This window comes from Shewanella sp. 1180_01, from assembly GCF_052850535.1.
This window is the reverse complement of sequence record NZ_VXCT01000012.1, coordinates 57,672-107,515: the sequence shown is the minus strand read 5'-3', so window position 1 is coordinate 107,515 and position 49,844 is coordinate 57,672. Positions and strand designations below refer to the sequence as shown.

The 49,844-nt window shown below is 45.6% G+C and carries 42 protein-coding genes and 2 tRNA genes (1 of these 44 only partly in view); 24 read left to right on the top strand and 20 right to left on the bottom strand.

What is annotated here, in order from left to right:
- Window positions 1-59 precede the first annotated feature (59 nt).
- The 3 genes from FW758_RS09325 to trpR all read left to right on the top strand — a co-directional run bounded on the left by FW758_RS09325 (window position 60) and on the right by trpR (window position 1,461).
- Window positions 60-151: transfer RNA gene (locus tag FW758_RS09325), tRNA-Ser, on the top strand.
- Window positions 152-254: 103 nt separating this feature from the next.
- Window positions 255-331, top strand: a tRNA-Arg gene (locus FW758_RS09320).
- An 854-nt stretch (window positions 332-1,185) separates the two neighbouring features.
- Window positions 1,186-1,461 carry a trp operon repressor gene (gene trpR / locus FW758_RS09315; protein ID WP_006080802.1) on the top strand — a complete coding sequence of 92 codons (276 nt, stop codon included), beginning with the start codon at window positions 1,186-1,188 and terminating at the stop codon, window positions 1,459-1,461.
- Between the two features lie 64 nt (window positions 1,462-1,525).
- Here trpR and FW758_RS09310 read toward each other — a convergent pair whose 3' ends face one another.
- Both FW758_RS09310 and slyD read right to left on the bottom strand, forming a co-directional pair.
- Window positions 1,526-1,897: a hypothetical protein gene (locus tag FW758_RS09310; RefSeq protein ID WP_446445239.1), complete on the bottom strand. Its 372-nt coding sequence runs from the start codon at window positions 1,895-1,897 to the stop codon at window positions 1,526-1,528.
- Between the two features lie 237 nt (window positions 1,898-2,134).
- Window positions 2,135-2,791 carry a peptidylprolyl isomerase gene (gene slyD, locus FW758_RS09305; protein WP_115335231.1) on the bottom strand — a complete coding sequence of 219 codons (657 nt, stop codon included), beginning with the start codon at window positions 2,789-2,791 and terminating at the stop codon, window positions 2,135-2,137.
- Between the two features lie 641 nt (window positions 2,792-3,432).
- Here slyD and thrA point away from each other — a divergent pair.
- The 6 genes from thrA (at window position 3,433) to FW758_RS09275 (ending at window position 13,764) form a co-directional block, all read left to right on the top strand.
- Window positions 3,433-5,901: a bifunctional aspartate kinase/homoserine dehydrogenase I gene (gene thrA / locus FW758_RS09300; RefSeq protein ID WP_347097621.1), complete on the top strand. Its 2,469-nt coding sequence runs from the start codon at window positions 3,433-3,435 to the stop codon at window positions 5,899-5,901.
- Entirely contained in the window at window positions 5,898-6,860 is a 963-nt protein-coding gene (gene thrB / locus FW758_RS09295) for a homoserine kinase (RefSeq protein WP_446445238.1), read from the top strand. Before thrA ends, thrB begins: the two co-directional genes overlap by 4 nt.
- A gap of 112 nt (window positions 6,861-6,972) precedes the next feature.
- Window positions 6,973-8,256: a threonine synthase gene (thrC, locus tag FW758_RS09290; protein ID WP_071939186.1), complete on the top strand. Its 1,284-nt coding sequence runs from the start codon at window positions 6,973-6,975 to the stop codon at window positions 8,254-8,256.
- Between the two features lie 346 nt (window positions 8,257-8,602).
- Window positions 8,603-8,896: a hypothetical protein gene (locus FW758_RS09285; RefSeq protein WP_375164148.1), complete on the top strand. Its 294-nt coding sequence runs from the start codon at window positions 8,603-8,605 to the stop codon at window positions 8,894-8,896.
- A gap of 289 nt (window positions 8,897-9,185) precedes the next feature.
- On the top strand, window positions 9,186-10,043 hold the full coding sequence (locus tag FW758_RS09280) for a substrate-binding periplasmic protein (RefSeq protein ID WP_446445237.1): 858 nt from the start codon (window positions 9,186-9,188) through the stop codon (window positions 10,041-10,043).
- Between the two features lie 436 nt (window positions 10,044-10,479).
- On the top strand, window positions 10,480-13,764 hold the full coding sequence (locus FW758_RS09275) for a S41 family peptidase (protein ID WP_446445236.1): 3,285 nt from the start codon (window positions 10,480-10,482) through the stop codon (window positions 13,762-13,764).
- A 106-nt stretch (window positions 13,765-13,870) separates the two neighbouring features.
- On the opposite strand, the gene FW758_RS09270 is transcribed toward FW758_RS09275, so the two are convergent.
- The 5 genes from FW758_RS09270 to FW758_RS09250 form a co-directional block, all read right to left on the bottom strand.
- Window positions 13,871-14,299, bottom strand: coding sequence for a hypothetical protein (locus FW758_RS09270; RefSeq protein WP_071939182.1), 429 nt, complete (start codon window positions 14,297-14,299; stop codon window positions 13,871-13,873).
- A 225-nt stretch (window positions 14,300-14,524) separates the two neighbouring features.
- The gene (locus FW758_RS09265) at window positions 14,525-14,962 is read right to left on the bottom strand and encodes an OsmC family protein (RefSeq protein ID WP_071939181.1); all 438 of its coding nucleotides are present in this window, start codon (window positions 14,960-14,962) and stop codon (window positions 14,525-14,527) included.
- A gap of 86 nt (window positions 14,963-15,048) precedes the next feature.
- Window positions 15,049-15,399: a DUF3325 domain-containing protein gene (locus tag FW758_RS09260; protein WP_446445235.1), complete on the bottom strand. Its 351-nt coding sequence runs from the start codon at window positions 15,397-15,399 to the stop codon at window positions 15,049-15,051.
- Window positions 15,396-17,093, bottom strand: a complete 1,698-nt coding sequence (locus FW758_RS09255) for a PepSY-associated TM helix domain-containing protein (RefSeq protein ID WP_446445234.1) — start codon at window positions 17,091-17,093, stop codon at window positions 15,396-15,398. Before FW758_RS09255 ends, FW758_RS09260 begins: the two co-directional genes overlap by 4 nt.
- Window position 17,094: 1 nt before the next feature.
- Complete coding sequence (locus FW758_RS09250) at window positions 17,095-17,478, bottom strand: DUF3649 domain-containing protein (protein WP_259566292.1); 384 nt, start codon at window positions 17,476-17,478, stop codon at window positions 17,095-17,097.
- A 429-nt stretch (window positions 17,479-17,907) separates the two neighbouring features.
- On the opposite strand from FW758_RS09250, the gene FW758_RS09245 reads away from it, so the two are divergent.
- Window positions 17,908-19,476 (top strand): methyl-accepting chemotaxis protein, encoded by a 1,569-nt coding sequence (locus tag FW758_RS09245; protein ID WP_446445233.1) that lies wholly within the window; start codon window positions 17,908-17,910, stop codon window positions 19,474-19,476.
- Between the two features lie 248 nt (window positions 19,477-19,724).
- Window positions 19,725-20,081 carry a ribosome hibernation-promoting factor, HPF/YfiA family gene (hpf, locus tag FW758_RS09240; RefSeq protein ID WP_006085098.1) on the top strand — a complete coding sequence of 119 codons (357 nt, stop codon included), beginning with the start codon at window positions 19,725-19,727 and terminating at the stop codon, window positions 20,079-20,081.
- Window positions 20,082-20,300: 219 nt separating this feature from the next.
- On the opposite strand, the gene FW758_RS09235 is transcribed toward hpf, so the two are convergent.
- From FW758_RS09235 to FW758_RS09225, 3 genes are all read right to left on the bottom strand, one after another.
- Window positions 20,301-20,696, bottom strand: coding sequence for a DUF6622 family protein (locus FW758_RS09235; RefSeq protein WP_446445232.1), 396 nt, complete (start codon window positions 20,694-20,696; stop codon window positions 20,301-20,303).
- 109 nt (window positions 20,697-20,805) lie between these two features.
- On the bottom strand, window positions 20,806-21,456 hold the full coding sequence (locus tag FW758_RS09230; protein ID WP_338727318.1) for a response regulator transcription factor: 651 nt from the start codon (window positions 21,454-21,456) through the stop codon (window positions 20,806-20,808).
- 29 nt (window positions 21,457-21,485) lie between these two features.
- Entirely contained in the window at window positions 21,486-22,664 is a 1,179-nt protein-coding gene (locus FW758_RS09225; protein ID WP_446445231.1) for a sensor histidine kinase, read from the bottom strand.
- A gap of 183 nt (window positions 22,665-22,847) precedes the next feature.
- On the opposite strand from FW758_RS09225, the gene FW758_RS09220 reads away from it, so the two are divergent.
- Window positions 22,848-23,342 carry a DUF2141 domain-containing protein gene (locus FW758_RS09220; RefSeq protein WP_446445230.1) on the top strand — a complete coding sequence of 165 codons (495 nt, stop codon included), beginning with the start codon at window positions 22,848-22,850 and terminating at the stop codon, window positions 23,340-23,342.
- Between the two features lie 14 nt (window positions 23,343-23,356).
- Entirely contained in the window at window positions 23,357-25,021 is a 1,665-nt protein-coding gene (locus tag FW758_RS09215) for a carotenoid oxygenase family protein (RefSeq protein WP_446445229.1), read from the top strand.
- Between the two features lie 64 nt (window positions 25,022-25,085).
- On the opposite strand, the gene FW758_RS09210 is transcribed toward FW758_RS09215, so the two are convergent.
- Window positions 25,086-25,808: a YebC/PmpR family DNA-binding transcriptional regulator gene (locus FW758_RS09210; RefSeq protein WP_006085103.1), complete on the bottom strand. Its 723-nt coding sequence runs from the start codon at window positions 25,806-25,808 to the stop codon at window positions 25,086-25,088.
- A gap of 435 nt (window positions 25,809-26,243) precedes the next feature.
- On the opposite strand from FW758_RS09210, the gene FW758_RS09205 reads away from it, so the two are divergent.
- Window positions 26,244-27,812, top strand: coding sequence for a methyl-accepting chemotaxis protein (locus FW758_RS09205; RefSeq protein ID WP_446445228.1), 1,569 nt, complete (start codon window positions 26,244-26,246; stop codon window positions 27,810-27,812).
- A gap of 333 nt (window positions 27,813-28,145) precedes the next feature.
- A complete protein-coding gene (locus FW758_RS09200; protein ID WP_006080825.1) occupies window positions 28,146-28,370 on the top strand; it encodes a TIGR02922 family protein in 225 nt (74 codons plus the stop codon).
- A gap of 377 nt (window positions 28,371-28,747) precedes the next feature.
- On the opposite strand, the gene FW758_RS09195 is transcribed toward FW758_RS09200, so the two are convergent.
- A complete protein-coding gene (locus FW758_RS09195; RefSeq protein WP_115335217.1) occupies window positions 28,748-29,329 on the bottom strand; it encodes a TetR/AcrR family transcriptional regulator in 582 nt (193 codons plus the stop codon).
- Between the two features lie 133 nt (window positions 29,330-29,462).
- Between FW758_RS09195 and FW758_RS09190 the strand changes: the two genes are divergently transcribed.
- Window positions 29,463-30,530 (top strand): alkene reductase, encoded by a 1,068-nt coding sequence (locus tag FW758_RS09190; RefSeq protein WP_012588232.1) that lies wholly within the window; start codon window positions 29,463-29,465, stop codon window positions 30,528-30,530.
- 73 nt (window positions 30,531-30,603) lie between these two features.
- On the opposite strand, the gene FW758_RS09185 is transcribed toward FW758_RS09190, so the two are convergent.
- Window positions 30,604-33,024 carry a Lon protease family protein gene (locus FW758_RS09185; protein ID WP_446445227.1) on the bottom strand — a complete coding sequence of 807 codons (2,421 nt, stop codon included), beginning with the start codon at window positions 33,022-33,024 and terminating at the stop codon, window positions 30,604-30,606.
- 535 nt (window positions 33,025-33,559) lie between these two features.
- Here FW758_RS09185 and FW758_RS09180 point away from each other — a divergent pair.
- The 3 genes from FW758_RS09180 (at window position 33,560) to FW758_RS09170 (ending at window position 38,422) form a co-directional block, all read left to right on the top strand.
- Entirely contained in the window at window positions 33,560-36,325 is a 2,766-nt protein-coding gene (locus FW758_RS09180; RefSeq protein WP_446445226.1) for an EAL domain-containing protein, read from the top strand.
- Window positions 36,326-36,480: 155 nt separating this feature from the next.
- Window positions 36,481-37,716: a DEAD/DEAH box helicase gene (locus FW758_RS09175; protein ID WP_446445225.1), complete on the top strand. Its 1,236-nt coding sequence runs from the start codon at window positions 36,481-36,483 to the stop codon at window positions 37,714-37,716.
- Window positions 37,717-37,909: 193 nt separating this feature from the next.
- Window positions 37,910-38,422, top strand: a complete 513-nt coding sequence (locus tag FW758_RS09170; protein ID WP_413489732.1) for a hypothetical protein — start codon at window positions 37,910-37,912, stop codon at window positions 38,420-38,422.
- Between the two features lie 421 nt (window positions 38,423-38,843).
- On the opposite strand, the gene FW758_RS09165 is transcribed toward FW758_RS09170, so the two are convergent.
- Window positions 38,844-39,458 carry a hypothetical protein gene (locus FW758_RS09165; protein WP_105249822.1) on the bottom strand — a complete coding sequence of 205 codons (615 nt, stop codon included), beginning with the start codon at window positions 39,456-39,458 and terminating at the stop codon, window positions 38,844-38,846.
- A gap of 128 nt (window positions 39,459-39,586) precedes the next feature.
- Between FW758_RS09165 and FW758_RS09160 the strand changes: the two genes are divergently transcribed.
- Both FW758_RS09160 and FW758_RS09155 read left to right on the top strand, forming a co-directional pair.
- Window positions 39,587-40,978, top strand: coding sequence for a hypothetical protein (locus tag FW758_RS09160; RefSeq protein WP_446445224.1), 1,392 nt, complete (start codon window positions 39,587-39,589; stop codon window positions 40,976-40,978).
- A gap of 376 nt (window positions 40,979-41,354) precedes the next feature.
- Window positions 41,355-42,014 (top strand): inovirus Gp2 family protein, encoded by a 660-nt coding sequence (locus tag FW758_RS09155; protein ID WP_446445223.1) that lies wholly within the window; start codon window positions 41,355-41,357, stop codon window positions 42,012-42,014.
- Window positions 42,015-42,160: 146 nt separating this feature from the next.
- Here FW758_RS09155 and FW758_RS09150 read toward each other — a convergent pair whose 3' ends face one another.
- The 6 genes from FW758_RS09150 to radC all read right to left on the bottom strand — a co-directional run bounded on the left by FW758_RS09150 (window position 42,161) and on the right by radC (window position 45,674).
- Complete coding sequence (locus FW758_RS09150; protein ID WP_446445222.1) at window positions 42,161-42,883, bottom strand: lecithin retinol acyltransferase family protein; 723 nt, start codon at window positions 42,881-42,883, stop codon at window positions 42,161-42,163.
- Between the two features lie 144 nt (window positions 42,884-43,027).
- Complete coding sequence (locus FW758_RS09145; protein WP_253989340.1) at window positions 43,028-43,588, bottom strand: tyrosine-type recombinase/integrase; 561 nt, start codon at window positions 43,586-43,588, stop codon at window positions 43,028-43,030.
- Between the two features lie 122 nt (window positions 43,589-43,710).
- On the bottom strand, window positions 43,711-44,124 hold the full coding sequence (locus tag FW758_RS09140) for a DUF2787 domain-containing protein (RefSeq protein WP_446445221.1): 414 nt from the start codon (window positions 44,122-44,124) through the stop codon (window positions 43,711-43,713).
- Between the two features lie 145 nt (window positions 44,125-44,269).
- The gene (locus FW758_RS09135) at window positions 44,270-44,650 is read right to left on the bottom strand and encodes a type IV toxin-antitoxin system YeeU family antitoxin (RefSeq protein ID WP_446445220.1); all 381 of its coding nucleotides are present in this window, start codon (window positions 44,648-44,650) and stop codon (window positions 44,270-44,272) included.
- A 129-nt stretch (window positions 44,651-44,779) separates the two neighbouring features.
- Window positions 44,780-45,142 (bottom strand): hypothetical protein, encoded by a 363-nt coding sequence (locus tag FW758_RS09130; protein WP_220732455.1) that lies wholly within the window; start codon window positions 45,140-45,142, stop codon window positions 44,780-44,782.
- Window positions 45,143-45,182: 40 nt separating this feature from the next.
- The gene (gene radC / locus FW758_RS09125; protein WP_446445219.1) at window positions 45,183-45,674 is read right to left on the bottom strand and encodes a RadC family protein; all 492 of its coding nucleotides are present in this window, start codon (window positions 45,672-45,674) and stop codon (window positions 45,183-45,185) included.
- A gap of 481 nt (window positions 45,675-46,155) precedes the next feature.
- Here radC and FW758_RS09120 point away from each other — a divergent pair, with 481 nt between their 5' ends.
- The 3 genes from FW758_RS09120 to FW758_RS09110 all read left to right on the top strand — a co-directional run.
- Window positions 46,156-46,356 carry a helix-turn-helix transcriptional regulator gene (locus tag FW758_RS09120; protein WP_105249810.1) on the top strand — a complete coding sequence of 67 codons (201 nt, stop codon included), beginning with the start codon at window positions 46,156-46,158 and terminating at the stop codon, window positions 46,354-46,356.
- Window positions 46,357-46,575: 219 nt separating this feature from the next.
- Window positions 46,576-49,677, top strand: coding sequence for a type I restriction endonuclease subunit R (locus FW758_RS09115; RefSeq protein ID WP_446445218.1), 3,102 nt, complete (start codon window positions 46,576-46,578; stop codon window positions 49,675-49,677).
- 33 nt (window positions 49,678-49,710) lie between these two features.
- Window positions 49,711-49,844 carry the 5' end (the start) of an HsdM family class I SAM-dependent methyltransferase gene (locus FW758_RS09110; protein ID WP_446445217.1) on the top strand. The gene runs 1,501 nt beyond the window's last position, so only the first 134 of its 1,635 coding nucleotides appear in the window; its start codon is at window positions 49,711-49,713; its stop codon lies off the right edge, out of view.

Sequence of the window (49,844 nt, the reverse complement as noted above, 5' to 3'; positions counted from 1 at the left end):
TTCCACGCGCACCAATATAGTTAACGAGACAGGTCTTGTTGATTTAAAGCGTTAAACGCGGAGAGGTGGCCGAGTGGCCGAAGGCGCTCCCCTGCTAAGGGAGTATGGGCTTTAACTCCCATCGAGGGTTCGAATCCCTCCTTCTCCGCCATTTTATTCTCTTAGTCGAGGGGAATAGAATAAATTTGCGAGATAAAAGTGCTTATCCTAGACTCAATCATGATTGGATCTGTTAGAAGTACAAAAACGAGTTTGCGCGTGTAGCTCAGCTGGATAGAGTACCTGGCTACGAACCAGGCGGTCGGAGGTTCGACTCCTTCCACGCGCACCATATAGATAAGCCCTGCAAGCAATTGCAGGGCTTTTTTATTTTTAGTCTGTAGTGGTTTAACTCATTATTGCTTTATCCGTTTCGGCTTACCTCCCTTTACCTCTCATCTCTTGGTTTACTTATCCTTCGGCTGATCATTCTATGGTTTAGCTATCTTCGGTTTAGCTTTCTTCGGTGTCGCTATCTTCAGTCATTTCGCTTTTAACACTTCTCTTTCTTAGGTTCGACTCACTGAATCATCAGCTTTTGCCTGTGTCCAGAGTCTATAACGACATTAGATATCCATGTCAGCATTCAATGTCAGCTCTCTCAGTGCTGCCTAGGGAGGTATTAGCTGTTGTTTGGTGCCGGTGTGAGGAGTGAACTAATGTCGGCTTTGATGGACAGTTTAAGGGCTTTGGAGTGATTACCTTGTACATAATAAGTTCACTATAGAGTTAAAACGGTTAGTTTATGAACCGATCAATACTGCCATATTGAACTGACCATTTATTATAGGAGTGTCGTGGTCCATTATCCTGAGGGTTGTTGTTAGTCGGATAGTCAGGGTAGAAGTTATTGGTGATGACTTTGATTTTATTAAACTTTTGATTATATTTATTATTCTGTTCATTTATCCAAGTGACTATGCTAACGATTACATGCTTGCTTTAGTGTAAGTTGTTTTACTTTCAAGGATAAAATAATCGAAATTTAAAAATGCTAATTAATAATAGGTACCAGCATGATTAGGATTTCTTCTCAAGCTGCTCACTAATAAGCATTGATTGATTTTTTGATTCGAATTCAGGTAGTTTGAGTTAAATCTGTTAGACTGCCAATGTAATGCTTGAACAGTACTTATGAGGGTTATTATGCGAGCGAACTGGGATCTAGTATTAGAAAAGATTTTGAGCCACAGCAATTATGAAGATCTTTCTGTGTTGTTTCATTTGCTGTTAACCGAAGAAGAGCGTAGTGCCGTTGCCGGACGCTTAAAGGTATTTCAGTTGTTATTGGATGGGGATATGAGCCAAAGGCACATAGCAGCAGAATATGAAGTGAGTATTGCGACGATCACGCGTTGTTCTAATTACTTGAAAAATATGTCTCCTGAGCATAGAGCGAAAGTTCAAAAGTTGATTGGTTAGTGCCCACATGGATACAAGCCCTGTGGATATCATTTGCGCTTGTTTTGGTGAATAGAACTCTGCCTTAAGGCGTGATGGGCAGCTTATGGCGACGATAAAGTGAACGACGCACCAGAATATATAAGCTGTAGCTGAGTAAGCAGATAGCCAAAATAGGGTAAAGGTCCTTGGGAAGGAATTTAAAGATAGCCAATGCCGCTATGAGATAGATAAAAGGTAAGAAGTTATAAATCATTTCGGGAAGATAGCCTGACTTACGTCGCCTTGCCGAGTCAGTTCGACGGTTTTGAGAGCGCATAACATAGATCCTCGCACCTAAGACGAACACTACTGTTGCCGCGACTAGGGCATAGTTGATGTCGAGTGCAATAAAACTCGAACTACCGAGCGCCATGTAGCCAAAAGGCAAAATTTCGTAAAGGGGTTTGGTTAACATAAGCACTCCGTCGCTTAACTCAGGTTGATATCAATATCTAATTGAAAATATTCATATAAAATTTGAATGTTTTCAATTTACCAGTCAGTTATTTATCTATTACGAATAGTATAAACGCTTGTGTATAAAAAATGCACGACCTTAAATTAAGGGCGTGCATCTTAAAAGGTTAAACTATGGCAGTTCAACCGCTTAGGGATAAACTATTTCTAGCTCATCTTGGGCATCAATCAGTATCTAGCCGCGGCAACCACAGCCGCCATTGCCGTCACAACCTGTTTTAGGTGTGTCACAGGCTTCATGCTCTTCATGGTGATGTCCATGATCGTGGTCTGAACCACCACAACAGCCGCCAGCTTCTTCTTTACCTGAACCGCCACAGCATCCACCGCCATGGTCGTGATCATGTCCATGACTTCCACAACCGCCTTGGGCATGAACGTGGCCATGGGCAATTTCTTCAGCTGAGGCTTCGCGAACGTCAACGATTTCGACGCTGAAGTTGAGCGATTGACCCGCTAAAGGATGGTTGCCATCGACGATAACAACATCGTCTTTTACTTCCATAACTTGGACTGGGCGTTGACCCATTTCAGTTTCGGCGATGAAGCGCATGCCTGGGACGATATCTTCGATATCACCAAAGGCTTCTAATGGCACGGCTTGACGTAGGCCATCGTGGTAAGGGCCATAGGCTTCTTCGGCACTAATAGTGACATCGAGTTTTTCGCCTTTGGTTTTACCATCTAATGCGGCTTCTAAACCTGGGATCAGGTTTTCAGTGCCGTGTAGATATAGCATAGGTTCAGAGTCGAAAGAGTCTTCTAATAGTCTGCCTTCTTGATCTGATAAACGGTAATGAATGGTTACCGCGCTGTGTTGAGTGATCTTCATATCGCCTCCGGTTCGGAATGTGCGCGCATAATAACGTGCTTTTTTAGTGCTGGCGATAATTTGAAGTGGCTTATGTTAGATATCGCACAGCTTTTTTTTCGGCAGATTAAAGCCAGTTTTACGCGGTGCAGCATGTGTAATGTGATTTTTGCGCGTTAGCCTGTCAATTTGGCCTGAGTGATGAGGTAGAACAAATAACGCATTAGTTAAAAGTGAACTATAAATAATTAACTGAAAAACAAGTGATTTTATAATGGTTTTCCTGTTTGATTACGTTAACGTCAACAGTTATCTATTGCATAAATCGCATTTTTACCCCTAGAAAACTTTATATTAACTAATCTTGATACAGTATTTTATCGAGCGTGAAGATTTGCTGATAAATAATCCATTTTAGGGGTTGACAAGCGCGGGTAAAAAAAGCAATTCTGTTTATCAAGAAATTAACATGGATTAGCCCAAACACATGCATAGCCTAGGTTTCGTAGTAACTACCATTATTACAACCACCACTACAACAATAGTGGGGGCGGGCTGATACACCCTAAAGAATTTTAACAATGAGCCCGCTTCCCACAAAGAAGCGGGCTTTTTTGTTTCTAGCTCTTATTTCTAAGTCGGGCGCGGTACAGGAGAACAAGATGAAAGTAATGAAATTTGGTGGTACCTCGCTTGCAAATTGGCAGCGATTCTCGATGGCAGCGGATATCGTTGCTCAGTCATCTAAGCTTGAACCCATAGCCACTGTGCTATCGGCCCCTGCAACGGTGACGAATGCTTTATTAGAAATGGTCGACGTAGCCGTTAAAGGTGAAGATTATTTGCCTGTGCTGCAGCACGTTGAGCGGGTATTTACTTCGCTGTACCAAGACGCCGTTAACTCAGTGTTATCGAGTGAGCAAAGCGAACAGCTTTTTTCTGGACTCAATGCCCAGCTGGTGATCTGGCAGGATAGATTACGTGGTATCGGATTACTGCAAGAATGTCCCGATGGTATCCGCGCCGAAATCGTGGTTGCAGGTGAGCGTTTATCTGCAGCCTTGATGGAACAAGTGATGATTTCTAAGGGGATCACTTCGGCTCAGCTCGACCCACGCGCCTTATTTTTAGGTCGTGGTCGTCCGTTAGAATCTGTCGTTGATATCGCTGTGAGTAAGCCAAGGTTTCGCGCGTTGGCGCTAGGTGAAAAACGCGTATGGGTGATGCCGGGATTCACCGCCGCCGATGAACAGGGCAAAGTGGTGACGTTAGGCCGTAATGGTTCTGACTATTCTGCTGCCGTGCTCGCCGCCTGTTTGGATGCTTCGAGCTGCGAAATCTGGACCGATGTTGACGGTGTTTATAATACCGACCCACGGGTGGTTGCCGATGCTAAGTTGTTGTCACAACTGAGCTATCAAGAGGCAATGGAGCTCTCCTATTTTGGTGCTAAGGTGTTGCATCCTAAGACTATTGCACCTATCGCCCAGTTCCATATTCCCTGTTATATCAAAAACAGTTTTAATCCTGATGCGCCCGGCACTTTGGTTTCAAACCAAGCCGATGAAACCGGCTTGCAGGTTAAAGCTATCTCCAATTTAGATAACCAGACCATGTTCGATATATCAGGCCCTGGCATGAAAGGCATGGTTGGCATGGCGAGCCGCACTTTAGCGGCGATTTCCCGCAGCGGCGTGTCTGTGTCTTTAATCACCCAAAGTTCTTCTGAATACAGCATTAGCTTCTGTGTGGCTACATCTGATTCGGCCAAAGTGAAATGGGCTTTAGAGCAAGAGTTTGAATTAGAAATAAAAAGTGATTTGCTTGAGCCTATCGCTATGCGCCATGAGCTGGCAATTGTGTCCTTGATTGGTGATGGCATGCGCACCCATAAAGGGGTGGCGGCGCGTTTCTTCCAAGCGTTAGCGCAGGCAAGCGTGAACATTATCGCTATCGCCCAAGGATCGTCCGAGCGCTCGATTTCGACAGTGATCGAGCAGCGTAAGACTAAGCATGCAGTGGCGGCTTGTCATCAAGGCTTTTTCGATGTGCAGCAATATTTAGATGTGTTCTTAGTAGGGTGCGGCAATGTGGGTGCAGGTCTGCTCGAACAGATAAAGCAACAGTCCGCCATGCTCAAAGAGCAGCACATCAGTATCCGTGTTTGCGGCATAGTAAATTCGAACAAGATGTTACTCGACAGCGCAGGCATCGATTTAAGCAACTGGTCTAGCTTGCTTGCCGATAGTCAGCAAGCCTGTGATATCCCAGCGTTACTGGCATGGGCGAAAGAGCAACAATTACTGAATCCTGTGCTAGTGGATTGCACTTCGAGCGAGCAAGTGTCGGATCTGTATTTGGATGTGATGAACTCAGGTTTGCATGTGGTCACGCCGAACAAAAAGTCGAACACTCGCGATTATGCTTATTACCAAGCACTTCGCCAAACAGCCTTAAAACAGCGTCGCCAATTTTTATACGAAACCACCGTCGGCGCGGGTTTACCTGTTATCGATAACCTGAAAAAACTGTTATTTGCGGGCGATAAGCTGCATAAGTTTAACGGTATTTTATCGGGCTCTTTATCCTTTATCTTCGGCATGCTGGATGAAGGCATGACTCTTTCTGAAGCGACTGGTCTGGCGCGGGAAAAATGTTTTACTGAGCCCGATCCCCGTGATGATTTGAGTGGTATGGATGTGGCGCGTAAGGTGCTCATTCTTGCCCGTGAAGTGGGACTAAAGCTAGAACTCAGTGATGTGCAGGTTGAATCTGTATTGCCAGCCGAGTTTGATGATTCAGGTGATGTTGAGAGCTTTATGGCGCGTTTGCCGCAGGTTGATGCTGCTATTGCCGCTAAAGTGGCGCAGGCCAAAGCCCAAGGTAAAGTACTGCGTTATGTGGGACAAATTGAAGATGGCGTCTGCCGTGTGCGTATCGCCGAAGTCGATGCACAGGATCCCCTTTATAGTGTTAAAGGCGGCGAAAATGCCTTGGCATTCTACAGCCGTTATTATCAGCCCATTCCGTTTGTGCTACGCGGTTATGGCGCAGGAACGGAAGTGACCGCCGCTGGCGCCTTTGCCGATGTATTAAGAACCTTGAATTGGACTCGTGAGGTGAGTGTATGAGTTTGACCGTTTACGCTCCAGCCTCTATGGGTAACGTGGGAGTCGGATTTGATTTACTGGGCGCCGCTTTGGCGCCTATCGATGGCAGTTTACTCGGCGACAGAGTGACTATCGCGGCGGCAGAATCGGGTGTGAGTCTGGCGCAAACCGGTGCTTGGGCCCATAAACTGCCTGAAAATCCGCAAGACAATATAGTGTATCAATGTGCCGAATTCTTCTTAACCGCCCTGAGTAAGGAGTATTTAGAAGCGCTTGGTAAAGCAGATGAAGGCATAGCGCTGACACTGGAAAAGAACCTACCCGTCGGCAGTGGTTTAGGTTCGAGTGCAAGCTCAGTCGTGGCGGCGTTATATGCCTTGAATGAACATTTTGACAGACCTTACAGCGAGCAAGCACTGTTGGAACTGATGGGCGAATTTGAAGGCAAGATCAGCGGCAGTGTGCACTATGACAACGTCGCCCCCTGTTATTTGGGCGGCATGCAATTGATGCTCAATGTGCCGGGCACAGTTTGCGAAGCCATACCGAGTTTTAAAGAATGGTATTGGGTTGTGGCCTATCCTGGGATTTCACTTTCGACGGCGATGATGCGTAAACTCATGCCTGATCAATACGATAAAAGTGTCACTATCGATTTTGGTCGTTATTTAAGTGCCTTTGTACATGCCTCTTATCAGCAGAATGCCAAGCTTGCGATCAGCGTATTAAAAGATGTGTTAGCCGAGCCTTATCGCGCAGCTGCGATTCCGGGTTACGACAATGCCAGAGTTGCTTTAGCCGATTTAGGCATGTTGACTACGGGGATTTCGGGCAGTGGGCCAACGCTGTTTTCGATTACCGATGATTTAGCCACGGCAAATGCCGCTAAAGCCTGGTTAGAGCAGCATTATTTAACTGAGGTAGGTGGCTTTGCCCACGTGTGTCGCCTCGATGAGCAAGGCACGCGTAGAGTCGATTAATTCTTATTTTTAGTATCAAGACTAAGCATTAAGGCTAAATATCCATCTTATGCATAAAGAGCATGCATCAAGAATTAGCATTCAAGGCTTAGCATCAAAAGGTCGAGTGAGCATGGAACTATATAATTTAAAACACCCTTCGCAGAAAGTGAGCTTTAAAGAGGCAGTGCAATTAGGTTTAGGTCTGGACAGAGGTTTGTTCTTCCCCACCCAAATTCCGGTCTTAGACGATATTGAAGGGCTGCTGGCGTTGCCATTTGTTGAGCGCAGTAAAAAAGTGCTCGGTGCATGGCTTGCCTCTGAACTAGGGCAAGATGCAGTTGATGAACTGGTTGAACGTGCCTTTAACTTCGATTTACCTTTGGTTGCCGTCGATGAGCAGCGCGCTTGCCTCGAATTGTTCCACGGTCCTACTCTGGCATTTAAAGATTTTGGTGCGCGTTTTATGGCGCAATGCGTCAATGCCTTTGTCGGCGACACACGCTTAACCATTCTGACTGCGACTTCGGGTGACACTGGCGCCGCGGTTGCCGATGCCTTTTATGGGCTTGAAAAAGTCAATGTAGTGGTGCTCTACCCTAAGGGCAAGATCAGTGAGCTACAGGAAAAGATGTTCACGACGTTGGGTAAAAACATTCATACAGTTGCCGTATCGTCCGATTTTGATGCCTGCCAAGACTTAGTTAAACGCGCCTTTGATGATCCAGAAGTCCGCGAGGGTTTGAGCTTAAACTCGGCGAACTCTATCAACATCAGCCGCTTACTCGCGCAAATTTGTTATTACTTTGAAGCCGTTGCCCAGTCTAAACAACGCCACGACGCCGATCCTGTGATTTCAGTGCCAAGTGGTAACTTTGGTAACCTGACAGCGGGTTTATTCGCCAAAGCCATGGGGTTACCGGTTAAACGCTTTATCGCCGCAACCAATGCGAATGATACTGTGCCGCGCTATTTAGAAAACGGCCAATGGCAGCCCAATCAAACCCAAGCGACTATGTCTAATGCGATGGATGTGAGTGAGCCAAGTAACTGGCCGCGAGTGGAAGCCATTTGTGAGAAATTAGCTTGGCCGCTGAGTAACTTAGTGGGCATGCGTTTATCTGAAGAGCAAACTTCACTGGCATTAGCTGAGTTGCATGCACAGGGTTATGTGTCTGAGCCCCATGCGGCGATTGCAGCTAAAGCTTTGTCTTTAACCTTAGTGCCTGACGAAGTGGGTATATTCTTAGGTACGGCGCATCCTGCGAAATTTAAGGATGTGGTGGATAGAGAGCTAAATCTTAACTTACCACTGCCGGTTGAGCTTGAGGCCGTTGCCCATAAACCTATCTTGTCGGCTGACTTACCCGCTGATTTTGCCGCACTGAAAGCGCACTTATTCAAGATCTTAACCTAAGCTGCTTGTACTTAAAGTATTGGCCTAGCGGTGAGATAACATAGCGTTAAAGAAGAGAAGGGAGCTTAGCTCCCTTTTTTTATCAGCACAATTTTGGACAAGTACACTTTTTACAAATGCATTTTTTTATAAGCGCACTTTTTACAGATGTAAGCAAAATAACGATAAATTGATGAAACTGTGTTGCAGGTAAGCATAAAAGAACTTTTATTTAACTACATGATATTTAATTAATATTTGTAACTTATTGTATTGTCTTTGGTAATAAAAATGTGATCAAGTTCACAATTTTATTGGTTTTAATTGTTTATGTTCACCCGCGTGTTTACTCAGTGGGTTGATTGATTTGTTTAGATTTTTTCTATTAAGTGTCTGTTTTTGCGTCTTAGCCTCAGGGTGTGCAACCGATCAACGTGAGTTATATCGGCGCATAAATGTAGCCTACGATTTTGAAGTGACCCATTGCGACAGTTTTGCCATCGTCACTGGGGTGAGTCGCCGCGAGAATAATCTAGATGAAGCTAAAGAGTCTGCCATTGCTCAGGGAGAGCAATTGGGCGGCACGCACATCGTTTGGTTACAGACTGATATGGGCGATCCCACTAAGGTTGTTGCTGTTATTTATAAGTGTCAGATTTAGTTAGCTTAACCTTCAACTTGATTTCAGTTACTCAGGCGGAGTCTTTATGGCAAGTGCATTAAGTCGGCTACACTAAACGCGTTAAACTAGCTACTGTCCTTTTTTGTTGTTATTCTCCGCGCCCTATTTCGGTTAATTACTATGATCTGACTGGTGTTTATGGCGCACTGTCTAAGTGCCAACTACGCTTATTTAGGTATTAAAACACCGCGAAAGTCTGACGTTGAACCGTTTTGCTTCATCTTCATCTGAAGAGGATCACCAACTTAAGGGGCAAGTAACTTAGCCTATGTCATTGTTTAAATACGTTTCTGTCTTATTGCTGCTTTTTTTAGCCTTGCCCGCCAAAAGTGCGTTGCAGGTTAATAGTCCTTTACCCTGTCAAAAAACCATTAAAGTCGGTTATAACGACTGGCCTCCCTATGCTTGGCAAGATCCCCAAGGAGAAGCCCAAGGTTTAGATGTGGATCTGATGCGGGCATTTGCCGTGTATCTCGGCTGCGAAATCAATTTTATCAATGTGCCCGCGAAGCGATCGCATCAGATGCTGAAAACTGGACAGTTAGATGTGTTGATGGGAGCGACAATGACGGATGAACGTCAGGCTTATGCGCATTTTTCCAGTTATTATCGAGACGAAGAGCTGCGCTTATTCGTGCTCGATGAGCAAAAAGATCAGATTAATGTCGATAAGTGGGAGGACATTTTTACCAAAAAGTTACGCCTGCTTGTGCCTTCAAGCGGTTGGTATGGCGCCGATTATCAAGAGTCTCAATATCGATTAGAGCAGGAGCATTTATTGGTGTTAAGCCCTGACTCAGATAAGTCGGTACAAATGCTCACCTATGGTCGCGGGGATATAATCGTCGGCGATACTATGGCCATGCCCTATATTGCCAGTCAGCATCAACATATTAAGCTAGTGCCGCTCAAGTTAGTGTTAGATCAAAACCATATCCATTTAATGCTAAGCAAAGCGAGTATGACGCCAAGCCAGTTAGAGCAGTTTAATCATGCGATTAAGGCCTTAATGGATAACGGTGAAATTGCACGCGTGATCAATAAATGGCAACAAATGTCACTGGCGAAACAATCCAACATGAGTCGCCTAAATAGTCCGCTAAAGACGCTGTACGTCAGCCCGTAATCAGGTCTTAACGCTAGCCCTTAATATTAGGTCTTAACGCTAGCCCTTAATATTAGTTCTTAACATTAGTTCTTGATATTAGTCCTTAACACTTGCCCTTCAACTACGCCAATCACGTCTCACTTTTGATGATTTTTATCGTGGTGCAACAGGGTAACGCTATGATTTTTGGTTATTTGCACTAAAGAATATTGTTTTTTACTCAGTTGTTTTCCCGCGATTTAAGATGTGACACATTTGCTAAAACTTCTCTGGCTCGAAGTTACTGAACTCTCTATTAAATTCTGCTAGTTTGGTGAGCTAAATTGTCATGCTTTGGGTTTGATTGCGTTTTTTTACAAAAGCCCATGGCAAGAATGTCTTCGCTCACTCTGCTAGCAAAATCTCGTCGTTAAAGAGTCCATTGCTAAAAATAACAATAGGATAGAGGTCATACATGAAACTTCGCCATTCTGTCGCCTGCTGTATGCTTGCCCTAGGTACATTCACTGCGGCCCAAGCCATCGCTGCCACTGCAGTGAATAATCAAGGCTATTACCGCGCGCCAGCCCTGCACGATCAAACCTTAGTCTTTACCGCTGAAGGGGATTTATGGACTCAGACCTTAGGCCAAAAAGCGGCGACTCGCTTAACGAGTTTACCCGCAGAGGAGCTAGGTGCGACCATTTCAGCCGATGGTAAGTGGGTTGCTTACGTGGCCAATTATGAAGGCGCGAGCGAAGTGTATGTGATCCCGGTTACGGGTGGTGTGGCCAAACGGGTGAGTTTCGAGAATAGCCGTGTGCGTGTTCAGGGTTGGACCGCCAAAGGCGAGATTTTATATTCTACCGACAGTGGTTTTGGTCCTGCGAATAATTGGATGCTGCGCAGCGTCGATCCTAAAACCCTCACGACTACAGATTTACCCTTAGCCGATGCGGTCGAAGGTGTGATTGATGATCGCAACGAATATGTGTACTTCACCCGCTTTGGTCTACAAGTCACTGGGGATAACGCCAAAGTGTACCGTGGCGGCGCAAAGGGCGAATTATGGCGCTTTAAACTTGGTAGCAAAACCGAAGCTCAGTTGCTCAGCGGTCAGCACGACGGCTCAGTGCGTCAACCTATGCTATGGCAAGACAGGCTGTATTTTATTAGCGACAGTGATGGTAACGACAACCTCTGGTCGATGGCGCTCGATGGTTCAGACGCAAAACAGTTGACCCAATTTAAAGATTGGCAAGTCCGCGGCGCGCGGATGGATCAAGGCAAAGTGGTCTTCCAGTTAGGTGCGGATATCCATGTGTTTGATATTGCGGCCGCGAAAGACACATTACTCGATATCGAACTCACGTCCGATTTTGCCCAGCGCCGTGAGCACTGGGTGAAAGATCCTATGGATTATGCATCCTCTACCGATTTAGCCCTTGCTGGCGATAAAGTGGTGATCACCGCCCGCAGCCATGTGGCTATTGCGGGTGTTGATGGTTCGCGCTTAGTGCAAGTTGCGCTGCCGGGGACTTATCGAGTTAGAAACGCGATTATGAGTCAAGGTGGCAAGTCGGTTTATGCGCTTAGCGATATGACAGGCCAACAGGAAATTTGGCAATTCCCCGCCGATGGCAGCAGTGGTGCTAAGCAGCTGACGAAGGACGGCCATACCCTAAGAATGAGCTTGAATCTGTCCAATGACGGTCGATTTATCGCCCACGACGATAACGATGGCAATGTTTGGTTGCTCGACTTAAAGAAAAATACCAATCAGAAAATCATCACTAACGGCGAGGGACTTGGGCCTTATGCTGATATTCGCTGGTCCGGCGACAGCCGTTTTATCGCACTAACTAAGTCAGAAATCGGTAAACAAAGACCACAAATCGTCCTTTACTCTGTGGATGAAAATAAGGTCGAGACGCTCACCAGTGATAAGTACGAATCCTATTCGCCAACCTTTAGCAGTGACGGTCAGTGGCTATATTTCCTGTCAAATCGCCAATTTAGTGCTACGCCAAGTTCACCTTGGGGCGATAGAAACATGGGCCCAGTGTTTGATAAACGCAGCCAAATTTTTGCCATCGCCTTAGTTAGCAATGCCAAATTTCCCTTTAGTAAGCCCAATGAACTCAGTGTTAACCAAGCCGACAAAACCGATGCTAAAGATAAGCCGGAACCGGTGAAAATTGACTGGTCAGGTATTTCGCAGCGCTTATGGCAAGTACCTGTCGATTCAGGCAATTACAGTGAACTGCGCGCCGTCGATGGCAGACTTTATGTGCTTGACCAAGCAATGGGTGATGACGCGGAACCAAGCCTGATGACCATCAAGTTTGATCCATTGAGACCTAAGGCCGAGGTTTTTGCCGAAGATATTGGTCATTATGCGGTTTCTGCCGATGGCAAAAAGCTGATGCTAAGAAAGTTCAGCAATGACAAGGCGCTGATGATTGTTGACGGTGGCGATAAGCTTGGCGATACAGATAATGCCAAAGTGCAAACGGATCAATGGCAATTAGCGATTTCTCCCCAGCTTGAATGGCAACAAATGTTTGAAGATGCTTGGTTGATGCACAGGGAATCTTTCTTCGATAAGAAGATGCGCGGCCTCGATTGGCAAGCGACCAAAGCTAAGTATCAACCTTTGCTTGACCGCCTGACTGACCGTAATGAACTGAACGATATCTTTATGCAAATGATGGGCGAATTAGATTCATTGCATTCACAGGTTCGCGGCGGTGATTTACCTAAAGATCCCGATGCGGCTAAAGCGGCAAGTCTTGGTGCGCGCCTACAGCAAACTGCAGATGGCGTTAAAATTGCGCACATTTACAGTAACGATCCTGAGTTGCCCGCTAACGCATCACCGTTAAATCGTATCGAAGTCGATGCCAAAGAAGGCGATGTACTGCTAGCTATCAATGGCACGCCAGTGGCGAACGTGGCCGATGTCACGCGTCTGTTACGTAATCAACAGGACAAGCAAGTATTGCTGCAACTTAAGCGTGGCAGCAAAACCCACAAAACTATCGTCATGCCTGTTAGCGCTATGGTGGATGGCCAGTTACGTTACTTAGATTGGGTGAGCCATAACGCGGCTGTGGTCGAGGATGCGAGTAAGGGCAAGATTGGCTATTTGCACTTATATGCGATGGGCGGCGGCGATATAGAAAGTTTTGCCCGTGAGTTTTATACCAATTATGATAAAGACGGGTTGATTATCGACGTTCGCCGTAACCGCGGCGGCAATATCGACAGTTGGATTATTGAGAAGTTATTGCGCCGCGCTTGGGCGTTTTGGCAACCGACTCACGGTACGCCAAACACCAATATGCAGCAAACCTTCCGTGGCCATTTAGTGGTGTTAACCGATGAACTAACCTATTCCGACGGTGAAACCTTCTCCGCGGGAATTAAAGCGCTGGGTATTGCACCGCTAATTGGTAAACAAACGGCAGGGGCGGGCGTGTGGTTATCTGGGCGAAATTCGCTGACCGATAAAGGTATGGCGCGAGTGGCCGAGTATCCACAGTATGCAATGGATGGTCGCTGGGTGCTGGAAGGGCATGGCGTAACGCCGGATATTGAAGTCGATAACTTACCTTTCGCCACCTATAACGGTAAAGATGCGCAGCTTGAGACAGCGATAAGCTATTTGAAGGATGAATTAGTTAAGCAGCCCGTTCCAGCCTTAAAAGCACAACCTCTGCCGGCAAAAGGCATGGCACAGGATATAAAAGCTAAGTAATTGATATTTAAATTCAGTATTTAACTAAAATTTAAGGTATCTCAGTTAGCATAGTCGCGTACAAAGTTAGGGTGTTGTCTCTTAGTTCCCGAGACAACACCCATTTTTATGCCCATTCATTAATATTCTTACTCGTTTCTGCGTAGATCTGCATAGTGTTCACTTGCTGTTGTTGGGCAAGGTGATTAACTGTCATCGCTCTCGCGTCTTTGTTATGGCTTAGGTAATAGGCCGTTGGCGCCGAAATCCCTTGGCTTGTTCCTGTTGCTATGTTGGTCATGTCGGCGATCACTTGGTATTTCATCTTCGCGTGTTTCAATTCGACTAAGGTTTCTATGTTATCCCTCAGTGCTGGCATTTCAGCTGGTTTTTGCGCATTCGCCGCCAATTGTTTTGCATCGCGAGAAAGCGTTAATGTATCAGTTGATGTTGGTGCGCTGGTTTGAACGGCATTGTTAACCTGTGCAAATTCAGCGGTGGAGACATTTTTTTGTGGGCTGACAGACGGGGAATGTCGCAGTGGTTGAATGTGCATCGTTTAACTCCAGCAGTTGGCACTAAGTTAGCCATCGTACGGTTTAAAAGCTGGACATGAGCTGAACCATGGAAAAGGTTTCGGGGATGCGGATGGTAAGACTCTGTGTGGCGGCGACGGTGATTCGGTGATGGCAATGAGTCAGACTGGTAATGATCTGCGGTGCGGCAATAAAAAAGCCCGCTTAGGAAAACCATTAGCGGGCCGTAGACATCAGCACAAATCTTAAAACTTGATGTGAATATCTGTCGCTAAACTATTGGCGATAAAGCAATTTACATGTGCTTTTTCGTGAATTTTCTCAAGGGTTTCTTGGCTGACTTCAACCCCTTCGGCAAAAATGACCTTAGGATTCAGCACCATCTTAGTGACGGCCAACTTGCCCGCTTCGTTTTTACCCAGCTCTGCAGTGGCATTGTCCACATAGGACGTGACAGGTAAGCGCTTAAGATGTGCAATCGCGAGAAAGGTCAACATATGACATGAGGATAACGCCGCTAGCAGGCTTTCCTCTGGGTTTACATTCTGCCCATTGCCTTTATATTCCGGTGCCGACGAGGCTTGAATCGTCTGGCCGCTGCCAAAGGTAATACTGTGGTCTCGACAAAATTCGCCTTCTTCGGCGGGCGAGGTTTGCCAGTTAACCGTTAAGTTAAAGCCCATTATTTTCTCCTATCTGAAGGACATCAGGGCACTATAGCCTAGCGGTGCGCACTTAGCCATGACCTGTGGCCCAGTGCGGCAAGAAGTTATAGCCCAGCGCTCAGTAATAGACTGCTTGTGAGTACGCTGCCAGCCACGATACCAATCGGTAAATGGCGTGGACTGTAGCTTAACGTCAGTATGACCAGCATGGCCGCGAGGGAAATAATCCCCATAAACAAAATGCTACCGTAGGCCCAGCCTTGATCGCTCGCGCAGGCACTTAAGCTAAATGCCAGTAATAACCAAGCAAACAAGGTGAGTAAATGGCTTTGCCATTGTGCTGGTGGACGGTTAAACACATCCTTAAAATGGCCAAACTTAGCTAAGGGGAACAGGGCCAGTGAGAGATAACTTAAGCCTAAGATCCCAAGTACAGGGATAAATTCTGGCATCATGATTTGGCTTCCTCCAATGAAGACGGCGAGGTATGTTCGTTGGTTAGGGATGTTTGTGGTTCGCTGCGGCGCGCTTTATTCGCCTTGGCATTCGGCGCATTGAATGCGGGTCTTGCTGGGCGCTTGGCTGGGGCTTTAGCAATTAAAGTTAATCTTTTGCTGGCAAATAGCATAGCGCCGCCAAGTAGAATAGCGAGCACGTCAAATCCGACTAAAGGCCATTGATGGGATTGGATATTATCGATGAGATTGCTCGGCGATGTGAAGGCATTGAGCACGGGCAGTGCACAGCACAAACTGCCTGTGATTATCAATGCTGCTTGCCACTGGCGACGTGAACGGCCAAAGAAAGCCCACACTCCCATTGCCGCTAACGCGATAAAGAAGCTGTGAACTTCCCATTCGGAGCGGCCTGCAAAACTTGTCGATAGCAGACGATTTGCGTAAAAGAAGCTCACAGCGCCTAAGGGTAATCCTAAGATAAACATGAAGTTTAACCCTTCGACGAAACGTAACCCCAAGCTTGGTTTCTCGCCTTTATCTATAGCTTTCTGTTGTTTTTGACGTAGGCGAATGGCCCACATCAAGGTGCCTGTAGCGACCATAGCGCAACCCAATAAGCCGCAGAAAAAGAATAATATTCGTAATAGTGGGGCGGCAAAACGCGCCGTGTGTAGCGACATCATAGTGTCGTAGGTGACTGACGCCCCCGAGGCTTCATGCGGGCTGGCATACTTAAGCTCACCATTGACCCCGTTAAATATCAAAATGTTGGCCTCATCGGTCACATCTTTACCTGTGTTTTGGTAAAAGGTCACTTGGCTATTTTGATCGTTAGGGTATGACACTATCACTTGCTTAATTGGCGCATCGCCCCAAGCGGCTTGCACCTGCGGCAGTAATTGACTCAGCTGCACCTGTGGCGCGCTAATCCCCGTGGCTTTCTCGGTTTGTCTGGCGGGGTTTAGCTCTTTTAAAAAGGCTTGGTTGTCACCCGAATAAGCGGTATCCACCGTCCACGGAATATAGATCAACATCAGGGTGATAAGCCCGGTATAAGTGATCATCAGATGGTAGGGCAGGGCGATGACAGAGCTCACATTGTGTGCATCTAACCAAGAGCGGGCGCCCTTGTCGCGTCTAAAGCTGAACATATCCTTGAAGATTCGCTTGTGGATCACTATGCCGCTGATAAGGGCAATTAGCATAAACATAGTGCAAACACCGACGATATATCGAGCCGTAATTGCGGACATATAATGCAAGTCAAAGTGCAGACGATAGAAGAAATCGCCGCCGCGACTTGCGCGCACTTCTGAGATCATGCCGCTGCCATCGGCGAGGGCGACATGTTCTCCAGTCTTGCCGCGACGTTGACCTTTTTCTGGCGGTAGTTGCCAACTCACACTTTGAAAGGGTTTACGTTCGGTCGGAAAACCTATCATCCAGCGCTGCGCCGATTCGGGCGAATGCGCTGCGATATAATCTTGGCCTTTATCCAGCTGGTTTGCGAGCGTATCGGCTTGATAGTCTTGATAAACCCCTTGGTGTAATTCGGGTTCGTTCCACAGGCTGATTTCATGGCGGAAATAGCTCAAGCTACCCGCAAAAAAGATCAACAATAACACCCAACACACGAGCAAACCTGCCCAAGTATGTAGCCAAGATAAGGTTCTAAAAAATGTCTCTTTCATCTTACTGTCCACACACCTGAAGCAAACCAAAACATAACAAACTCACTAGGCCTAAATCTCGCCATGCATGCCAGGTTTTACGTACACAAAAGGCGTAAATAATGGCGATGGCATAAAACAGAAAAGCCAACATATTGGCCGTTATTGTGCTTTCGAAGCGGGGCATAGGTAGCACGACTGTCAGCAGGCAAGCCAAGGTAGCCGCCGCAATATAACCCGCCAGCAGTGCGGCGCTCGCGCGGGCAAAGACTTTGAAGGCAAACTGCGATTGCTCTTGCTTAAACCATCGCGCAATTTGCATAATCCCCAGTGAAATCAGTGAGAAAGAGCGCGTTTGCACTGCAGATGATTGCGTTGACGTTTTAAACGCGGGTGTATTAGACATAAGTGCCACTTCTCATTTCGAGCCAATATGGGTCCGTTATGGCTATCCGTTACGGTTAATTCTGCAACGTGCGCTTAAGCTTTCTGGTTTAACGGCAGAAGACTCGGCTTAACGGTGAATGCATTTCTATTAACAGGGAATAGCTAACCGCGAGAAGTATAACTTAGTTAATTCAAATGATAAACGATATCATTTAGATTCGAATGTAAATATGTGATCTTGGGCTGATCCGCTTAAATCGATGTAGAAGTAACGAGTGCTTCGTCACAGTTGTTTGTTTTAATTTATTATTGTGTGTCTAGTGGTTACTGCTTGTTTAGCGTTAGGTTAATTTTTATGCTGCCAATGTGAGCTTTATCAATTTTGATGTACTGAGCTTTTGGCAGAATGCTCGTTATCTTTTTTACCGAGACCTAGCCTGATAACCCTATGCATAAAAATTCTAAGAATGGTGAAACACACCTGTCAGATAATGCGATTTTACTATCCACGACGGATTTGAAGGGAAACATTAAATATGTAAATCAGACTTTTTCGCAGATCAGCGAGTTTAGCGCTGCTGAGTTGCAAGGTAATCCCCATAACATAGTGCGTCATCAAGATATGCCAGCGGCTGCGTTTAAGATCCTTTGGGAGCGAATTAAGCAGGGTAAACCTTGGATGGGTATCGTTAAAAATCGCACTAAAAATGGCGGTTATTACTGGGTAAATGCCTATGTCGCCCCTGTGTATGAAGACGGTAAAATTCACGAATATCAATCTGTTCGCCGCCAAGCCACTCCAGAGCAGATCAAAGCCGCCGAGAGTATTTACAGCGATATTAATCAGGGTAAGCACCCTAAGGTATTGCGCAAAGACAGGTTAGGTTTCAGTGGCAAGATACTGTTTGCTATGCTGATGTCGATTATGACTACGGCAATGATTGCCAGTTATTCTCCCATTGTTGCCGCGATTGCGGGGATGACGGTAGCGTGCCTAGCATGGTATTACCTGATGCAGCCGCTGCAAAAGCTCGTGTCTATGGCAACTAATATTATTGACGATCCTGTGGCGACGGGCGTGTATACCGGCCGCCAAGATGAGATTGGTAAATTGGACCTCGCCCTGCGCTTTTTGATCACCGAAATCGGTGGCGTTGTTGGCCGTATGGCTGATTCTGCCTGTGAGATCCAATCTCAGAGTGTCAGCCTTAAACAAACCATTACCAACACTTGGGAACATGCCGATAGTCAGAGCGAACAAACGACGCAGGCTGCAACGGCGATGGAGCAGATGAGCGCCAGTTTTGCCGAAGTGACGGGCAACATTCATCGCACGGCCTCTGAAATGGTGTCGAGCCATGAGGCGGCGCAACGCGGGCATTCACGTTTAGAAACAGTGATAGAGGCGATACATCAGTTGAGTGTGCAAGTGAGCCACTTTTCCGATGTAGTTCAAACGATTGAAGAAGATAGCCGTGCGATTCATCAAGTGCTTGAAGTGATACGTGCCATCGCTGACCAAACCAACTTGTTAGCTTTAAATGCGGCAATCGAAGCGGCGCGGGCAGGGGATAGTGGTCGCGGTTTTGCAGTGGTGGCCGATGAGGTCAGACAATTATCGAGTCGTACTAGCCAATCCACCTCGCAAATCGAGTTAATCGTTAGCCGCTTTAGGGAAAGTACCCAAAGGGCGACTTCGACTATGGTGGCGGGACAAGAGCAGGTTAAACGTTCGGTAGGCTTAGCGCAGGAAGCCAGTGTCGCTTTTGGCGAGCTGCTTTCATCCATAACAAGGATTAACTCCTTAAGTGATGATAATGCCGCGGCGATGACCCAGCAGACTTCAGTGGCCGCTGAAATTAGCCGTGCCATCCATGTGATCAGCGATTTGGCTCAACAGAGTTTAGAGCAGACGCTCGATGCGGCGGCGCGTGGCGATCAAGTGTCGCGTTTATCTACCAAGACGCATCATCTGTCCCAGCAGTTTTGGCAGCAGAGCGTGCAACGTAAATATTAAACGTATTTACCTTATGTCGTATTGGATTTTGTGATTGATTTATTATTAATGCCTGTTTATAAATCAATCACTTAATCGTATTTTTCTGGCGGTTTTATTTTCAACTTCTTGATGGCGGTCACATTTAGGAGATGCTAATACCTGAGTTGATCGAAATATTTGCCAATTCCCCTTGTGTTTTATCCTGCATGCCCCAAGCTCTATTAGTGAAGCGAAAATAAAAGTAATGACATTAAAAGGGACAACCTATGAAAATAAATATTTCTGGTCACCACGTCGATGTTACTGATTCTATTAGAGAACATGTTAACGAAAAGTTTGCAAAAATCGCCACCCATTTCCCCTCTCTGATCGCGCTGGACATCATTATTGCGAAAGAGCATGGCGAGTATCAGGTTGAACTTCGTACCAATTATGAAGGCAGCCGCATTTCCGCTTCGGGTACCGATGAGGTTATGTACCCAGCTATCAAGGCCGCATCGAAAAAATTAGATGCTGCACTTAAGCACCGTAAAGGTCAGCTAAAAGCAGATTTACATGAAACCCCGAGCTGCACAACGCCAGCCATTGCCCATGAAATTATCCAAGAGATGGAGCTTCGTTAGGTTTTTAGCCATTACTCATCGCCTTAGATGAGCACAAAAAGGGCCTTAACTGGCCCTTTTTGTTGGCTGCAATTTGAGGAAGTGTTAGCGCACTAGTGTGCCGAATGGCCGTTAATCTGAGCATGATGCGCGCCAGTGAGTATGCGAACAGCCCTTAGGATAAAGATGCCACTGACAGGCCATAGGTACCGCTAGTGATGGCGATGAAAAGGTGGTTTTCTAAAATATTTGCCTGTGTCGCGAGTGTGTAAGCCACGGCATATTTAATGATAAAATCCCTAAAATCAGCAGCAGCGGTAGCCAACTGCCTTTGATATGGTACAGACCCGCTTGGTAACTGACGGGTGTTTTAGGCAGCAGAAACCAAGCTAAACCCACCGTCAGTAGTAAACTGACTCCCCATAGCATAAGCGCTAATGGGCTGTGTAGACTCGAATTGAGTGATATCACAGACCATATCGTCATCACTGCTGGCATCAGTAATACGCGGCCTAAGCTGAGTTGACGATCCTTTGTCTGGCTCAGCCCTAAATAAATCAGTCCAGCGAGTAAAGCAAAGACCCACATTGGCGTGTGGCTGACTATCGTGCCGATGGCATTAATTAGATTTTGCATCAGTGTTCCTTTCCTATGAATTCATGCAGTTTGGGTAAGATTGATTGCGGCCGTTGAGCACGGCCTTTGTTGCGATCATGGCAATTGGCTTTTGCTGCATGCTATTGGGTTAGATTAATGCCAGTTGTAAGCCCTTGAGTACAGCTTGGGTGCGGTCTCGGCAATCGAGTTTAGTGAGTATGTTAGAGACATGATTTTTCACTGTGCCCTCGGCTAAAAATACCGCATTGGCGATTTCCTTGTTGGAGAATCCGCCCGCCATAAAACTGAGGATTTCCCGCTCCCGTTCCGACAATAATTCATTTCTAGTTACCCCAACGCTAGGTGCAGGTTTAGGCTCACTCATCTGTTTGAGTACCGAAGGCTCTATCAAGTAGCCGCCTTTGGCGACGGTTTCGATGGCGTGCAGTAACTTGTCGAGTGACACGTCCTTGAGTAAAAAGCCGTTTGCTCCCGCCTGTAAACTATTGAGGAATAACTCACTGTCGTCGAAGGTGGTTAACATGATGACAGGTAAACTATTGGCACTTTGCCGTATCTGTTTGAGCATGGCGATGCCATCAAGATTTGGCATGCGAATATCACTGAGCAGCACATCGACAGGATTATTGGCGAGTTGGCTGAGTGCATCTTGGCCGTCTTCGGCCTGCCACAACACGCGAATGTTGTCGGAAATGGCGAGCAGGCTAGCGATACCTTGGCGAACCAATTGTTGATCTTCTACTAAGCCGACACTGATGATGTTGTTTTGCATATCCATATAAATTCCAAAGCGTTTTTAGTAAAAAGTTAAGCGAGTGCAGGGAGTGTGAGGGTGAGTTGGCAGCCGGGCGCCGAGTCATTCGCCCTTAGCTGTACCTTGCCATTAAAGGGCTGCAGTCTTTCCTGCATGCCGCTAAGCCCTGTGCCGAACTGTCCTGTACCGTTTAGCCCTGTACCGCTTTTAGCTGATGCGTTTCGCGCGGCTCCCCGTGTTAGCCCCACACCGTTGTCGCTCAGTTGCAATACCAGTGCGCTTTGGGAGTCTTCCATGCTCAGTTGCAGTTGATTCGCCTTGCCGTGGCGCACGGCGTTGCTGATGCCTTCTTGCAGGACTAACAGCAGGGCTTGAGTCAGTTCGGCTGATTGAAGTGGTTTCATCGTCTTGCAGGTAAGAGTGACGCTGGGTAAGCGGGTCATCAGCGCCTCTAAAGGGGGGACTAAATCCAATCCCACTTGCACTCTTTGAGCCCTGACGACGGCGCGAATACTTTCAAGTAGCTCTTTGGCTAAGGATTTACTTTGGTTAACTTGAGGTTTGAGTTCTTCGGGCGCTTTATGGCTCAGTACTTCTAATTGCAGAGAGAGTGCTGTGAGCTGGTGGCCGAGAATGTCGTGCAAATCGCGGGAGATCCGCAATCTTTCTTGCTGTTCGCTGGCTTGGCTAAGTAGGGCGCGAGTGGCGATAAGCTGTTGGTTTAGCTGTTCTTGTATCAAACGTGATTTACGCTCGGAAAGCCTTGCTTGGCTGCTGCTGTAGGCAAAGAATTGAAAGCCAAGATAGATCAAAATATTGAACACATTGCTTTGTTCATGCACATGCCATTGCAGCAGCGCGTAATAAACCATGTTGGCTAGCAGCAGCTGTAAAATGGCTTGGCGGCGATTAAAGAACTCAGGCAATAGTGACGCCCAAATAACGAAGAGGATCGGCAGCAATGCATGGTTTGCCGTGAGCAATAAGCTCAACACGATCAACGGCATTGCTAGTGTGGCAAGGCGACGAAACAGAATATTGTTATGCGCAACTTTATCGGTAGCTATCAGTATAAATTGCACTAAATACAGCCCATAAAGCGTGGCATTGAGCATGCCTTGCCATGTATGCAATGCGGCTTGGTTTATCCCAACCCAAGCCACTAATGCCCAAGTGAGCACTCCTGCGGCAATTAACATGCTCTCTTCTTTTGCTAATCGATTTTCTAGCACGAATGACGATTCCTTAATCCAATTCTGCCGACCATTCTAAGGTATCAGCGTCAGATGTCACTATGCCAAAAGTCATCTTGTTAAAATCTTGTTTCATGACTTTTGGCACCTGTTTTTAGTCCTGTGATTTTTTAAGCTAACTCCATCGCAGTTACTTATCAGCGCAAATAACAGGAGTAAGATATGAAACACGTGAACTTAACGATGACAACAACTCTGATTCGCCGAGCAAATATGACCAAAAGGACGTTATCAGCGATTTGGGGCGCAGGCTTAGCTTGCTTGCTCTTGTCGGCAGGAACCATGTCCGCAGAGATCCAAGCACATACCCTGACTGTGGATATCGATAATATTCAAGTACAAACCGGCGCCTTAATGGTTGAGCTTTATGCCAATGCCGAGGATTACGCCGCAGGCCACAATCCCAGCGCATCTATGATAAAGCCCGTCACTAAGACAGAGCATAGGCTGGTATTTAGCGATCTCGCCGATGGTCAATATGCGGTCAAGGTCTTTCACGATGAAAACGGTAATCACAGCTTAGATACCAATATGTTAGGTGTGCCGAGTGAAGGCTATGGCTTCAGCAATAACGCCGGCAGTTTTGGGCCTGCGAGCTTTAAAGACGCCAGCTTTAGTTTGCAGGCCGATGCGCAAATCACGATACATATTCGCTAAGGGAGGGCTGCACCATGGATAGACGTCAATTTCTAGCAGGCTCTGCCGCCCTAATGACGACTGCTGTTTGGGCGAGTTCAGTGGATAAATTACTGGCACTGGATAACGCACAAGCGGTCGCCCGTGAGCCATGGGCCATAGGTTTTAGCGGGGCGGAAGGCGACTATCAGTCTCTCACTATGCAGGTTTCGGGCGAGTGGCCAGCGCAATTGAGCGGCAATCTATATCGTAATGGGCCTGCAAAAATGTCTCGGGCAGGTAAGTCATATCAGCATTGGTTCGATGGCGATGGCATGGTGCAGCAGTTTAGTGTGGCCAATGGGCAAATTCAGCATCAGGCTAAGTTTATCCAAACAAAGAAGTTTAAAGTGGAAGAAGCCGCTGGCGCATTTAAGTACACCACCGCAGGCACAGTGATCCCCAATGCTTTACCCATTCGCAATAACGATGACTTGAATGTGGCTAACACCAGTTTATTACCGCGCCACGGCGAGTTGCTTGCCTTGTGGGAAGCGGGTTCACCCTATCGACTCGATGCGCGGACCTTAACCACGCTCGGCGTTAAAAGCTTTGGCGACAAGTTTAAGGGCTTACCCTTTTCCGCCCATCCACTCGATGATGGACAAGGTGGGTTGTGGAATTTTGGCGTCTGGTATGTCGGCGGCGAGAAGCAATTACTTGTGTATCAAGTGGCAGCCGATGACAGCATTGCCAGAATGGAAGTGATTGAATTACCACAGGCGAGTTATTTACATGCCTTTGCGCAGAGTGAGAATAAGCTAGTGTTTTATATTTCATCTTGCGTGTATGAAGAGGGCGAAACTTATATCGATGCCTTTAAATGGCGACCCGAATTGCCATCGCAATTACTGGTTATCGACAAAGCCGACTTTAAAGCGCGCCAGTTACACCAACTGCCCGCAGGATTTGTGTTTCACTTTGGCCAAGCCATTGAGAAGAATGGCGAACTGTCAGTCCAGCTTTGTCTCTATCCCAATTCGGCGATTTTAACGCAAGGGATGAAGGGGTTACTGACGGGCGCCCGTAAAGCAAAAACACCCCATGCCGAGTTAGTGACGATCACAGTACCGCTGACGGCACCACTTACAGCAGCTAGCAAAACGCAGTTTGCGGGGACGTTATCTCCCTCTGCACGTATTAACCGCAGCGGCGTGATGATGGAGTTTCCCCAGTTTGCGCAGCACACTATGAGTAACAAAGAGTCTGCACAGCAAACGAGCAATGCCGAAAAGCTTGCAGAGAGAACGGGTGGAGCTTCGGAGTTTGTCCCGTTATTTGGCGTTGGAGCAAGATCAGATTCTGCTGCTAGTTCTGGTTCTAACTTTAACTATGAAGCCGAATCTGAATCAGGACTGAGTAATACTCTGTATTGTATTCATAATGCAAAAGACAGCAGCCAGCACGGTACGGATGAACTTGGCGACGCGAGCTATAGCGCGTTTTATCTTGGCAAAGGCAAGATTGCCGAAGAGCCGCTCTATATCCCCGCCACTGAGCAGCATGAAGCCTATTTGTTGATGACTTGGCTCGATTACCACAATGCACAATCTGGCTTGTCTTTGTTTCGTGCCAGTGACATCAGTGCGGGACCCATTGCTTCGGCTCAGATGAACAGGGTATTGCCGTTAGGATTTCACGGTTGTTTCATTAACGCTTAATATATTGACCTATAAACAAAAAACGCAGCCAAGGGCTGCGTTTTATTTCAGGCGAAAGCAGTGTTTAGTCTTCAATTTCCGCATTGTGATAGACGTTTTGTACGTCGTCACAATCTTCTAAAGCGGCGATAAACTTTTCAAACATGGCCACATCTTCACCTTCAACCTTAGTCATGTCCTGCGGTACGAAGGTAATGTTATCGAATTCGAAGTTAACTTCTGGCATCGCTTCGGTCAGTGCAGTTTTAACTTTAAAGTACTCAGTGTGCGGCGCATAAACTGTGATTAAGCCATCTTCCAGCTCAACATCGCTCACATCAACGTCAGCCATCATCAGCAGTTCTAAAATCGCATCTTCGTCATCACCGGCAAACACGAACACGGCTTGATGATCAAACATGTGGCCAACAGTGCCTGGGCCGCCGAGTTTGGCATCGTTTTTCACGAAGGCTTGACGCACTTCGGTGAAGGTTCGTTTTACGTTATCGGTTAAGCAGTCAACAATGACCATGCAGTTGCCAGGACCAAAACCTTCGTAACGGGCGGTATCGTAATCTTCACCACCGCCGCCTTTGGCTTTTTCAATTGCGCGTTCAATAACATGCGCAGGCACTTGGTCTTTCTTAGCGCGTTCAATCAAGCGACGCAGTGATAAGTTTCCATCTGGCTCAACGCCGCCTTGTTTAGCGACAACGTAAATCTCTTTACCGTAGCGTGAATAAATGCGGGTTTTTTGACCGGCTGTTTTCGCCATGGATTCTTTCTTGTTTTGATATGCTCTGCCCATCTTGATCTCGTTAGCTCAAAAAAATTGCGCCGATATTAGCAGTTTTCTTGGCATAAGTGCAGTCGTCCATGTGGGATTTATTACCGAGAAGGCGACGGGGCACGCATTTCAGGGCAAAGTTGGCTTTTTCAGGTAGGGTAATCTTGAGGATGGACTAAGACTAAATCACGCGAAATTAATACTAATGTCTAATGCCATACACACGTGAGACTGTTGATGATAGTTAACTGCTACTTTGTTTATCTAGCTGGATAAATTATCTAGCTTATTCAGAGAAATAGACTAAAACTATAAATCTTGAGCGTTATCATAGTGAGTCCTCCCTAGTCAGTTGTAATCGATAGCAGCTGTAATTGATTGCAGCTGAACGAGGGCGAATGATTCGACTCTTAGCATTTCCCTTTCATTTTTACCTTGCGCAGTTACGGGAAGTATATGGAAATACAGCACAAAGTTTTAATTTTCATCAGTTTCACGCTGGTCACTCTGGGGAGTTTATTGCTTGCGGGGCTGCATCTTCCGAGCATTGTGCAGGCGCTGATCTTGGGGGCAATCACCTCTGGCTTAGTGGTGTCGGTGTGTTTGCGCGCAACTAGGGCTAAGCTCGATACCGATGAGGCAAATGCTAAGGCATTAAAAGATCAAAGCCTTCCTGCTCATGATATCAGTGTGCAAACCAGTAAAATTGCTATCGGTTCGGCAGAAGTGTCGCATTTTATTGATTTACTGAATAAATCCATTGAATCAAATGGCGAGCATGCCAGCGCTATTGCCGTTGCCGCGGGGCAATTGAGTCATACCACGGCCCAACTTGGCGATAATGCCGCCGATATTTTAGGTCAGGCACAAGAGGCCGAGCGCGTTAGTGTGCAGGGGCGTAGCCAAGCCCAAAAAGGTGTGGCGGCTATTCGCTCCCTGAGTACGGATATTGATACCGCCGCCGAGCAAGTACAGGCGCTTAAGTCGCGAGCCGAAGAAATCCAAAAAATCACTGAAGTGATTAACTCCGTTGCCGAACAAACGAATCTGTTGGCGTTAAATGCGGCCATCGAAGCGGCTCGTGCGGGAGAGCAGGGCCGAGGTTTTGCGGTTGTCGCAGACGAAGTTCGCAGCCTTGCGGGTAAAACCGCAGGTGCGACCCAAGATATCGGCAAGATGCTATTAGAAATCCGCAGCGAAACCGATAAAACCTCTGGGCTGATGGAAAGGGTCGTAACGCAAACCGCCGATGTGGTCGCGGCTATGGGCGAGTTAGACGCGCATTTCACTGAGATTTCGGCCTCTGTGACTCAATCGGCCCATGCGTTAGGTGATATGGAAGATTCGCTCAAACAATATAACAACACCACTAATGACATTAGCCGCTCGGTGACTCAAATCCGTGATTCGTTAAATTCGACGGGTAAACAGAGTCATAGCGTATCCGAGCAGGCCTTTACTCTATCCTTGACCACCGAGGGCATTTTTAAAGCGCTGTCTAAGTTGGATACACAAACCTTCGATCAGCAGGTTTTGCAATTGGCCAATGTGGCCGCTAAAGCGTGCGGTGACAAATTGGCACAAGGTCTAGCTAGCGGCAGTTTTAGCGAGGCGGATTTGTTTAATCCTAAATATCAACCTATTGCGAATACTCAGCCGCAGAAATACAGCACAGCTTTCGATCGTTATACCGATCAGCATTTTCCAACGATTCAAGAACCCATTCTGGCAAAACACAGCGAAATCATTTATGCGGGAGCCGTTGATAAAAAAGGTTATTTCCCGACCCATAATAAACGCTTTAGCCAAGCGCTGACGGGCAAGGTCGAAGTCGATATGGTGCATAATCGAACCAAACGCTTGTTTAATGATCCGACAGGGATCCGCTGCGGCGCTCATACTGAGCCTGTATTACTGCAAACCTACAAACGGGATACGGGCGAAGTGATGCACGACTTGTCTGTGCCCATTTTTGTGAATGGTAAACATTGGGGCGGATTTAGAGTGGGATTTAAGGCTAAGTAAATATTAGATAATCAAATTTAGGTTATTTGCTCTAATAAATGCATAAAAACGCACCTTGTCATGTGTTGTACTTGTGATCCGTGGTGGGTAATTGATTAACATAATAGAAATAGATTGGCATCTTTTTGCTGAAGTGCTTAAATAGCCCAAGGTGCACAGTTTGATACAGTTCTGTACGCCATAATAAAAATATAAAATGTGAATAAGACCTTAATTAGTTGATTTAAAAATGGTTAAAATATCTTTGGGGATATTTTAAGATGTAGAGGACAGGGAGCTCTCTTGCGACGTAAATATAACGCAGCAGACGCTGCTTAATGTGAGTTAAATGTGATGCAAGCAAATCAAGCCACTGTTACTGTTTTATATTATGACGCGCCCGTAGGGTTAATTATGCACAATTCTGTGCTAGCTAATTTGCCTGTGAGTGAAGCTGGGCGTGTGATGATACCAGCAAGTTTTCGTAAGGGAAAATCGATCATTGCCGTACTTGAAGGTGAATGTAAGATACTGAACTCATTGGGCGAGCGGGTATTTGCTCAGGCTAACATAGGTTGAAATTAGCTTATAATTTCAAAAGGTTATAATTAAAAAATTAACATTCAATAGATTAACATGTCAAAAAATACTCACCTTTGGGACGCATAATCGCCTTGTTGAATTAGCGTCTCGACTTTCTCTGCAATACTTCTTTTAATCTTATTTAATAATGTACAGAACGTATTTACTGCGCTTTATCGGCTTGAATTCAAGGAGATAGTGACGCTTATATCGACTTGAATAACATCACCTTCCATAACGTCAAACTTAATTTCCGATCCTCAATAACTCAACACTCAACAACATCTGAGCGATTACCAGCCATACATCTGCATTCATTAGCCACTGTCGATTTTGTCGCCCAGAGATTCGTCACTGAACAGATTAAAATGCCTTTAATGGCATACCTCAGTCAGCAATCGATCGGCAAGATGCTGCAGGGTTTCGGCATTTGGATGGGTGTGGGCGAAGGTTCTTAAACCATAAATTCCCATCATAAAATATTGGGCTCTTTGCTCGTCGCTGCGATGACCTTCTAGCAGTCCTTGCTCGGCTGCGCTGGTAAACTGCTGCGTTAGCGCTTGCTGCCAAGATTGCAGATACTGATTGATGATATCTCTAATCTCAACATCTTGCTCAGCCACTTCATTTAATGCCTTCGTCAATAAACAAGCTTGGGCGCTATCACAACTTAGGCATTCTGCAACAATATGATCTAAATAAGTTTTTAAGTTAGTTAGTACATTTTCGCTATTAACGAACAGGCTGTTGAACTGCGTATTTCTGTCGAGTTGATATTGCTCAATGGCCGCGATTAGTAATCCGCGTTTATTGGTAAAAGCGCAGTAAATCGACCCCGGATGTAATCCCGTGGCTTGAGTTAGATCTTGCATGCTTGTTTTGGTGTAACCCTTGTGCATGAAGGCGGCCATCGCGCCGCGAAGTACCTGTTCTCGGTCGAACTCAGCATTACGCATCGAATTTAATTCACTTGTATAGAAACGCTTAGGCCGAATTCTACCTAATTTTGAACGAACATTCAAAAATTAACTTGAATGATCGTTCAAATAATAATATCTTGAATGCATATTCAAGAATGGGACTGAGAAAATGACCACACAAACCACGCCAAATTCCTTGGCAAATCTGTTCGAAACCTACTCGCTTAATGACACTATTACCTTAAACAATCGTTTCTTAATGGCGCCTTTGACCCGTTGTATGGCCGATGCCGACTTAGTGCCAACCGATGACATGGTTGCCTATTATGCACGCCGCGCCGAAGCGGGTTTGATCATCACAGAGGCGACGATTATTCGTCCCGATGCCCAAGGTTACCCAAATACCCCAGGTATTTTTACTCAAGCGCAAATTGCTGGCTGGCGTAAAGTGACCGATGCAGTACATGCCAAAGGCGGTAAGATTTTTGTGCAGTTATGGCATACGGGCCGTGTTGCTCATCCACACTTTTTCGGTGGTGGCGATGTGCTTGCAGCATCAGCCCAGAAGATTGAAGGCAGCGTGCCAAGAATGCGTGAGCTAACTTATGTTACGCCAAAACCCGCCACACTCGAGGATATTCAAGGCCTAGTGCGTGATTACGCCAAAGCGGCGGAAAATGCCATTGAAGCTGGCTTTGATGGTGTTGAAATCCACGGTGCAAATGGTTATTTAATTGATACTTTCTTACATCATGACAGCAATCGCCGCACCGATGAATATGGTGGCACTCCTGCCAATATGTCCCGTTTTGCGCTTGAAGTTGTCGACGCTGTTGTGGCTCGTATCGGCAAAGACAGAACCGGTCTGCGGATTTCACCTGGGGCTTATTTCAATATGGCGGCCGATAGCCGTGACCGCGAAGTGTTCGATTACTTCTTGCCGGAACTAGAGTCGCGCGATATCGCCTTTGTGCATATTGGGATTTTCGATGACAGTATGGAATTTGACTATCTTGGCGGCAGAGCTTCAAGCTATGTGCGCGCACACTATGGCAAAACCTTAGTGGGAGTGGGAAGCTACAGCGCTGAAACGGCCAGTGAAGCGATTGCAGCGAATAAGTTCGATTTGATTGCTATCGGTCGTCCATTCATTGCTAACCCTGACTATGTCGCTCGTGTGCGTGATGGCGTTGAACTTGTGCCTTACAGCGACGAAATGCTAGCAAGCTTAGTGTAATTTCACTTAATAGCTGAATAAAGAAAGGGTTAGCATTGGATAACCCTTTTTGTTTGTCTCTCTCGTCCTAGACTTAATCCGCTTTAATTAATGACCTGAGTGCGGTGAGCTTTTGCTGGGCGATGCCGAAAATGCTCTCGGGAGAATATTGCCCTTGGCTAGGTGCGGCCGTTTGCGACAAGCTACCTGCGGTTTTACCAAGCAGTAACTCCATGGCTTGCGTTACATGGGTAATGGCCCAAATATGGAACTCACCTTGCGCCACGGCATCGACAATGTCTTTACGTAGCATAAGGTTAGCCATGTTCGAAGCAGGAATAATCACCCCTTGATCTGACGTACGGCCTTTGATTTTGCAGACATCAAAGAAGCCTTCAATTTTCTCATTCACACCGCCAATGGGCTGAGCCTCACCAAACTGGTTCATCGAACCTGTAATGGCAATATCTTGCCTTAGTGCTTGCTCGCTAATGGCCGAGATAATGGCGCAACATTCGGCCATTGAGGCGCTATCGCCGTCCACGCCGCTGTAAGATTGCTCGAAGGTGAGGTAAGTGGTGAGCGGGATTTGCGCTGTTTTACCTAACACTGAGGCTAAATAAGCGGTTAAGATCAACACGCCCTTAGAGTGAATTCGCCCCCCTAGTTTGACTCTGTGTTCGATATCCATCACTTCACCTTTACCAAAGGCAGTGGTTGCTGTGATGCGATTGGGCATACCAAACTGATGATCAGAGGTCGAGATGACGGATAAGGCATTGATTTGCCCAACCACTTTGCCCTGAGTGCTAATCAAGGTGGTGCCGTTGGTAAAGCTCTGCATTATGTTGTCATGCAGACGCGAGACCCTTTGTTCTTGATTTCGCAGTGCTTGCTCAACGTGCGGCACTAAAATTTGCTGACTGCCTGCCGATTTAGCGCAGTAGTTTGATTCCCGCAGTAGATTGGCAATATTGGCCGAGTGTAGCGACAGTTTTTGCTGATCTTCGGCTTCCCGCGAGCTGTATTCGATGATGCGCGCTATGGCGGCGCGATCGCAGTGCAGCATGTTGTTGTTGTCGTGGACTATGCTCGAAATAAAGCGGGCATAGTGCGCCTCAGAGGCGGCGGTTCTGTCCATCACATCTTCAAAATCGGCGGTAACGCGAAATAGCTCGCTAAAGTCAGGATCATAGTGCTGCAGCAGCTGATAGGTTTCATGATCGCCAAACAGGATGATTTTCACATCTAAGGGGATAGGCTCGGGCGCCAAGGAAATCGTACCCGATAGAGACACTTCCCGTTCGAGTGAGCTTAAATCCAGTTTTCGTGAACGCAGGGCGCGCTTTAGTCCGTCCCACACGTAAGGGCGCTCTAATACTTTAACGGCATCCATCAATAACACGCCGCCATTCGCCTTGTGCAGGCTGCCGGGCCGGATAAGCGAGAAGTCGGTGAACACTGTGCCTCTAAATGTGGCGTTCTCCACATAGCCAAATAGGCTGTGATAACTCGGGCTTTCTTCGACGACTATGGGGAATTTTTGAGTGCCTTGGCCGACCAAAACGTTAACTTGATAGCGACGGGGCATTTTCTTTTCTAGGGAAGCGTAGGCTAGGCCCAATTGCTCTTCGCTTTCTTCTAAGAAAATATCCAGATTATCTAAGATATCCGCCTGCATACCAGTTAAGAAAGTGCGCGCTTCTGGCTGATGCTTGAACTTATCTTTAAGTGGCTTAATAAAATGGATTAACACTTCTTTGGCGACTTGCTCGTCATGCTCTTGCTGCTTGTCGCTAAATTCTTCTTCCCATTCTGTGATTTGGCGAATAATCCCGCGCAGTTTGACTTCTAGGCCATTGATATTGCTTTCAAATTGGCTGCGTTCAGCATCGGTCAAGGCTTCGAATGAGGCTTCGTCGTGGGGCTCTTCACCATTGAGGGCTAACATTTGATAGTCGCCCTGCATAGTCAAGCTGAGGCTGATACCTTTTTGTTTTGCTTCTTCGGTTAATTCTGTGAGTGCGACTTCTTGTTTCTGTGATAGCTGGCTTTTGAGCTTTTCGGTGCGGGCATAATACATTTCATTATCAAAGGCTAAAGGCAAAGCTTTGACAAGTTTTAGCATTAATTTTTCGACGGCTTTTTTAAATTCAAGCCCAGTCCCCGCGCTCAGTTTGAGCACTTTAGGGCAACGGGTATCATCGAAATTAACCACGTAACACCAGTCGTACAGCGTATGATCGCTTGGCTCGTGACGGCTTAAATAGCGCAGCATCATAGTGCGTTTGCCAAGGCCGTTCTGGCCGATGGCGTAGATGTTATAACCCTTTTCTTTAATCCCCATCGCAAACTCTACCGCTTGCTGGGCACGTTCTTGGCCGACAATATCATCAAGTGGAGTGAGCTCGGCTGTGGACTGGCAATCTGTGCTTAATTGGTCGAGTTCGCAAATGCGATACAGTTGTTTACTGTCGAGTAGGGTGGCTTGGCTTGATACGACGTCAGTGGGCATAAATATCCTTGGTTTTTCAGCCTTATTATTTCCATTGTAGACAATAAGATAGCATTTTTGTCAATCAAAACTCTGTTATTGCTGATTTATGCCTTTAGGGATAGTTATCTGCTGCTAATTAAGTGCTGTAGCACTGCGGTCAGGCTTAATCGGTTAAGTCTAACTAATTGTTACGCAATAAACTTATCCCAATACTGACTCGAAAATTTTGTGCTAAAGTAGCAAAGTCTATGTCAGCAGTGCTTAACTGTGTAAGGACACGTTAAAGTAGTCTAGAAAGAGTCGGCTAGAAACATCTCTTTAACCTTGATGGTTTGACCTCTCCAGCCTTAAAAGGTGGTTATGATGAGGACGGTTTGCGATCTAAGACTCGCGCCAATTGAGATGTAGTGGATTGATGTTAAAAGTAAAATGTTATGAAGTTTTACCCCTTGGTTAACGCTTTCCCTCTGGGGCTAATGTGAGCATGCGTTTGGGGTCTTACGGTATTCTCGCCGTGGGTCGATTGAGTAGTAACTAAGTATTAGTTGGCAAGATGATGATAGATGTACCTATTTCGCAGCAAGAGCTGGATAACTGGTTGAGGGACGTTAACTTAGTCGCCGAGATATCAAACAGTAAAGCAATATTAATAGCATGGAATGCTGCGGGTGAACTTAGCAGTATGTTAAGTTCAGATTCTGCGGCTGAAAGCGAAATACAGGCAATACTCTGTCAGTTAAGTGGCAATCATTCGGCGAAAACCCTGCCTATCGCAACATTATCAGCTAATACGTCATCAACCGCTACACAGTCCAAAGCCACTCCATCAACAGCCACGCCATCAAAAGCGACGACATCAGAACTCACTTTCAATCCGTCCGATACGTTTGAAACTTCCGTTGATGCCCAATTAGCCCAAGAACAGTTGGTCAGCTCAACCGAGCCGATTTCGGTATTGCCGCGATTAGGTCACCATCAAATCACCTCGTTATTATCTGTGTCAGAGTTAACTGAGCTAGTCAGTCAGTCCCAATTGATCATAGATACTCGGCAGCACTCAGATTGGCGCACTTGTAGCGCAATCGGCAGTGTGATTTGTTTATCCCTCGCTTGGCCATCTGGGGCAAATTTTGGCTTTTTATGTTTCTATCATAACGAGGCGCATGGCGTAGATTCGAAAACGCTGCAGCTGGTAAAGCTTATTAGCGATAGCATTCAACGCCAGTTAGGCGAGATATTGAGCCAGCACAGTGCAGCTCAAACATTAAGCCGAGGTGCGCCAAGCTGTGTCGATGCGGTCGATTTACAAACCTTTATCGATAGTTTTGAAGAACATATTTGGATGAAAAATGCCGCTGGCATTTACACACTCTGTAATCGCAGCGTCGAGAAAGCATGGGAAATGCCGCGCAGCGAGATTGTCGGTAAATCCGATGTCGAACTCTTTGGTGCTGAAATTGCGAATATTTTTCTAGAGGGTGATAGGCTCGCTATCGAGTCTGGCATGCCTATTATTGTCGCTGAGTGTTTAGACGGCAATGAAGCTAAAAATCATCTTTGGTTAGAAACGCTCAAACTCCCAACCTTAAATCCCCAAGGAGAGTTTGTAGGCGTTATCGGTATGACTCGCAATATTTCTAAGCATAAAGCGGTTGAAGAACAACTGACACTGGCGACCAATGTGTTTAAAAACTCGGTCGAAGGCGTGGTTGTGACCGACAGACACGGCAATATCACCGACGTAAATGGCGCATTTTTTGAGATCACAGGTTATGTGAGGGAAGAGCTGCTCGGTCAGAATCCACGGATTTTTAGCTCGGGTCGCCATGATAAAGCATTCTTCGACAAACTGTGGAATGCCCTGTTGGCTAACGGTAAGTGGAATGGTGAAATTTGGAATCGGCGTAAAAACGGCACTATTTTCCCGCAAAATATCACCATAAGTACGATTTATGACGAAGTCGGTGATGTGCGTTATTTTGTCGCTGTGTTTGCCGATATTTCTGCCCAAAAAGAGAATGAAGCGCAGCTTACGCACTTAGCGTATTTCGACCCGCTAACGCATTTGCCTAATCGCATGAAGTTTATGATGCAGCTCAAACAAGAAGTACGGCAAGCTAAGCGGCTGAATTTGCAGTTAGCGACTGTGATGATAGATGTCGATTTGTTTAAGCATATCAACGACAGTTTTGGCCATAGCATAGGTGATGAAATGCTGGTCGAGCTTGCCAAGCGTTTACGCAGCCAAGTAGGCGATCAGGATGTGTTATCACGGATTGGTGGCGATGAGTTTGTGGCGTTAATTTCGGGGATCGACAATAACGAAGATGCCACGGTTGCCATTAATCAATTGCGCCAAGTGTTTGAACAACCTTTTATTGTGAGCACGGGCGACCACTTGCGTTTGACCGCGAGCATGGGCGTGTCTTTGTATCCAAGTGATGGAGCCGATGCGGACACTTTACTGCGTAACGCCGATGCGGCCATGTATCGTGCAAAAAATGATGGCCGCAATAATTACGCTTTTTATACTGAGTCCTTAACGCAGCAATCTTTTGAACATCTTAAGCTGCAAAGTGCCCTCTATGGCGCGATTGAGCAAAATGCTTTGTACTTGATGTATCAGCCAAAACTCGACTTAGTGACTCGAAAAACCGTGGGATTTGAAGCGCTGCTGCGTTGGCACGATCCTCAACTGGGTTTAATTTCGCCCGCGGTATTTATACCCGTGGCGGAAAAAATTGGTCTTATCCATGAGATAGGTTTATGGGTGTTAGAAACCGCCTGTCGTCAGGGCATGCGTTGGCTTAGTGAAGGCAAACACTTTGGCCGCATTGCAGTGAACGTGGCCGGACAGCAGTTACAGCGCAGCTCCTTTGTGGATGATGTAAAACGTGTCTTAGCTGAAACGGGTTTGCCCGCCAAACACTTAGAGCTTGAAGTGACCGAAAGTGTGATGATGCAAAATCCCGATCTTGCTATCCGTGACTTAAAGTTACTTGGCGATCTGGGCATCGAATTATCTGTCGATGACTTTGGAACCGGTTATTCATCGCTGAATTATTTGAAAAAACTACCCATCCATAAGCTGAAGATTGACCAATCCTTCGTGCGGGATATTCCCTTCGACACTAACAATACTGCGATTGCTAAAGCTGTGATTGCGCTTGGACATGCGTTGAAGCTCGACATTATCGCCGAAGGAGTGGAAACCAAAGAACAAGCCGATTTTCTGCAACAAAATCAGTGCGATCAAGCCCAAGGTTATCTCTTTAGTCGTCCGCAACTACCAGAAGATCTCGACGCATTTCTATCGTGATGCTGGCGTATTGCGAGACTGACTTATGGTAAGGCTAACTATCCTGAAATTAATTTAGTTTCACCCGATAGAACCACAGGGCTAGCGCTATGGCGCTAGTCGCTTGGGTTTGTGTCTGCTAAAATTCTGGCCATTATTTTTAGTGGTTAACTGCAATGTCCTTTAGTGCCTTATCCTTAAACTCCACCTTAGTGAATACCTTAGCGAGTCTTGGCTATGAGTCGCCAACGCCCATCCAGCTAGAAGCGATTCCCGCCATCTTGACCAAACGGGATGTGATGGCTGGCGCCCAAACGGGTACAGGCAAAACCGCGGCGTTCGCCTTACCCATCTTGCATCATTTGTTGGCACTCAGCCCCGCGCAAGAGCTAACAGCGGCAAGACCCGTATGCGCATTAGTCTTAGTGCCGACACGTGAACTGGCGGTGCAGGTACAGCAGAGTTTTGTTAAGTACGCTAAAGGGACAGATATCCGTGTCGGTATCGCCTACGGCGGCGTGAGTATCGATGCGCAGGTCGCTGTGTTTAATGCTGGGATAGATGTGTTAATCGCAACACCGGGTCGCTTACTCGATCACCTCAGGCAAGGCGCATTGAGTCTTAAGCAATTGAGCGTGCTTGTGTTTGATGAAGCCGACCGTATGCTCGACATGGGCTTTATGGATGAAATTCAAGCCGTGCTCAAGCAAGTGCCGAGTGACAGACAAACACTGTTATTTTCTGCCACCTTAGATGCCGCCATCTTCAGCTTAAGTAAAACTTTACTGCGCGATCCCAAGTTGATTGAAGTTGCCAAGCGCAATACGACCGCTGCCGAAATTGAGCAAGTGGTTTATGCCGTCGACGCCGACCGTAAAACCGAACTCGTCAGCCATCTAGTGCGCAGTAAAAACTGGCACCAAGTGCTGATTTTTAGCCGCACTAAGCAAGGCGTCGACAAACTGGTTCAGCAACTCAATAAAGCCGATATTATTACTCAGGCGTTTCACGGTGACTTATCCCAAGGTGGGCGCGAGAAAGTCTTGCAGGAATTTAAACAAGGCAAGATTCAAGTGCTAGTGGCCACGGATGTTGCTGCCCGAGGCCTAGATATCGTTGAACTCAAGTATGTGATTAACTTTGAGCTGCCTTTTATCGCGCAGGATTATATTCATCGTATTGGCCGCACAGGCCGAGCGGGCTGTGCAGGGCTTGCGATCACCCTTTTTAGCCAAGAGGATGCTCTATTACTGGAAGAAGTCGAAGTCGTATTGGACAAGCGTTTACCACAACAATGGTTACCCGGCTTTGAACCCGACTTTAATAAAATGGACACCGAACCAAGGCGTAACGGCAAAGCGGCTCAAAAACAACGTGCTAAAAAGCGCGCTCTGGGCGGTAAGAAACGTTAATTTGTTTTATAGGAGTTTGTGTCGCGGTGTTAAGTTAATCATGTTTATCGTTTCACCGTCAGTTAGCGTTTTAGCATGTAGAAATAAGTCTTTTATATTAATATTAAGTCTTTATTTTAAAGGCACTTAATATGATCTGCTCTTTCTATTTTTAGTATGGTTTGACCTTTTTGAATTGTTTTTTGGGTGTTATATGAAGAGATTGATGTTGTTTTTTGTTTTTATCTTGTCTATTCCTTCCGTGATCATCGCTGCATTTATCTTTGAGGATATAGGAGGACATATTTTATTCTCTTGGTTCTCATTTACCCTTGGTCTCATCGGAATTGGTGGAATATTGAGATTTAGAGAGGATCAATTTTTAACATACGATATCGTTGAAGGGACTATTATTTCACTGGATGAAAATACCAGATACAGCCCAGATCATGAGTACTTCAAGTACCAACAAGTTTTCATTAATCCGGTTGTAGAGTATTTTTGGCAAGGAAAGCGTTATACAAGAGGAACTCTGATTAATTATGACGAACAAGCTTACACTCGGTTTGGACCTCAAATCGGTGACAAGATCAGTTTATGTGTTCCAATCAATTGCCCTGAAGAAGCCATTGAAAACAAATTCCTATCTAGATATATACATTTAATCATTGGTTTAATTTCTATTTCGATTTCAATCGCACTTGCAGTATTACTCTTCTCGTACTGATTTTTGTCGTTTTTAATAGGATTTAGTGGTTATCTTGTATAGGCGGAGCCAATCGTTAGCAGCAATGCGTATGTCTTAGGTGGTCAAGTCCAAGCTGGTGATCTGAGTTATATATCTCATTCTCAAACTACCCAAGCTAGAAAATCTCAAACCATCCGAGCTAGCAAAGCTTAATTGTGAAAATAAAATCTCAAACCGCGTTCCATGAGCAGAGCAAACAAAAAGGGCTTAACCTTGCGGTTAAGCCCTTCTGGTAAAATTGGTGGGGCGGCGTCATCTGAATTGGTAGTTTAGTTTTTTGATATTGTTATGTTTTTAGTAATTTGATTTTAGTTGGTGTTACGTTTGGTGTTACTAAAGTCGAGTGCTAGGACATTTATTCAACTAGTAATGATTATGCTCGATGTAACTGTAATGACGGTTATTTACTTTGTTCATTTTTTTTGTTCGTCAATTCGTGAAGCTTCGAGATTCCGTCTGTAAGTTCTTTGTTAATATTCAATTGTTTTGCAAGTTCTGCACATGGAGACTGATGATTACATGCACGAGAAGGTGTCATTATTCGGTTAAATTTATGCTTTTCTTTTTGCATCATTAAACGCTCTTTTTGTTCTGCCTTCTGCTTTGCTAATTCACGCTTTTCGGCTATGTAACTTTGGTAGTTGCCATTTATCAGCTTCGATATAATCTCAGCCTTTTTTTCTCCTTTGCACATCTGCGTTAACCGCTCTGATACTGACCGTTCGATGCTAATCGAAAGCGATACTGTTTCGTTGTTTTTACGGCAATTTTTGACGCGCCATGCGTTTCTCATTTTTCGAGCAAGTTCTTTTGCTTTTGAAAGGCTATAGCCTTGGCGTACTAATTCGTATCCTAACAATATTATAAAATCGTTTGCGTTTACTGTAGTTTCGGGCGGATTAAACCTAATCTCATTTCTTTTTAAATATGCAATTTCCCAAACGAGGTTGAATGTGCTATTAACTTCAATAAATTCAAATAGCTCTGCTGCGGCTCTGGCATTTAGGTCACTCATTGGTAATACCTCATCAGTAATTTTTGATTTTTCATATTACATGTAATGTAACATGTGTGCAATACTGTTGTGCGTACCGCCATTATGGTAATTTTAAAGGCTTTAAAGCTGATTTTTAGGATACTTAATTGAACTTACTGCACTCAATGAAAAATGCTACTTCTGATGCAAAGTTACTACTTCTCCGGTGGGCTGCATCAATCGAATTTTCGAAAAAGGCGTATAACATTGACCCTTTACTCGCTCCAATGGAACCTAAACAATTGGCTCAGACTTTCGGGTTAACTGAAAGGCGGGTAAAGAGTGCACTGATATATCTAGTTCAGGAAGGCTATGTGGATAAATATCCTAATCGTTATCTGAAGCGAGGTGGTGTGTTAGGTCCTCGATTTGAGTATTTTTTAACTGGTGCAGCTTGGCGCGGATGGAGTGAATTAATTGGTGAGTGTCTATTCAAAAATGAATTTATTCATGCACTTCTTGATAAGAACACTACGTTACCACGACAAGAGTTTAGATTGCTTTGGGCTGCTTTGGTCTTATTATCCGATAGGTTTGGGTATGTCGTCGGGTACAGCGAGACAGAACTAAAAAAAATGTTAGGTATGTCGGATAAAGAATTTAAGCTAAGCATCCAAGCGATAAAACGCACAGACGGTGTTTGTATGCTTGCTAGGGAGGTTAGTCGTACTGATTTATTCACTCGCTTACCTGCAATTTTTCAGATGCGCACTAAAACTTATATCGGGCAATCAGTGCGATTAGGTGTGTCGTTACCATTTGGCTTCTTTAGACAGTTTGATTTCTTAAATAAGTTTTCCATATATCAACGCCGCTCTAGGAAGTTCCGTGCCTTGCGAAAGTTTGCACCTCAAAATTCGGAGCTTACTGATGAGCAGTATTTTAATTTATCGAAAATTTTTACTAATAAGAAGCTCTATGCGTATACACACCACTTTTGTATGTTAACAGTCTGTTCGCTATCACAAGAGTTAACTACTGCCGATATATGTAATTATAAAGGTTTGGAACAACGAGTACGATCTGAATTAGACAAGGGTTTTAATCTGGCCATGTTCGCTTCAACTACTTCTGACAGCGATGACATAAGTAAGTCTAGTAGTGATCTTTCACTACTAAGAGAGTTCACATTTGAAATGATGAGCCGTGAAATCGCGGATAAAATTACTCTGCTTGGTAAGCAACTTAATAGATTTCGTAGCATTTCTGGAGGGGCTATCAATCTACTGTGGCATATACCAAAGCAGCAGATGCGTGCAATTTTTTGGGAGTCAGAAGATCAATCTAAGATTAAAGATGAGGGGAGATCTCTGTTTGAACAAGAAGATAACAATTCCCGCCAAGAGCAGGGTCTTGTATTCACTGCATTGACACTATGTGTAACGTCTAGTAAACAACTTAAAAACTGTGCTGTTTATGGTGAAAAAATCCTCACCACTGATTCTAAGTTAAAGCACCCTTGTGTTGTGCAAGTTGAAAAAATTGAGGTATTCCCATAGCGGCTAGATTTTGCTTGTAGGGTGATAAAGCCATTCGAATGGTCATCTATTTGGATTCGACAACATCACGGGTAAGGCTTTTACTGTGATTTAATCTTCGAGTGAAATGGAACTAGAAAACACTGAGATAGACTAGGGTCATGTATTAATTCTTCCTATAGTTCACATGCCCTCAAGGGAGATGGTTTGTCTGTTTGTTATTACTATCTTCCATTATTGGTTACATTTACTACACCTGAGTTGACTCTACACATGGCTATCCATCTAACACTGAGAAGATACCTCCTCAGGTGATTAACGTTTAATTAGTAACTTCAAAGTTAAAGTTTACACGGACCATTTAGGTTATGAACAATAACCAATATGGAATCGCAGCATGTCAACTTCTAACACTAATCTTACCGTTATCAGCAATGCCCAGTATCAAGGCTTAAAGGTTAACTCTAGACCTTTAAGTGCTGTGTACTTAGACATAATATTGGAGACAATGCAGGCTGCTATTATTGACCACCCAAGAACCTTTATGGTGAGGTTTGATTTACATTTACCACAGCTCAATTTTCGTGATTCACCTGTAGTGTATGATTCAACGGTGATAACCAAGTTCTTTAAATCTCTGAACGCTAAAATCCAACATGATAGACTTATCAAGGGACGCAAAGGTAAGCGTGTTCATCCTTGCACTCTGCGCTATATATGGGCAAAGGAGCGAGCTTGTGCAGATACAGACCATTATCATGTAGTAATTTTCCTTAATAATGATGCCTATAGCCATTTAGGAGATTTTAATCGGTTTGGTCAAAACCTGAGTACTAAGATTGTTGAGGCCTGGGCCAGTGCTTTAGGGCTCGATGATTACAGTACGCGGCATTTAGTGCATTTCCCTGAGGATACGCCAGTTTACTATATCAAACGTAATGCCAACAATTATCCTCAAACCTTTGCGAGTGCTTTCTTCCGCTTGAGCTATTTTGCCAAGCTAGAGACCAAACATTATGGCGATAGAACACGTTCATTCGGTTGTAGCCGTATTTAAGCGTGGTGACAGAGTGATTAGCGTCTTAAGGTTTAAACTAAAAAAATAAAGGTGTTTGCTGTGGGACCAGAGCTTTATTGGTCCTTAAGTGTGTCAACGATAGCGGCTTGAAGGCCGCTTCGTTGTTAAAGAGTTGACTTCAATACTTATGACCTTAGCCAATGCCATGCATTGGATATCAGCTCAGCGCCAGCTTTTACCCCATTAACCCCTACCTCAGCTGCTGTCAAAACCGTGTTTAAGCCAGTTTCTACACTGCCGGTGACAAGCTTGATCCCAGCATCAGTTATTTCTCCTTGGCTTAAGCAATCGTAACTGTCACTGAGGGTTTGCGCAGTGCCTTTTAGTAAGCATTCTGCAGGCTTAGCAACAAGATCTCCTGGCGTCCCTAGGAGCGTGTTGAGGTTGTCGGGTAGCCCTAGGTATTCGCCAGTCATTTTTACTGCGGTAGAGGCTAGCACGACGTTTGCGACGGTTCCCGTGGCCAGCTTCGACGCGGTGCTCCCCAGTAAGCCTGCTCTAGCAGAGCCTTGCAGGACAACGTGAGTGAGATTACTGACTTGATTGGAGCTGCTGCTCCCTTCTAAGCATTCGTTGACGAACTGCTCACAATTGTTGGTGGCAACGCCGTATGAGGTATAACCCAGTTGACTGCGTGCAAGCTCAATGGCTTGATGAGGAAACAGCGTGGACTTTTTCACTCTGACACTATGGCCACCAGCAAATCGCTGCAGATCTATTTCTTCGATGATGCCCTGCTTAGATAAGTGAATCACATTGCCATGGCCCACATAGAGGCCATGGTGTTCGGTTAAACCAAGAGGATCGATATTGGTGACGAGATGATCGCCAGGTTGTAATACTTGCATGAATGTTTCCTTAGCCAAGGTTCTATCATTGCGACGTGCTATTTCGCCATGCAGACTGAGGTTAGTTGCAGGTGTTCGCGTTGATAGTCCGTTGGCTGTGTGAGGATTTTAAATGAGGCGCTATCCAGTAGTGATAAGCGCGGGTTAGATTTCCAGCTCGACAAAGTCCTTATCGATATCGTCTTGCTCAATACCGATATACCGCAGGGTGGTTTCTTCGGCGCTGTGTCTGAGCATCTTCATTACTCGGCCAATATCTTTGGTTTGTTGATACAGCAGATAGCCACGGGTTTTGCGCATCGAGTGGGTGCCTAAGGCAATTTTAAGCTCTTCACCAATCATCGTCAGTGCGCGGCAAATATAGCGCCGTGACAAAGGCGCGGGTTTGATGTGCTTCGCCCGTTGATTACGGTAGGACTGAAACAGGTAGATATGGTTAGGATGTTCGAGCGCAATACGCTGTATCCGTTCTAGCGTTTTTGAGTTGAGTTTGATGTTGGCGATTTTGCCGGTTTTGGACTCCTTAATGATGAGTCTATCGCCCTGGATATCGCTGAACTTAATCGACAGTAAGTCGGAGATCCGCAGGGCGAGATTAAGGCCGATATTCCACACATCGGCCAGTTGCTGGCTAAACTGTCTTTCCAGTAGGTAGCTGATAAGCTTAACGGTGTCTTGATCTTTAACGGCTTGAACTTCAGGCATGGTCATGTTCCTCTTTTTTGCTATAGCGTGTTTTTGGGCACTTGCGTTGTTGAGAGCCGCATGGGGCAAGGGTTTGAGTGTTCCCGTTTTAGGATTCTGGGAACTTCATTTGGCTAAGTGGGTTAATCCAAACTAACCTTCACCTTGTAAACGCCCATATCGAAATAAGCGGCAAAGTTTTGGGTAAATAAATCGATTAATGCTTTGCATTCCCGCTCACCAATCCAGCCACTAAACAAGCTATAGACCTGCTTACTGTTAAAGCAGATATCGATGTCTTTGACGAGTTCAGGGAAGGGATGACCGCGAAAAGCAAAGTCGGTGACGTAGACTAAACGCCAGTGCTCTTGCTGTTTCTCAAGCCGGACTTCGACAGGATGAAAGCCACCATCTTCGGCGCTGTAATCTGGATCTCTAAAATTGAGCGTGATCGCATTGGCATCTTTTGGATCGACGTCAGCCAGTTCCTTTTCAATGACTTGGTAAAAACGATTAGGCATTAATGGCAGTTGGTTACGGTTAATGATTAACTTCATGGGATATTCCTTCTTTGATTTACGCGCACACGCAAGAGCCTAGGAGCTAAAACTCCTGGGCTCTTGCTGTGTTTGCTGGTGGGGTAAAAATTGCGTGAAACGAGTCTGATGGAGCGTGATGAGGTATTTAGGATGCGCTTTGGTGTTACAAGGTTATCGAAGGGCTGTGTGTTAATGCGGGTAGTGGTTTGTCAGCGGTTTGATAGACAGCAATATACAAATAACCATGGCTGCCTAATGTATCGGCCTCACAGGTAAAGTCATGGTACTCAATGGTTACGCAGTGCTGCTTGGTGGCATCAATCTCGCCGGTGGCCACCAGCCGTTCAAGCTGTTTAACCATGGAGGGAAACGCCTCGACAAATTGTTGTTTAATTGCTGGTGGAAATTCACCGACAAAGCTTGCGCGGTCATGGAGATAATCCAAATGCAGATCGCGTAAAATCAGCCTCGCACCAAAGCGGGGGGACACTTTACGGGGCAGGCCCCAGGCGTGCTCAATATCAAAAAGTTTTAGGGTTGTCATAGTGACCTCAATGGTTGAACGATGAAACTCAGGGAGTTGGATGCTTGTTAGCGGACTAGCAAGAGCGGTGATAAATACCTAGGCGAGTACAACTGGCTAGCGGACTGGATATCGGGCAGGTAATCGTTTTTAGGTATGCACACTCCAATTGGGCTGTTCATTATTGCCATGGTTAAAGTACACGCCGTTGATCACCCGCTGCCATTCACCTATTGGCACACCATAACTGTCACAGGGGCAAACATAGCGGCAAAAGCTGATCTCCTTGGGCAAGTGCTCAACCACATCACGGTGAAAAACAAATAATACGGTTTTATGTAGCTCGCGGTGTGGTGCCACAACTGGCTTGCCAATCACTTGGCCCATGGCATTAAGTGGGCGCACAAACATCGGCAAGATCAGTTCAATCGCCAAACGGTTACGCAGTTCAGGAAAAGCGGCGCAGGCCTCGGCGACACAGGCCTGTGAAAAGCTGTCGGTAAATTCAATCATAATGGGCTCCTTGAATTGGCGTGGCAGGTTTAAACGCAGGCTAGAGTAAACCGCGTTCAGCAAAGGAAACTGGAATGCGGCCAACCACAATATGGTCGAGCACACGCACATCGATAAGGGCTAGTGCATCGGTTAACCGTTTAGTGATGTTCTTATCTGCAGATGAAGGCTCAGATTCGCCGGATGGATGGTTATGGGCAAAAATCACCGCTGCCGCATTGACGGCCAACACCGCCTTAACCACTTCTCGGGGATAAACACTGGCAGCATCTAAAGTGCCAAAGAATAACTCTTTAAACTCGAGTAATTGATGCTGATTATCGAGCAGCATCACCGCAAACACCTCCCGCTCATAACTGGCTAGTTTGTAAGTTAAAAAATCCTTAGTGGCTTGAGGGTTGGTGTAGGCGTCCTTCTTTACATAGCGTTCGGCAATGATATTGGCGGCAGAGGCGAGGATGACGTCATCCGATGGTGGCCATAGCGTCACAGGTCGAATGGTTGTACAGGTGTGCATAGGTTTTGTTGACATATCAGGCTCCTTGAAAGCGTTAATGGGCTTATGCACAAGAGTGATATATAGCTAAAAAAAGTTCGAAACAGACATAAAAGCCAAGGTGCTTGTGGGCACCTTGGCTTTGTGAGGATATGAATAAACTAGGCTACATACCTTTGTTTTTCGCCCAGTCGTAACCAGCAATCACGCCGAGAATAAATAACTCAGCCATTGGCCTATTCATGAGCAGGCTAAACATAGTCCTTCTCCTTTAAGCTGCGGTAAATTCCAACGCCAAGCATAAAGCCGGCGATAAATGCGATAGGCATAAAGCCCCCTTAGTTTAAATAGATAGATTGGCCACTTGGTTGCAATCGCTTCTTGTGGCGGGATGTGACAGTAATGGGTTACTACATGTCATTGATATAGATATGAAAAATGTTGGAGACCGCCAAATTTCACAGTTAAAGATAACCGCCACGCCTCATGGTTTGAACTAAACCAGAGGATTCAAAAAATGAGATTAATCAGACTAAAAGAAGTTATCGATTGCACAGGTCTTGCCCGTTCAACCATCTACAAATACATCGATGAAGGTACTTTCCCTAAGTCGGTCTCACTAGGCGATAGAGCTGTCGCATGGGTAGAAAGTGAAGTTCAGGAGTGGATATTGGAAAGGATCGCGCAGAGGGATGGTGCGGTGACAGAATGCCTTTAATAAACGGCATAAAAAAGGTGAAGGCTAGTGAAAGCCTTCACCTCATCAAGTTAATTGAGTTTATTTATCAGATTTCGCTAGATAGCAAAGCCAAAAGAAAACTAAAGCTGTTAATTAACACAACTTACTAGTTCACAGTAATCGAGGTGTAGACAAGACTCTGTAAAATTAAGGAGTTATACTGGGCCAGTCTGATTACTTACAAACAAGGATTGTCCAGTGTTCAATGAAGATTCTCGCGTTAAAATCCCTACCATACTTCACCTGATGCGCCTGGGTTATCAGTACTTATCGCTAAAAGATCACTCTTGGGACCTGGATACCAACATCTTTCCCGAGTTATTTAAAAAAGCAATCTCCAAGATAAACCAAGGCATCGAAGAAGACGAAGCAAGACGTCTGCTCAACGATGTTAAGTTGCTACTGGATAACGAAGATTTAGGTCGCGCCTTTTTCGAGCGCCTTTCAGAGCGTTCAAATATCAAGCTTATCGATTTTGAGAACTTCAATAACAATAGTTTCCATGTGGTCACAGAACTGACTTGTAAGAACGGTGATGAAGAGTTTCGCCCAGATATTACTTTGTTGATTAACGGTATGCCGTTGGTATTTATTGAGGTGAAAAAGCCGAATAACCGAGAGGGGATTTTGGCTGAACGAGACCGTATCAATAAACGCTTTCAGAACTCTAAGTTTAAGCGCTTTGCCAATATCACCCAGTTTATGATTTTCTCCAATAACATGGAGTACGATGAGGGCGAACCAGAACCTATACAAGGAGCCTTTTACGCTAGCAGTTCATACCACAAACCTGTATTCAATTACTTCCGCGAAGAAGAGGTGTTAAACCTCACTGCATTATTGAAGCCTATATCGGATGAAGATGAGCTAAGAGTATTAAAAGACAATAACCTAGAAGTGATCCGCAGTAATCCTGAATTTCAAACGAACAAACAGCCCGAACGTCCAACCAATCGTATCTGTAGTTCTTTGGTCAGTCGTGATCGCTTAGCCTTTATTCTTCGCTATGCACTGACGTATGTGTCTGAGTCCGACGGTTTACAAAAGCACATTATGCGTTACCCGCAGTTGTTTGCCACCAAAGCGATTGAAGATAAGCTCAACACAGGTGTTAAAAAAGGCATTATTTGGCACACCCAGGGCAGTGGGAAAACTGCACTCACATTTTACAACGTGCGATTTTTAACTGACTACTTCCAACGCCAACAGGTGATCCCTAAGTTTTACTTTATCGTCGATAGGTTAGACTTGTTACAACAAGCACTACGTGAATTTACAGCTCGCGGTCTTACGGTATATACAGTGAATTCACGGGAAGAATTTGCACGCGATATCAAAGCGACGCAAGTCATCCACAATCATTCTGGTAAGCCAGAAATCACAGTAGTGAATATCCAAAAATTTGAAGATGATCCTGATGTAGTTAGCACCAAAGACTACAACGTTGCGATACAGCGCGTGTACTTTTTAGACGAAGTGCACCGCAGCTATAACCCCAAAGGCAGTTTTTTGGCCAACCTAAGTCAATCAGACAGCAACGCCATTAAAATCGGCTTAACCGGTACGCCGTTATTGGGGGATGACTACAACTCCCGCGCTTTGTTTGGTGATTACATTCACAAGTACTACTACAACGCATCCATTGCCGACGGCTATACCTTGCGCTTAATTCGTGAAGAAATCAGCACCCAATACAAAATCGAACTGCAAAAAGCCCTAGAAGAAGCCGAAGTGAAAATGGGCGATGTCGATCGTAAAAAAATCTATGCACACCCAAGCTTTGTTGAGCCCATGCTGACTTACATTGTGACCGACTTTGAAAAGAGCCGTAGTGCACTAAACGATGCAACGATTGGCGGCATGGTCATTTGCGATAGCTCAGACCAAGCCAAGCAAATGTTTGAGATTTTCAATGCAGTGTATGCCCAAACACCTGTTTTACCGCAAAGCGTTAATACACCATTAGAAGTCGCCGAGCCTGCGCCAACGGCTTATGTCGAATCGGTTAAACAAGCGCAAAAGGTAAAAAATGCCGCATTGATCCTGCACGATATCGGCAGCAAAGAAGAGCGTAAAAACTGGGTAGAAGATTTTAAGGCAGGCAAAATCGACTTCTTGTTTGTGTACAACATGCTACTCACCGGCTTTGATGCCAAACGCCTGAAAAAGCTCTATCTTGGTCGGGTGATCCGCAAACACAACTTGCTGCAAGCACTGACGCGGGTAAACCGCACTTACAAAGATTTCCGTTACGGCTATGTAGTCGATTTTGCTGACATCAGTAAAGAGTTCGATGCCACCAACAAAGCCTATTTCGACGAACTACAGTCGGAGCTTGGCGATGAGATGGAGCACTACTCACAGCTGTTTAAATCTCAGGAAGAGATCAAGCAAGAAATTGAGCACATCAAGGACGTACTGTTTCGTTTTGATACCGACAACATGGAAGAGTTTTGCAACCAGATCAGCCAAATTCAAGACCGCGATACTGTACTGGCATTAAAAAAAGCCCTAGCCGATGCGCGTAGCCTGTATAATCTCATCCGCTTACAAGGTGATTATGAGAGTCTGGCTGAGCTAGATTTTGCCAAGCTCAATGTGCTATTTCGAGTTACCAGCGATAGACTAGATATGCTGAACCTTGCCAACTCAATACAAGATGGCGCTGACATTGGTAACTTGCTCAATAGAGCTCTAGAGGATGTAATTTTTACATTCACCAAAATCGGCGAAGAAGAGCTGGTATTGGCCGACAAGCTCAAAAACACCCTGCGTCAAACTCGCGAAGCATTGGCCAGCAACTTTGATCAGCAAGACCCGCAGTTTGTCAGCTTAAAAGAAGAGTTAGAGCGCTTGTTTAAGAAGAAAAACCTCAGTGAAGTCACCCAAAATGAAATGAATGCCAATATCGACGCGCTGAATAAAATTCACGACCGCGTCAAAGAGCTGAACCGCCAAAACAACCAATTAAGGCAAAAATACCTAGGCGATGCCAAATACACCCGTATTCACAAACGCTTGCAAGAGCGCCAGCAAAGCCAAAGCGACATCAGCGAGTCAGAGCGTAAAATTTTTGAGGCACTGGCGGGCGTAAAGCAAGACGCCGACGAGCAAGTGCTCAACAACAGCCAAGTGCTGGATAACGAAAGTTACTTTGAACGCCAAATGATGCCGCTGGTGATTGGCCGCTTTATGAAAGAACAAAATATCAAACTCAACGCCGACGCCTCGCGTTACATTAACCACCTCGTCGTCGCAGAATATTTAAAAGAATTTAATACCGGCAGCCAAGCGTGGTAACGCTGGTAGAACTGATTAGGAAGTAAAAACCAAATGGTTGAATTAGAATTTCAGCAAAAAACCAAAACCCTCATTGATAGCTTAAAAAGCATTTGTGCTAACTATGGGTTAGGGAACGACGGTAACGAATTTAAAATCATTACCCAAATTTTCTTGTACAAGTTTTT

What these genes read in the sequence shown, in the direction of transcription:
- FW758_RS09185 (WP_446445227.1), bottom strand. Translation starts at nt 33,024, where the DNA reads ATGCCCACTGACGTCGTATCAAGCCAAGCCACCCTACTCGACAGTAAA.
- FW758_RS09280 (WP_446445237.1), top strand. Translation starts at nt 9,186, where the DNA reads ATGTCATTGTTTAAATACGTTTCTGTCTTATTGCTGCTTTTTTTAGCC.
- FW758_RS09205 (WP_446445228.1), top strand. Translation starts at nt 26,244, where the DNA reads ATGGAAATACAGCACAAAGTTTTAATTTTCATCAGTTTCACGCTGGTC.
- FW758_RS09270 (WP_071939182.1), bottom strand. Translation starts at nt 14,299, where the DNA reads ATGCACATTCAACCACTGCGACATTCCCCGTCTGTCAGCCCACAAAAA.
- FW758_RS09175 (WP_446445225.1), top strand. Translation starts at nt 36,481, where the DNA reads ATGTCCTTTAGTGCCTTATCCTTAAACTCCACCTTAGTGAATACCTTA.
- FW758_RS09310 (WP_446445239.1), bottom strand. Translation starts at nt 1,897, where the DNA reads ATGTTAACCAAACCCCTTTACGAAATTTTGCCTTTTGGCTACATGGCG.
- FW758_RS09165 (WP_105249822.1), bottom strand. Translation starts at nt 39,458, where the DNA reads ATGAGTGACCTAAATGCCAGAGCCGCAGCAGAGCTATTTGAATTTATT.
- FW758_RS09230 (WP_338727318.1), bottom strand. Translation starts at nt 21,456, where the DNA reads ATGGATATGCAAAACAACATCATCAGTGTCGGCTTAGTAGAAGATCAA.
- FW758_RS09265 (WP_071939181.1), bottom strand. Translation starts at nt 14,962, where the DNA reads ATGGGCTTTAACTTAACGGTTAACTGGCAAACCTCGCCCGCCGAAGAA.
- slyD (WP_115335231.1), bottom strand. Translation starts at nt 2,791, where the DNA reads ATGAAGATCACTCAACACAGCGCGGTAACCATTCATTACCGTTTATCA.
- thrB (WP_446445238.1), top strand. Translation starts at nt 5,898, where the DNA reads ATGAGTTTGACCGTTTACGCTCCAGCCTCTATGGGTAACGTGGGAGTC.
- FW758_RS09260 (WP_446445235.1), bottom strand. Translation starts at nt 15,399, where the DNA reads ATGATGCCAGAATTTATCCCTGTACTTGGGATCTTAGGCTTAAGTTAT.
- FW758_RS09215 (WP_446445229.1), top strand. Translation starts at nt 23,357, where the DNA reads ATGGATAGACGTCAATTTCTAGCAGGCTCTGCCGCCCTAATGACGACT.
- FW758_RS09120 (WP_105249810.1), top strand. Translation starts at nt 46,156, where the DNA reads ATGAGATTAATCAGACTAAAAGAAGTTATCGATTGCACAGGTCTTGCC.
- trpR (WP_006080802.1), top strand. Translation starts at nt 1,186, where the DNA reads ATGCGAGCGAACTGGGATCTAGTATTAGAAAAGATTTTGAGCCACAGC.
- FW758_RS09190 (WP_012588232.1), top strand. Translation starts at nt 29,463, where the DNA reads ATGACCACACAAACCACGCCAAATTCCTTGGCAAATCTGTTCGAAACC.
- FW758_RS09275 (WP_446445236.1), top strand. Translation starts at nt 10,480, where the DNA reads ATGAAACTTCGCCATTCTGTCGCCTGCTGTATGCTTGCCCTAGGTACA.
- radC (WP_446445219.1), bottom strand. Translation starts at nt 45,674, where the DNA reads ATGTCAACAAAACCTATGCACACCTGTACAACCATTCGACCTGTGACG.
- FW758_RS09135 (WP_446445220.1), bottom strand. Translation starts at nt 44,650, where the DNA reads ATGACAACCCTAAAACTTTTTGATATTGAGCACGCCTGGGGCCTGCCC.
- FW758_RS09250 (WP_259566292.1), bottom strand. Translation starts at nt 17,478, where the DNA reads ATGTCTAATACACCCGCGTTTAAAACGTCAACGCAATCATCTGCAGTG.
- thrC (WP_071939186.1), top strand. Translation starts at nt 6,973, where the DNA reads ATGGAACTATATAATTTAAAACACCCTTCGCAGAAAGTGAGCTTTAAA.
- FW758_RS09130 (WP_220732455.1), bottom strand. Translation starts at nt 45,142, where the DNA reads ATGATTGAATTTACCGACAGCTTTTCACAGGCCTGTGTCGCCGAGGCC.
- hpf (WP_006085098.1), top strand. Translation starts at nt 19,725, where the DNA reads ATGAAAATAAATATTTCTGGTCACCACGTCGATGTTACTGATTCTATT.
- FW758_RS09210 (WP_006085103.1), bottom strand. Translation starts at nt 25,808, where the DNA reads ATGGGCAGAGCATATCAAAACAAGAAAGAATCCATGGCGAAAACAGCC.
- FW758_RS09150 (WP_446445222.1), bottom strand. Translation starts at nt 42,883, where the DNA reads ATGCAAGTATTACAACCTGGCGATCATCTCGTCACCAATATCGATCCT.
- FW758_RS09140 (WP_446445221.1), bottom strand. Translation starts at nt 44,124, where the DNA reads ATGAAGTTAATCATTAACCGTAACCAACTGCCATTAATGCCTAATCGT.
- FW758_RS09145 (WP_253989340.1), bottom strand. Translation starts at nt 43,588, where the DNA reads ATGCCTGAAGTTCAAGCCGTTAAAGATCAAGACACCGTTAAGCTTATC.
- FW758_RS09255 (WP_446445234.1), bottom strand. Translation starts at nt 17,093, where the DNA reads ATGAAAGAGACATTTTTTAGAACCTTATCTTGGCTACATACTTGGGCA.
- FW758_RS09155 (WP_446445223.1), top strand. Translation starts at nt 41,355, where the DNA reads ATGTCAACTTCTAACACTAATCTTACCGTTATCAGCAATGCCCAGTAT.
- FW758_RS09245 (WP_446445233.1), top strand. Translation starts at nt 17,908, where the DNA reads ATGCATAAAAATTCTAAGAATGGTGAAACACACCTGTCAGATAATGCG.
- FW758_RS09195 (WP_115335217.1), bottom strand. Translation starts at nt 29,329, where the DNA reads ATGCGTAATGCTGAGTTCGACCGAGAACAGGTACTTCGCGGCGCGATG.
- thrA (WP_347097621.1), top strand. Translation starts at nt 3,433, where the DNA reads ATGAAAGTAATGAAATTTGGTGGTACCTCGCTTGCAAATTGGCAGCGA.
- FW758_RS09200 (WP_006080825.1), top strand. Translation starts at nt 28,146, where the DNA reads ATGCAAGCAAATCAAGCCACTGTTACTGTTTTATATTATGACGCGCCC.
- FW758_RS09220 (WP_446445230.1), top strand. Translation starts at nt 22,848, where the DNA reads ATGAAACACGTGAACTTAACGATGACAACAACTCTGATTCGCCGAGCA.
- FW758_RS09235 (WP_446445232.1), bottom strand. Translation starts at nt 20,696, where the DNA reads ATGCAAAATCTAATTAATGCCATCGGCACGATAGTCAGCCACACGCCA.
- FW758_RS09180 (WP_446445226.1), top strand. Translation starts at nt 33,560, where the DNA reads ATGATGATAGATGTACCTATTTCGCAGCAAGAGCTGGATAACTGGTTG.
- FW758_RS09170 (WP_413489732.1), top strand. Translation starts at nt 37,910, where the DNA reads ATGAAGAGATTGATGTTGTTTTTTGTTTTTATCTTGTCTATTCCTTCC.